The organism is Fibrella forsythiae (assembly GCF_017353175.1).
Lineage (GTDB): Bacteria > Bacteroidota > Bacteroidia > Cytophagales > Spirosomataceae > Fibrella > Fibrella forsythiae.
Genome location: NZ_JAFMYW010000005.1, coordinates 173,015 through 230,685, shown reverse-complemented (window position 1 = coordinate 230,685; position 57,671 = coordinate 173,015). Strand labels below are relative to the sequence as shown.

General features: G+C 52.4%; 38 protein-coding genes (1 of these 38 cut by a window edge). 18 read left to right on the top strand and 20 right to left on the bottom strand.

Going from position 1 to position 57,671, the window contains the following annotated elements; genetic code table 11:
- Window positions 1-95: 95 nt before the first annotated feature.
- The gene (locus J2I46_RS17355) at window positions 96-1,670 is read left to right on the top strand and encodes a D-arabinono-1,4-lactone oxidase (RefSeq protein ID WP_207330321.1); all 1,575 of its coding nucleotides are present in this window, start codon (window positions 96-98) and stop codon (window positions 1,668-1,670) included.
- Window positions 1,667-3,136: a sensor histidine kinase gene (locus J2I46_RS17350; protein ID WP_229379817.1), complete on the top strand. Its 1,470-nt coding sequence runs from the start codon at window positions 1,667-1,669 to the stop codon at window positions 3,134-3,136. The genes J2I46_RS17355 and J2I46_RS17350 overlap by 4 nt, the downstream gene beginning before the upstream one ends.
- Before the next feature lie 3 nt (window positions 3,137-3,139).
- Here the strand turns inward: J2I46_RS17350 and J2I46_RS17345 are convergent, their stop codons facing one another.
- Window positions 3,140-4,012 (bottom strand): PPK2 family polyphosphate kinase, encoded by an 873-nt coding sequence (locus J2I46_RS17345; protein ID WP_207330320.1) that lies wholly within the window; start codon window positions 4,010-4,012, stop codon window positions 3,140-3,142.
- A gap of 364 nt (window positions 4,013-4,376) precedes the next feature.
- Here J2I46_RS17345 and msrA point away from each other — a divergent pair, with 364 nt between their 5' ends.
- Entirely contained in the window at window positions 4,377-4,952 is a 576-nt protein-coding gene (gene msrA / locus J2I46_RS17340) for a peptide-methionine (S)-S-oxide reductase MsrA (protein ID WP_207330319.1), read from the top strand.
- A gap of 764 nt (window positions 4,953-5,716) precedes the next feature.
- Window positions 5,717-6,565: a hypothetical protein gene (locus tag J2I46_RS17335; RefSeq protein ID WP_207330318.1), complete on the top strand. Its 849-nt coding sequence runs from the start codon at window positions 5,717-5,719 to the stop codon at window positions 6,563-6,565.
- Between the two features lie 120 nt (window positions 6,566-6,685).
- Here the strand turns inward: J2I46_RS17335 and J2I46_RS17330 are convergent, their stop codons facing one another.
- Window positions 6,686-9,997 carry a PAS domain S-box protein gene (locus J2I46_RS17330; RefSeq protein ID WP_207330317.1) on the bottom strand — a complete coding sequence of 1,104 codons (3,312 nt, stop codon included), beginning with the start codon at window positions 9,995-9,997 and terminating at the stop codon, window positions 6,686-6,688.
- 1,411 nt (window positions 9,998-11,408) lie between these two features.
- Here J2I46_RS17330 and J2I46_RS17325 point away from each other — a divergent pair.
- Together J2I46_RS17325 and J2I46_RS17320 are read left to right on the top strand one after the other, a co-directional pair.
- The gene (locus J2I46_RS17325) at window positions 11,409-12,278 is read left to right on the top strand and encodes a hypothetical protein (protein ID WP_207330316.1); all 870 of its coding nucleotides are present in this window, start codon (window positions 11,409-11,411) and stop codon (window positions 12,276-12,278) included.
- 304 nt (window positions 12,279-12,582) lie between these two features.
- Window positions 12,583-15,036, top strand: coding sequence for a PAS domain-containing sensor histidine kinase (locus J2I46_RS17320; RefSeq protein WP_207330315.1), 2,454 nt, complete (start codon window positions 12,583-12,585; stop codon window positions 15,034-15,036).
- Between the two features lie 92 nt (window positions 15,037-15,128).
- On the opposite strand, the gene J2I46_RS17315 is transcribed toward J2I46_RS17320, so the two are convergent.
- Window positions 15,129-16,214 (bottom strand): mannose-1-phosphate guanylyltransferase, encoded by a 1,086-nt coding sequence (locus J2I46_RS17315; RefSeq protein WP_207330314.1) that lies wholly within the window; start codon window positions 16,212-16,214, stop codon window positions 15,129-15,131.
- A 331-nt stretch (window positions 16,215-16,545) separates the two neighbouring features.
- Between J2I46_RS17315 and J2I46_RS17310 the strand changes: the two genes are divergently transcribed.
- A complete protein-coding gene (locus J2I46_RS17310; RefSeq protein ID WP_207330313.1) occupies window positions 16,546-19,578 on the top strand; it encodes a carboxypeptidase-like regulatory domain-containing protein in 3,033 nt (1,010 codons plus the stop codon).
- Between the two features lie 163 nt (window positions 19,579-19,741).
- Complete coding sequence (locus J2I46_RS17305) at window positions 19,742-21,778, top strand: T9SS type A sorting domain-containing protein (RefSeq protein WP_207330312.1); 2,037 nt, start codon at window positions 19,742-19,744, stop codon at window positions 21,776-21,778.
- 10 nt (window positions 21,779-21,788) lie between these two features.
- Here J2I46_RS17305 and upp read toward each other — a convergent pair whose 3' ends face one another.
- Window positions 21,789-22,442 (bottom strand): uracil phosphoribosyltransferase, encoded by a 654-nt coding sequence (gene upp, locus J2I46_RS17300; protein ID WP_207330311.1) that lies wholly within the window; start codon window positions 22,440-22,442, stop codon window positions 21,789-21,791.
- A gap of 128 nt (window positions 22,443-22,570) precedes the next feature.
- Between upp and J2I46_RS17295 the strand changes: the two genes are divergently transcribed.
- Together J2I46_RS17295 and lpcA are read left to right on the top strand one after the other, a co-directional pair.
- Window positions 22,571-24,337, top strand: a complete 1,767-nt coding sequence (locus tag J2I46_RS17295; protein ID WP_207330310.1) for a hypothetical protein — start codon at window positions 22,571-22,573, stop codon at window positions 24,335-24,337.
- A gap of 1 nt (window position 24,338) precedes the next feature.
- Entirely contained in the window at window positions 24,339-24,917 is a 579-nt protein-coding gene (lpcA, locus tag J2I46_RS17290) for a D-sedoheptulose 7-phosphate isomerase (protein ID WP_207330309.1), read from the top strand.
- A 46-nt stretch (window positions 24,918-24,963) separates the two neighbouring features.
- Here lpcA and J2I46_RS17285 read toward each other — a convergent pair whose 3' ends face one another.
- From J2I46_RS17285 to J2I46_RS17250, 8 genes are all read right to left on the bottom strand, one after another.
- Window positions 24,964-25,776 carry a hypothetical protein gene (locus tag J2I46_RS17285; protein ID WP_207330308.1) on the bottom strand — a complete coding sequence of 271 codons (813 nt, stop codon included), beginning with the start codon at window positions 25,774-25,776 and terminating at the stop codon, window positions 24,964-24,966.
- An 89-nt stretch (window positions 25,777-25,865) separates the two neighbouring features.
- Window positions 25,866-26,915, bottom strand: a complete 1,050-nt coding sequence (locus tag J2I46_RS17280; protein ID WP_207330307.1) for a phosphotransferase family protein — start codon at window positions 26,913-26,915, stop codon at window positions 25,866-25,868.
- Between the two features lie 152 nt (window positions 26,916-27,067).
- Complete coding sequence (locus J2I46_RS17275; RefSeq protein ID WP_207330306.1) at window positions 27,068-28,300, bottom strand: acyl-CoA dehydrogenase family protein; 1,233 nt, start codon at window positions 28,298-28,300, stop codon at window positions 27,068-27,070.
- A gap of 405 nt (window positions 28,301-28,705) precedes the next feature.
- Entirely contained in the window at window positions 28,706-32,140 is a 3,435-nt protein-coding gene (locus J2I46_RS17270; protein WP_207330305.1) for an efflux RND transporter permease subunit, read from the bottom strand.
- Window positions 32,141-32,245: 105 nt separating this feature from the next.
- Window positions 32,246-33,382, bottom strand: a complete 1,137-nt coding sequence (locus J2I46_RS17265) for an efflux RND transporter periplasmic adaptor subunit (RefSeq protein WP_207330304.1) — start codon at window positions 33,380-33,382, stop codon at window positions 32,246-32,248.
- Window positions 33,383-33,491: 109 nt separating this feature from the next.
- Window positions 33,492-35,198 carry a TolC family protein gene (locus J2I46_RS17260; RefSeq protein WP_374758095.1) on the bottom strand — a complete coding sequence of 569 codons (1,707 nt, stop codon included), beginning with the start codon at window positions 35,196-35,198 and terminating at the stop codon, window positions 33,492-33,494.
- Between the two features lie 25 nt (window positions 35,199-35,223).
- The gene (locus J2I46_RS17255; RefSeq protein ID WP_229379816.1) at window positions 35,224-35,856 is read right to left on the bottom strand and encodes a TetR/AcrR family transcriptional regulator; all 633 of its coding nucleotides are present in this window, start codon (window positions 35,854-35,856) and stop codon (window positions 35,224-35,226) included.
- Window positions 35,857-36,098: 242 nt separating this feature from the next.
- Window positions 36,099-36,797 carry a hypothetical protein gene (locus tag J2I46_RS17250; protein WP_207330303.1) on the bottom strand — a complete coding sequence of 233 codons (699 nt, stop codon included), beginning with the start codon at window positions 36,795-36,797 and terminating at the stop codon, window positions 36,099-36,101.
- 416 nt (window positions 36,798-37,213) lie between these two features.
- Between J2I46_RS17250 and J2I46_RS17245 the strand changes: the two genes are divergently transcribed.
- The 3 genes from J2I46_RS17245 (at window position 37,214) to J2I46_RS17235 (ending at window position 40,727) form a co-directional block, all read left to right on the top strand.
- The gene (locus tag J2I46_RS17245; RefSeq protein ID WP_207330302.1) at window positions 37,214-37,912 is read left to right on the top strand and encodes a succinate dehydrogenase cytochrome b subunit; all 699 of its coding nucleotides are present in this window, start codon (window positions 37,214-37,216) and stop codon (window positions 37,910-37,912) included.
- Window positions 37,913-37,937: 25 nt separating this feature from the next.
- Window positions 37,938-39,875, top strand: coding sequence for a fumarate reductase/succinate dehydrogenase flavoprotein subunit (locus J2I46_RS17240; protein ID WP_207330301.1), 1,938 nt, complete (start codon window positions 37,938-37,940; stop codon window positions 39,873-39,875).
- Window positions 39,876-39,974: 99 nt separating this feature from the next.
- Window positions 39,975-40,727, top strand: a complete 753-nt coding sequence (locus tag J2I46_RS17235; protein WP_207330300.1) for a succinate dehydrogenase/fumarate reductase iron-sulfur subunit — start codon at window positions 39,975-39,977, stop codon at window positions 40,725-40,727.
- 103 nt (window positions 40,728-40,830) lie between these two features.
- Here the strand turns inward: J2I46_RS17235 and J2I46_RS17230 are convergent, their stop codons facing one another.
- A complete protein-coding gene (locus tag J2I46_RS17230) occupies window positions 40,831-42,186 on the bottom strand; it encodes a carbohydrate porin (protein WP_207330299.1) in 1,356 nt (451 codons plus the stop codon).
- Window positions 42,187-42,466: 280 nt separating this feature from the next.
- Between J2I46_RS17230 and J2I46_RS17225 the strand changes: the two genes are divergently transcribed.
- The 4 genes from J2I46_RS17225 to J2I46_RS17210 all read left to right on the top strand — a co-directional run bounded on the left by J2I46_RS17225 (window position 42,467) and on the right by J2I46_RS17210 (window position 48,971).
- Window positions 42,467-43,816, top strand: coding sequence for a TolC family protein (locus J2I46_RS17225; protein WP_207330298.1), 1,350 nt, complete (start codon window positions 42,467-42,469; stop codon window positions 43,814-43,816).
- A gap of 107 nt (window positions 43,817-43,923) precedes the next feature.
- Window positions 43,924-45,030 (top strand): efflux RND transporter periplasmic adaptor subunit, encoded by a 1,107-nt coding sequence (locus tag J2I46_RS17220; protein WP_207330297.1) that lies wholly within the window; start codon window positions 43,924-43,926, stop codon window positions 45,028-45,030.
- A gap of 149 nt (window positions 45,031-45,179) precedes the next feature.
- Window positions 45,180-48,311, top strand: coding sequence for an efflux RND transporter permease subunit (locus tag J2I46_RS17215; RefSeq protein WP_207330296.1), 3,132 nt, complete (start codon window positions 45,180-45,182; stop codon window positions 48,309-48,311).
- A gap of 102 nt (window positions 48,312-48,413) precedes the next feature.
- Window positions 48,414-48,971 carry a low affinity iron permease family protein gene (locus tag J2I46_RS17210; RefSeq protein WP_229379815.1) on the top strand — a complete coding sequence of 186 codons (558 nt, stop codon included), beginning with the start codon at window positions 48,414-48,416 and terminating at the stop codon, window positions 48,969-48,971.
- 28 nt (window positions 48,972-48,999) lie between these two features.
- On the opposite strand, the gene J2I46_RS17205 is transcribed toward J2I46_RS17210, so the two are convergent.
- Both J2I46_RS17205 and J2I46_RS17200 read right to left on the bottom strand, forming a co-directional pair.
- Window positions 49,000-49,194: a hypothetical protein gene (locus tag J2I46_RS17205; RefSeq protein WP_207330295.1), complete on the bottom strand. Its 195-nt coding sequence runs from the start codon at window positions 49,192-49,194 to the stop codon at window positions 49,000-49,002.
- Between the two features lie 128 nt (window positions 49,195-49,322).
- The gene (locus J2I46_RS17200; protein WP_207330294.1) at window positions 49,323-49,772 is read right to left on the bottom strand and encodes a cold-shock protein; all 450 of its coding nucleotides are present in this window, start codon (window positions 49,770-49,772) and stop codon (window positions 49,323-49,325) included.
- Window positions 49,773-50,145: 373 nt separating this feature from the next.
- Between J2I46_RS17200 and J2I46_RS17195 the strand changes: the two genes are divergently transcribed.
- Window positions 50,146-50,982, top strand: a complete 837-nt coding sequence (locus J2I46_RS17195; RefSeq protein WP_207330293.1) for an endonuclease/exonuclease/phosphatase family protein — start codon at window positions 50,146-50,148, stop codon at window positions 50,980-50,982.
- Window positions 50,983-51,089: 107 nt separating this feature from the next.
- Here J2I46_RS17195 and J2I46_RS17190 read toward each other — a convergent pair whose 3' ends face one another.
- The 5 genes from J2I46_RS17190 to J2I46_RS17170 all read right to left on the bottom strand — a co-directional run.
- Complete coding sequence (locus J2I46_RS17190; protein WP_207330292.1) at window positions 51,090-52,448, bottom strand: Gfo/Idh/MocA family protein; 1,359 nt, start codon at window positions 52,446-52,448, stop codon at window positions 51,090-51,092.
- Window positions 52,449-52,552: 104 nt separating this feature from the next.
- Window positions 52,553-54,001: an efflux transporter outer membrane subunit gene (locus tag J2I46_RS17185; RefSeq protein WP_207330291.1), complete on the bottom strand. Its 1,449-nt coding sequence runs from the start codon at window positions 53,999-54,001 to the stop codon at window positions 52,553-52,555.
- A gap of 92 nt (window positions 54,002-54,093) precedes the next feature.
- On the bottom strand, window positions 54,094-55,191 hold the full coding sequence (locus J2I46_RS17180) for an efflux RND transporter periplasmic adaptor subunit (protein WP_207330290.1): 1,098 nt from the start codon (window positions 55,189-55,191) through the stop codon (window positions 54,094-54,096).
- A gap of 84 nt (window positions 55,192-55,275) precedes the next feature.
- Entirely contained in the window at window positions 55,276-55,569 is a 294-nt protein-coding gene (locus J2I46_RS17175) for a DUF952 domain-containing protein (protein ID WP_229379814.1), read from the bottom strand.
- 89 nt (window positions 55,570-55,658) lie between these two features.
- Window positions 55,659-57,671, bottom strand: the 3' portion of a protein-coding gene (locus J2I46_RS17170) for an efflux RND transporter permease subunit (protein ID WP_207330288.1). It continues 1,167 nt past the right edge of the window; 2,013 of the gene's 3,180 nt are visible here — the last part of the coding sequence; the start codon falls outside the window, past its right edge; the stop codon is at window positions 55,659-55,661.

Below are 57,671 nucleotides of genomic sequence, written 5' to 3'. Positions count from 1 at the left end.
CTTTGGTAAACAGAATTTAGAAGCACGGAAACCTGACATTGCCCATCTCACAATTATGGTTATATTTAGACACTCCTTCTCCCGGTTCAACCCTTATGCAAACGCAAGCGATCAACGGCACCTTATTCTACCTGCCCCATTCCGTCGACGACATAAAACAGCTGCTTCGGCAAGCCAAACAAGCCAATCAGACCGTGTCGGTTCGCGGCTCCGGGCACTCGTTTCCGCTCACCGACCAAACGGCGGCCGATTCAAGTTGCCTGCACATGATGCTGTCACACCTGAATGCCGTTTCGCTCGATAAAGCTACGGGTCTGGTAACGGTGCAGGCTGGTTGCCACCTGGGCCTCGACCCCATGGACCCAACGCAGATTTCGACCACCCAGAATTCGCTCTGTTACCAACTCGACCCGCTCGATGACAGGGGCTATCGCCAGTCGCCCCCCGGCTGGGCGCTGCCTGACCTGGGCGGCATTACCCACCAGACTATTGGCGGGTTTATGGCCACCGGCTCGTCGGGCGGCTCCACGAAATTTGCCTTCGAAGATGCCCTCCGTAGCGTTCGGGTGGTGTATTATAACGAAACCGACGTAGCTGACCGTCTTTTCGAACGCCCCGCCGACAACAACCCGGATGATGTTTTCTTCGGGGCGGCCTTTGCCAGTATGGGGCTGATGGGCATCGTGGTCGAAGCAACGTATCAGTGCATTCCGGCCTTTAACATCAGCGGTAGCGAGCAGACATTCCCGCAGGAAAACTGCGCGCTAGTTGATCTGTTCGGGCCGGGTAATGGCGAACTCCATAAACCGAGTTTGAAGCAGTTTCTTGAAAGCACCGATTACACCCGCCTCATGTGGTGGCCGCAGGCCGCCGAGCAGCAGATGGTGATCTGGCAGGCCAGCCGCACCGATGCGTCTGACTGGCAGTCGTTTGTACCAAAACCATACGTGGAAGTAACGCCTATACCGGGCTTAAAAGATGCACAGGTCCAATGGCTGGCGGGCAAGCTATTCGAGCTGGTTGACAGGTTACCGCACGGGATCGAGTTCATCCTTCGAAAAATCTTCGGCCCTAAGAATCCTACGTACAAAGAACTGGTCGACTGGCTTGAATCGCTGCAGGACGATATGCTGCGTTTCATTCTGAAATTCTTTGTCAGCGACCAGGAGGACCAACCCTTTCAGGATACCTGGTGGAATGGTTTACCAATGGACAATCAGATGAGCGATACGCTGTTTCCGGTCTGGTTCACCGAACTCTGGATTCCGCTCGACCAAACACAGGCGGCCATGAACTTCCTGAAAACGTTTTACGAAGATCCCGAAAACGCCGGCATCTTCTCCTGCGAACTCTACGCCGCCAAGGCCAGCGATTTCTGGCTCAGTCCGGCCTATAAACGGGACGTATTCAGAATCGACATCTTCTGGTTTGGGCTGAATGAAGAAAACCCCAGACTTTATTACGACCGCTTCTGGAAAGCGCTTCCAGCTGCCGGCTTCGATTTCCGGCCCCACTGGGGCAAATACCTGCCCGATCCGAACGGCCCGCAAGGAACAACGTACCTGCGCAGCCAGTATCCAAAGTGGAATCAGTTCATGGAATTACGGCAACAGATGGACCCACACAACCTGTTTGTAACACCCTATTGGAAAACGCACCTGGCGTTATGAAGTCACCCGATCCAGGCAGTAAACTAGCATCGACCGCCGGTAAGCAACCGATATGGTACCGACCGGTGGCCGCTTTTTTGCCCGTCTGGGAGCGTATAATCAGTATAGGTACTCACGATGGGCTTAGTAGTTGGGAGCGCAAACGGGTTCGGTTGCTGAATGGTATCGCCTGCTTTTCCATTATCCTGTTTAGCGTGTACATCCTGGTCAGCTTAGGCTCGCCCGACTGGGTAACCACTACCTTATGTGTCCTTATTTTTGTTACCCAGTTTGGTGTACTGATTCTCAACCACTTCAGGCTGTATAATGCAGCGGCATACTACTATATTCTGACGGGAACCGCTTTTTATTCGTTTGTACCCATTGCCAAGAAACACGACGGTAGCGAGTACACACTGATCATTTATTCGTTGATGGGCATGATCTTCTTCCGGAACTTCTGGAAGCTTTTCATGCTCTTCTGGGTGAATGTGGCCGCCTTTTTCGCAGTTCGTTACGCCATCACCGTAATTCCGCCCTTTCTGTATATTCCCGAGATGCGCGACGTGTATAATGCGAACATCGTCCTCTTCTTTGCCGGGTTATTCGCCGTTGTGTACTATTTCAGGGTAGAGAACAGTCGGCAGGAGAAGCAGCTAAACAGGCAGAACGAGCAGCTACAGGCCTCGCTTGCCGATCTGCACGCAGCGCAGGCACAGCTTGTTCAGCGCGAGAAGCTGGCCAGTCTGGGCGAGCTAACGGCGGGGGTTGCGCATGAGATTCAGAACCCGCTCAACTTCGTCAATAACTTCGCCGAGCTCTCGGGCGAGCTGGCCGATGAACACGATAAAGGAGCTAACCGTGACGCCAACCTGGAAGCCGACCTGCTGACCGACCTGCAGCAGAACATTGGTAAAATAAGCGAGCACGGCAAGCGAGCAGCGGCTATCGTCCGTAGTATGCTCGAACACTCCCGAACCAGCACCGGCGACCGTGAACCAACTAACCTGAATACGCTCTGTGCCGACTACCTACAATTAAGCTATGGTGCCCTTAAAATAGAGGCCCATTTGCCACCACCAGGTTACCGGACAGAGCTAGACCCCGATCTGATACCGCTCAATGTGATACCGCAGGATATTGGCCGGGTACTACTTAACCTGATCAATAACGCCTTTTATGCCGTTTTGCAACGACAGCGCAACGAACCAGGTACGTTCCGGCCCGAAATCTGGGTGAAAACACAGCAACTCACCGACCGTGTTGAGATTCGGGTGGGCGACAACGGAACGGGCATTGACAGCGCCATTCAGGCTAAAATATTTCAGCCGTTTTTCACCACCAAACCCACCGGCAGCGGCACCGGACTGGGGCTTAGCCTGAGCTACGACATCATTACGAAGGGGTATGGCGGTACCCTCTGTGTGCAAAGTCAACCCGGCCAGGGCGCCGAGTTCAGCGTCACCCTGCCCATTCGTTTAAAGTAGGGTTCATGCCTTCAACTTTGGAATCAGCTTCTGTAATTCCTGGAACCGGGCTTCGTCGGGTTTAGCTTCGCTGATGGGCAGCTTCTCCATCTCATCGATCAGGATACGGCCCACAATCAGGCGCATGTTCTTCTTGTCGTCGGCGGGAATCACGTACCAGGGCGAATTTTTGGTAGCCGTTTCGTTGATCGCCTCCTCAAATGCGTCCTGGTAATCGTCCCAGAATTCGCGTTCGGCCACATCCTGCTCTTCAAACTTCCAGTTCTTTTCAGGGTCTTCAATGCGGGCAATCAACCGGTCGGCCTGCTCTTTCTTCGACACGTTCAGGAAGAATTTGATTGTCAGGAAACCATTGCGGGCCAGGTGCTTCTCCATATCAACAATGGCGGCGTACCGGTGTTTCCAGACCTTGTCGAGGTCTTCGGTCAAATCAGCAGGAATACGCTGGTTCTTGGTTAGAATCTCGGGATGGACTTTCACAACCAGTACTTCTTCGTAATACGATCGGTTGAAGATACCGATGGTCCCCCGTTCGGGCAGGTTCACGTACGTTCGCCAAAGCCAGTCATGGTCCAGCTCCTGCTCGGTGGGGCGTTTAAACGAGTATACCCGTAGTCCCATTGGGTTGGTACCGGTAAATACGTGCTGAATAGTGCCGTCTTTACCGGCGGCGTCCATTGCCTGAAAAATGGCTAGAATACCGTATCGATTGTGGGCATACATCTGGGTTTGCAACGCATCTATCTGGGCGGCCTGTTCACGAAGCTGAGTTTCGTAATCGGCATCATCACTGTACCAGTCCTTGATTTTTGTATCGGCTTTTTTAGCAGAGAACTTGGTAGACCCGTCGTAACGGAAGGCATCAATTTTACTCATTATGCATGGTTTAAGGGGCTGATGGTGCACGGTTGCTACAGTGCGCCACTAATTGGGTGTGCGGATTGGCGGGCGTTAAAACGATCTGTGCGGCTTCCGGAGTTCTAAACAGGGTTGAAGGTGTTGCGGCATCCGCGTGCTCACGTGTTTATCCATCACTACGTACCATCGGGCTGGCAAACTTATACGTACCTACTCCTGTTCTATCAGTAGGCAATCTAACCGTAAAACAGCCCAAATGGTTATCTCTCAAATCGGGACTCAACTTAGTCTATTTTGTACTACCTGGCTTACAGTCTTCGGATTTGGAACAACGATAACCGGCGCGGTTGCTCAGTCGGCTACATCTGTAAAACAACAACAAATGAATTCTCAATCAACAGCATCAACCGCCCAATTTGAAAAAGCGACGTTTGGAACGGGTTGTTTCTGGTGCACAGAAGCCATGTTTGAAACGCTCGACGGCGTTCAGTCGGCTGTATCTGGCTACGAAGGCGGCCAGGTAAAAAACCCTACCTATAAGCAGGTGTGCGAAGGAACTACGGGCCATGCCGAATGCGTAGAGGTAACGTACGACCCCAGCAAAGTAACCTACGCTGAATTGCTCGAAGCGTTTTTCCGCAGCCACGATCCAACCAGCCTGAACCGGCAGGGTGCTGATGTGGGCACGCAGTACCGGTCGGTGATTTTTTACCATAACGACGAGCAAAAACGGTTGGCCGAAACGGCTAAGGCCGAGCTCGACAAGTCGGGTGCATACGGCAAGGCCATCGTTACGGAAATCAGCCCGGCTACTACTTTCTACGAGGCCGAAGCGTACCATCAGAATTACTTCGCTCAGAACCCGGAACAAGGTTATTGCGCCTTCGTGATCGCGCCCAAACTGGATAAATTCCGTAAAGTATTTAAAGAGAAATTGAAAGCCGATAGTGTTCATTGAGCGAACAACTAGCAAAACGCTTAAAATGGCCCCTGATGGGGCTTTTTTATTGACCAGTCAGTATTTATTTGGTATCCGTTATATGTTGATTTTGCCTCTATTTATACCTCGGCTGTTGATTGTACCTGGTAGAGATACAATCAACAGCCGAGGTACAAATCACATGAAGGGTGTCTATGGCAGCCATTGTGCGGAGAGCTTACGACACTAATGTAATCGTGAAGTCACGATACACGTCGCTGAACGTTCAACTCAGTAAATTGGGCTACGAAAAGAAAGAGCCATTGTGTGGGCTTAAGCCCGAAACTCCCTATCTGTGGCAGCAGCTGTTAATCCCTCATAAAACGAAACCTAATTATTCTGATCGGGAGCTAGCTGACTTGCTTCGTATGACACCTGCTGAGTTCAAAGACCTCACCCTGTTGTATTCGTCTCCTTTTACAATCCAGAAAATTGAGTCTCAATCTACCGAGCAAGCAACCAGACCAGCTAACATTTTCAGAAAAGCTTGACGGTAATTCGATATATCTAAAAACCTGAACTAGATCGCGGTTTGGTTTTTCAGATGTGGCCGAATCAGAAGCTCACTCTATGGCTGGATTCGATTCTTCTATCTGCCTTTTAAAATCACTTGTAATTATTTAATGCAATGAATACAATTCTTACCGACATTGACCAGCCTAAAGTATCTGCTGACATTGTGCGAAAACGATGCTTTGTCGTTACTCCAATCGGGGGAGACCGATTTGCCACCTCAATTCGTTATGACCAACCGCCAAGTCCTTAGCCGCTTATACCTTACCCTTGTGCCCTTCTTAGCCGCTGCCATAGCCCTTGGCCTTGGACACAGTAAACCCCAACTTTATCTACCCATCTGGCTAGCCAATGTTGCCCTGATGGCAATCGCTATCTGGGTCATGGGAAAGAATTGCTTCACCAATCCCGATCCTGACCAAAGGCAACTCGGTAGCATTGCGCTGCTGGTGATAACGCCCTGGATCGGCTTTACCGTTTTCGCGGGCATGGGGCCGCCGCCTACTTCCATACCCGAATGGGTGAACACGGCGAGCGAACAACAAATCCGCTATGCACTATTGATAGCGGGGGGGATTCTGATTACCGCTGGGTTGACCTTGCTGGCTAACAAACTCCGCCAAAGCGGTGAGAAACAATATTGGTTACTTGGTGTACTAGCGTTGGGCATCGCTCTGCCTTTATTTATTGCCAATATGGCCTATTGGGGTAGCTTTTTAGGCGAATCGTTCACTAATTTTTCGGCCGCTTCAATCGCGAAAAGACCCGATTGGTACTTGTCCGTACGTGCGCTTTTTAGTTGGATTAGCGGAGTGGAGGTAGCCCTATTATATTTAGCTACAGCTGCTTTTGGGTTAGCTCTGCAAGCAGCAAGCTGGTTTAAGTCCAAGGCTTGTCGGTTCTATGTGCTTTTCAGTCTAGTCGGCTCTTTACTAAGCGTACTCCCATCATCTTCTTTTGAACCAATTGTGATTGCCACTTATTTAGTGTCCATCCCTGCTTTCCCTTTCATCATGCCCTATCTCATGGCGCTTAATTTATTAAATCTAGCTAATCGCATTCCCAGTAAGTCTAGATAAAGTGAAACCAGAGAGATCCTTTTGTCTCACGAATGAGCCTTATTTGAGAATACGTAGATGGGTAGTTACTGGTCAAATCAGGACTTGCTTTGATCCTGCATCAACCACACTAAACAATGCTTAGACGGGCAAGTATACACTGAAGGTAGCTCCCAGACCCGGCTGGCTCTGGGCCGTAATTGCCCCGCCATGATTGGCTACGACCCGTTCACAAATGGCCAGGCCAATGCCCGTCCCTGCAAATTCATTTTTGCCATGGAGCCGCTGAAAAACCTCAAAGATGCGATCTTTGTATTTTTCATCAAAGCCTACGCCGTTGTCGGCCACCTCAATCCGGTAGTAACTTGAAGTTGCCTGCACCGGCTTGACGGTATCGGGTAACTCACTCACGTTTAACGTTTGGGCGCTTATCCGTATCTGGGGTATCACCGATGGGCGACGAAACTTGAGAGCGTTACTGATTAAGTTTTGAAAGAGCTGGGTGAGTTGAAGCTCGTCGCCCTGGATGGTTGGTAAAGCCGCCACGGTAACCTCGGCGGCTGTTTCCGCGATGACCAGCTCTAAGGTGGTAAGCACCTGCTCCATCACATTCTGTAGCGACACCGTGCTACTCGTATCGCGTTGAGTAGCAAGGCGGGAGAAGTCCAACAAATCCCGAATCAGCTTTGACATGCGGCTGGCCGCTGACTGCATCCGTTCCAAATAAATCAACTCCTCGCCGGATGAGGTGCTATAACTACTCTTTAGTAAATCACCGAAGGCCTGAATCTTGCGCAGGGGTTCCTGTAAATCATGCGAGGCCACATAGGCAAACTTCTGGAGGTTGTCGTTGGAGCGGGCCAGCAACCGATTGGCTTCTTCGACCTCTTCATTGTTAGCCGCTAACTCTTCATTGGCGGTCGCCAGTTCTCCGGTTCGTTGTTCGACCAGTTCTTCCAGGGCTGCCTGCGTTTGCCGCTCCTGGGTGACATCGCGCATACTACCAACCATTTTTTGGGGTCGTCCGGCCTCATCGAAATACATTTGGGCCTGGGCCCGCACGATGCGGTGACGGCCTGTGCGCTGGGTAATCACGGTGTATTCCTCATCCAACATGCCACCCAATTCAGGCGTAGCTGCCCGGCTGACTGCCTCGATTAAGCGCGTTCGATCCACCTCGAGGATGGAATTATAAAGCTGATCCTGCCCGATAGAGTCCTGGCTAAACTCAAACAGCTCTTTGAGTCGCTCCGAATAGGTGGTTAGTCCCGAGTGCATATCCACCTCCCAGGTGCCCATATCCGCTAAGCCGATGGCACCCTGCAGGGTCGCTTCTTTTTCTTCCAGGGCGTGACGAACCCGAATCTGCTCGGTGACATCGATGGCCACTACGACGATTTCGTAGGGGTTGCCCGCCGGATCAAACACGGGGGTATAACTAAAATTGTAATAGTTGTTGGTCAGCTCGCCCCGGCGGAAAATCTTAACTAAGGTGCCACTGGTCGTGTAGGCTATGCCGGTAGTATATACCTCATCCAGAATGGCCAGAAAAGGCTGGCCTTCGGTCTCCAGTTCGGGCAACACTTCCCGCAAGGGCTTCCCGGCAATACCGGGCCCTTTTCCTAAGATGTCAATAAACACCTGGTTGTGATTCTCAATAATCATATCGGGGCCAACATACACCCCGATGGCCGCGCGGGCATTATCCAGGATGGCCCGCAGTTTGGTCTCACTTTCGGCAATGGCCAACTGGTTCTCGACTTGCGTGGAGATATCAATCCCATTGCCGATATAGCCATTGAATGAACCCTCTGCTGTATAACGAGGCTTTCCCGTAAAGAGAACTGTTCGGTACACCCCGTCCCAGCGTCGGACCCTCACATCAATTTCATAGCTTTCCTTAGCCGTTGTAGCCCAGATATACGTCGTCAGTAAACGATTATAATCATCTGGGTGCATAACCTTAGGCCAGCCATCCCGGCCCAGGGCTTCCTCCTGGGTTTGTCCGACAAACTCTCGCCAGCGCTGGTTCCAGTAGACCACCGTGGCATCTACATCCGACTCAAAGACAAAGATGGGGGCTTGTTCCGCCAGCGTCCGAAAGCGGGCCTCACTTTCTTCCAGCTTCGTTCGGTTCACCACCTGCTGGGTGACGTCGATGGCCACTTGAATCATGCCCGTAATCTGTCCCCCTTCTTGTAGAGGCCGGTAGGCAACATTGTAATAAAAGTCTTGTAACACCCCATTGCGAACATGGGGAACCAACACTTCGGGCAGGTCGAAGTCAATCCCATCCTGATATACGCGTTGCACCTGCTGCCAGGCATATTGGCCGTCCAGTTCGGGCAGAACGGCCAGAAAGGGTTGGCCGATGACCTCCTCGCCTCGGCCTATAAAGGCCAGCATCGGCGGATTGATCTGATCAATGATGAAATCATCCCCGCGCAGCACCAGGGTGGCCGCCGGTGACTGCGCAACGATGCTTCGGGCGCGGGCCTCACTGCTCCGCAGGGCTTCTTCGGCCCGCGCCCGGCTTACAGCTTCCCACGTTCGTTCGGCCGTCTCGTCCAGCAGGCTTAGTTCATGTTCAGTAAAGGCGTGGGGCCCCTCGAAGTGCACAAACAGAACAGATACCAGCTGCCCAGCCTTGATTAAGGGCTTGTTGAGGGTGGCCCCCAATTGCAGCCGGGCGTGAGCGATCTTTTCCGCCTCCGTCAGCGTGGGGTCTTGCGTAATATCGGACCGGATCACCGTGTGGCCGTCCTTCAACTGGCCCATCAGTTCAGTGCCGTACTCTTCGTAACGGTATCGCCCCTCAAGTCCGGGTACGCCCTTGGTGTAATTGCGGGTAACCTCGATGGTCTGCCCGTCCAGCAGGTCTTCGGCGTAGCCCACCCGGTTGGCCCCGGTGTATTCCCCCAGCGCACAGGCTGCCTGATACTGAATCTCAGCCGGGTCGGTTAGCGACCGCAGTCGGTCGCTGAGCGAGAGCAGAAAGGTCTGCTGCGGTTGAACAGCTAACTGGGCAGCTTCCCGAAGCTGTACGATCTCGGTGATGTCGTCGACGGAATGAATAATGTAGCTGACCTCGCCCGCCGGATCCAGCACCGGCTGGTTGAAGAGCTTCCAGATTTTAATGTCTAGCTGGCCTGTTTGCGGATTGATCAAATCATAGCGCAGATCGGCCGCTTCGTGCAGGCGTTTGGCGTGCAGCACCTGGCGCAAGGAAGCCTCCAGATTGACCCCCTCCGCCCGCTGCTGATTCTGGGCGTTGTCAAAAAAAGCCTCAAACACTCCTTTTCCCAGAAGCGTCTCGCGCTGGGTGTGAGTTACCTTCAGGTAATCATCGGTTACGGCAACAATGGTGAAGGTGGGCGCATCAGGCAGCAAGATCAAACGGTTGCCCGGAATGGCATTTAGAATACGTAGGGCGTTAGAATCGAAGAAGTGCATTACTATAAAGGCAGAAGGCTTCTCCCAAAAATACATCAACAGGGGGGTAATGCTGGTTGCCCATTGAGTAAAGTTAACGTTGGGCCCTTGGTTAGTATCTGGGCTGAGATTGGATCAACCGACAGTAGTATCAACTTCTTCATGGCAAATAGCGAGTGCTGGCTTCGTCTGGCCATACTCAGTGGGGCACCATACTACTATGATTACTTAATAGTGATGGGCAGGTAGCATTCGGATGATGAGCATACCCCAATGCATTAGCCAATGCGGCGCAGCTTCCCTTGAAATGTCAGCCTATGATACTCCTATGGTTATCAATTGATCTAGCCGTCAGGCTCACGAAACGCCCTTTTGATGATACTTCTTACGGCTCAACATGATCCATAGCCCGAAGGCGGTTAAGAACGCTTAACGTCTCAAATTGCCCTCTCGTCAATCTACGGCTCATTTACAGTTTGATAGTTGAGTTTGCGAAACATGGCCGCTGACCTTATGTTACACTATTTTGTCCTACTTGGCGGTCATGAGCGGCCTACTGGTGATCACTTCCTTTCTGGCCATCCCGACTTGTCGATGACTCGGCGAAAGTTTACAGTACGCCGACCAGGCGCAGGTTCAGTATCCTTGGTCAACCCACCTTTTCACGTGCCGATCGGGTCGCCGCTTGTCACCAGCCAATTCACTGTTTTCTTTCTGTAAACTGGTAAATGAACGGGGCGAATTCAACGTCGCTTTTCGGTAGCCAGCGTGATGCTGGGAAACGGGAAAATTCCCAATAGATTGATTTCGACTCAGGCCGATTTCGCCGTCGTTCGTCGTCATCCTGGTCAACTTGAGCCATCTTGTTTTTGTACAATTCTGGATCAGTCTGAGAACGCGTACGTCGTCGAGGGACATTTTTGCCAAATCTCCCGATAGATTGAGTTGACTGGTACGCGCAACAGTCACCTGCGATCAGCGCGGAAGCTCTTGGCTCTGTACTATTCCGGATGGGTGGCCCAGTTGTTACTGGCTGATCAGGATCGGCCATAGTCATGTGATGATCATGTGATCGGAGTGTCCACGGGTTCCCCGAAGGAAGGTCGGGGCCTAGGCAGCCGGTCTGGCTCAGGTACGTTAGCCAATGACCCCTGATCAGATAATCGACCAGCCTAGTCTCTCAGGTCGCTGTAATGCAGCATCACCCGGGCCGTATCGACAACCCAAGCCTCATCAGTTATCCAGATTTCATGGCTATGGCTACTGTGTCGCCTTTTGTATCGTCGAATTCCAGTCCGTGAGAAGATATGTGGTCAGGTACGTTCTTTCCGAAACGACCAGCGGCAACGTATTAGCGGCTATTATAACGCTAAATAGATATACGACAAGGAGTTATCCTGAATCGATAAGTTTATAGCCAACCACAGCCGTTATGATCTGTTTAGGAAAACAGCCTCACGTAAAGACTGATAAGAAAAAGGTAGAGCCCACCGTGGCTCACCTGCGCGCTTATGAACTGTTCAAAGCCGACTTTGAGAAACGCCACCCCGGCGGGCTGGTGTTTAGTGAGCTGGAGTACAAAGGCTCGACAACCTATGCCAATCCTCACAGACACTCCATCCGCGTAGGAAATCAGCAGCATGATCGTCTCCTCGATGCGCTGGGTGATGATTTTCGTCGATGGCTCAATCCCGGTGATTTTCGCAAACCTGATGGCATAGGCATAAACGCGCAGGGTACAGTAGGTGAGCTACTCGAAGTGACGACGAGGGGTAACAAGGAGGGGGCGATAACCCAGATGAGAGACAAGCTCAGCACCCTGGAGGGGATCAACAGAACTCACGATCTACGAGTGTATTGGAAGCCTACGAGCTGGCGCCCCGCCAACACCGAGCGAGAACTGTATTACCCGGTGAAGCCATGGCCCGACGAGCTGATCCGGTACGTATGCTTCAATCCGACCTATCGCGACACAACACAACCCGGTATCGTGCTCTACGAGATGCATGCGATCCCTAAAAGCTCATTGCGATCCGTTCCAGCGGCGATTCCACAGCCAATTCGGGAGCCTCTACAGACCGCTTACAAACGTCCGGAATTTAAACTGGTCTCGGCTGCCATCTGGGCAGAGCGTTTCCTGACAACCTACCCTACTACTAAGCCAATTCTACAAGGGTTGGCGTTTATGATGGGTGCAGGTGCGCTCGTGGTCGCCATCTTGCTGGCTTTCGATCCAATACCAGGTGATGAAGTTGCTGCTGCTTATGCAGCCATGGCGCTGATCAGACTAGCTAGGCGATAAGCACAGAATAGAGAAGGTACGTTCAGGCCCTCGGCTTGTCTATCTGTTGTAATATTCATTCATAGTGTCATATTTTGAACAGACAGTTAACTAGCCTGGTTACTCAACAGATAGATTCATTTGTGTTCGGCTTGCCTTGGAAACAACTCCTTCTAACAACAGCTATCCCTTTTTACAGGGAGGCGGTGAAATGGGTATGCTTACCCAACGGTATAATTGGTCACAGACACCGCTTGGCTCGCCAGATCAATGGCCAATAAGCCTGCGTACCCTTGTTGGAATTGTTCTTCATTCAACCTTCCCGATGTTTCTGCTTTGGGGAAAAGACCTGACCTGCTTTTACAATGACGCCCTGCTGCCTGGTTTGAACACAACCGGGAAACACGCAGCACTGGGCAAGCCAGGCAACGAGGTATGGGCCACGGTATGGGACCTTGTTGGGCCGCAGGTAGACAAGGCGATGGCTACCGGACAGGCAGTTTGGTTTGATAATCAACCGATTCCTTTCCTGCATGATAGCCGGGCCGACCATCCGCACGGCACGTTCACCTACAGCCCTGTTTTTGATGACGACGGGCGGATAGGCGGTGTGCTGGCGACAGCTTACCCGACAACCGCCAGCCCAACCCGCGAGCAACACAAGCTGGCGCAGAGCGAGAAACAGTACCGTACCCTGATTGAGGAATCGCCGGTGGCAATAGCCGTCTATGCTACCCGGGATTTTATTATCGACACAGCCAATAACGCCATGATCACGGTGTGGGGAAAGACACCCGCCGTAATTGGTATGAAGCTGACCGAAGCACTGCCAGAGCTGGAGGGGCAGCCGTTCATCAAATTACTGGAAGACGTGTATGATACTGGCATTGCCTATCAGTCAGACGAACAACAGGCCAACCTGGTAGTGAATGGCATCTTGCAGGAATACTGGTTTACGTTTACTTATAAGCCGCTACTCAACGATGACCAGGAGGTTTATGCCATTCTGAATGTAGCCGTCGACGTTACGGAACGGGTTATGTCGCGGCGATGGATTGAAAAAAGCCAGCAGCAGTTACTGGCCTCCTTCGAGCAGTCACCGGTGGCCATTGCCATGATCAACGCAACCGATCTGGCCTTCACGATGGCGAACCCGTTCTACGGCGAGTTGGTTGGCCGAACACCAGACCAATTGGTTGGGAAACATCTGCTGGAAGCGTTACCAGAATTGCAGGGGCAGGGATTTGATAAGCTCTTGGGTGAAGTTATTGATACGGGGATTCCGTACATGGCTAATGAAGTTGCGGTAGACCTTATTCGGCGCGGCCGGCTAGAAACGATTTATATTGATCTGACGTATCAGCCTCAGTATGAGATAGACCAAGACGTAGCAGCGCCGGTGTCCGGCATTGTCAGCCAGCCTGAACCAGGACGCGTTATGGGGGTCCTGGTTGTTGCCACAGACATTACGCAGCAAGTGCTGGCCCGCAAGAGAATTGAAGAAACAGAAGCTTCGTTGCGGGGTGCTATTGAACTGGCCGAACTAGCCACCTGGAGCCTGGACATTCAGAACGAAGCATTTCATTATTCGCCCCGATTCATGGATTGGCTGGGTTTTTCGGAATCGACAAAACCTATCGACGAAGCCTATAATCCATTACCTGACGACTATCGGCAGCGTGTGGCGGCGGCGATTAATGCGGCCATTGACCCCAACTCCACTGGCCTTTACGAAAACGAACATCCCATTGTTAACCGGCTCACGGGCCAGGTACGTATCATTCATGCGCAGGCACAGCTGTTTCGAAATACCAATGGGAAACCAGTCCGATTGAGCGGTACCGCCCGCGATATTACGGAGCAGCGCAGGTTGCAGCTTGCCTTAGAGCAGCAGGTAAAGCAACGTACTGAAGAACTGGCAACATCCAACAGCATTCTACAGGCCACGAACGAAGAACTGGCAGCCCTCAACGAAGAGTACGCAAGTATTAACGAAGAGTATTTGGCCATGAACGAAGACCTGCATGAGTCGAACGAACTGCTTATTCAGTCGAACACAAACCTGGAACGATTTGCTTATGTAGCCTCTCACGATCTGCAGGAACCGTTACGGAAAGTACAGCAATTCGGTGATCTGCTAACCAGCCAGTATGCCGCCCAATTGGGAGAAGGCGTACTCTATCTGGAGCGGATGCAGGCGGCGGCCTTTCGCATGTCGAACCTGATTCACGATCTGCTTAGTTTCTCGCGCATTGTTCCACGTCAGGACGCAGTTGCGCTGGTTTCGCTCAACGACGTGATCAACACCATACTGTCTGACCTTGATTTGCTCATTCAGGAAACCGGCGCGGTTATCGAGGTTGACCATCTGCCTACTATCCTGGGTGATGCGTCGCAACTAGGCCAACTCTTCCAGAATCTGATAAGTAACGCCATCAAATTTCGACAGACCGACGCAGAGGGGCGCTCCGTAGCGCCACATATCCAGATAAAAGTCCAGTTAATCGCCGCAACTGATTTACCTGTGGGCGTCAATCCAACCCGGTCGTCAGGCGCTTATTATCAGGTCTCGATTATCGATAATGGCATAGGTTTCGACGAAAAATATACCACTCGGATCTTCCAGATATTTCAGCGTCTGCACGGTAAAAGTGAGTATGCCGGAACCGGCATTGGCCTGGCCATTTGCGAAAAGGTAGCGGCCAATCACGGAGGAGCCATCACCGCCACCAGTCAACTCGGCCAGGGCTCAACATTCAGCGTGTATTTGCCGGTATAAAACAGTTTGCAGTTTTCTGTTTACAGTTGCGCTGCTAACGTACCTGACTTAGGCTTAGCAGCGCAACTGTAGACTGTAAACAGAAAACTGTTTTAAACAAATTCATTGCCCCGCTCCTTAGCGTCGGCTACGAATTCCTTTACTTTTTGCTCTTCATCTTTACGGCAGATCATCAGCACGTTATCATACTCAGCCACAATGTAGCCGTCGAGGCCGTTAACAACCACCAGGCGATCTTTCGGTGTTTTGATAATGCAGTTTTTGGTGTCGTAAAGCAGAATATGGCCGTCGATTACGTTCAGGTTGTCGCTCTTGTCAGACACTTCATACAGTGATTTCCACGTACCCAGATCCGACCAGCCGAAATCGCTCAGCACAACGTACACGTTGTCGGCTTTTTCCATGATGCCGTTATCGATCGAGACACTTTTGCAGAGCGAATACGCCTTATGAACGAACGCCTCTTCCTTGTCGGAATAGTAGAGGTCGTCGCCTTCAGCAAAAATCTCAGCGGTCTCCGGCAAGTACTGCTCAAACGCCTTACGGATGGATGCTGCGTTCCAGACGAAGATACCCGCATTCCAGACGAACTCGCCACTCTCAACAAACTGCTGGGCTAGCTCGAGATGTGGTTTTTCAGTGAATGTCTTTACCTTCTTCACCTTTTCATCCGAGCCATCGGCCGATGGCTCGGCAATGTACTGAATGTAGCCATAACCGGTATCCGGGCGGCTTGGCTGTATACCCAGTGTAACCAGCACGTCTTTTCCTTCGGTGGCGGCCAGGGCCGTACGAATCGTATCGCGGAAAGCCTCTTCCTTCAGGATAATGTGGTCGGCGGGGGCTACTATAATATTTGCCAGTGGGTCTTTCTGAAGAATTTTGTAGCAGGCATACGCAACGCAGGGGGCGGTATTGCGGGCCACTGGCTCACATAACACCTGGTCGTCGGTCAGTTGTGGCAGCTGTTGCTGACAGAGATCTTTATACTTGTCGCTGGTTACAATGTAGATATGGCTGGGGGGACAGATTCCCTCAAAGCGATCAGCGGTTTGTTGAAGCAACGTGCGGCCTGTGCCAAGCACATCATGAAATTGCTTCGGATAACTGGTACGGCTAAACGGCCAAAAGCGTGTGCCAACGCCGCCCGCCATTATTACAACATATGTGTGATTCATAGTGAACTCGATGTTGCCACAAAGGTAAGGTAAAGCTGAACGACGACTTCGATTTCTTAGCCAATGCGCCTACGATATACCAATAACGGTTTTAAAATTGGCTTTTTCATGTGTACCAGTTTGCCTGTTCCGTAGCCTTGCAGTATTAACCCGCTGAATTACAGGCACACAGCCAAAATTTTATGAATTATGTAACTAATTGGTAACTAACCTATTGGGCGTAATTTTAATTTGAAATAGGTAATAATTCTAATATAAAATTGTACACAGCCTATGATATATGTATTTTCGACCATTAAATAACCACCTTCAACAATCATCAAAAACGTATATGATGAGACGCTTACATCAGACCGTTTCCGCCTCCTGCCTATTTATACTGCTGCTGTCAGTAACGGCCTTGGCGCAAACCAAACTATCAGGAAAGATTACCGATGCTGTTGGGCTACCTATTCCCGGAGCCAGCCTTAAAGTGAAGGGCAAAGTGACGGGAACCATAACCGATAGCAAGGGCGATTTTTCGCTGACGACCAATACTCCCCCGCCATTTACGCTTGTCATTTCATCAGTCGGTTTTGCTGCCCGTGAAGTGGCCGTAACGGGCAGCACCTCCACTATTTCCGTAAGGCTCGACGAACAAATACTTCAAGGCCAGGAGATTGTGGTATCAGCTTCCCGGGTAGAAGAAAGCGTGATGAAATCGCCGGTAGCGGTTGAGAAAATGGATATCCGGGCCATTCGCGAAACGCCAGCCGCCAATTTCTACGATGGTCTGGCCAATTTCAAAGGTGTGGATATGGCTACGCAGGGTCTGCTGTTCAAGTCGATCAACATGCGCGGTTTCGGTGCTACAGGTAACCCCCGTACGGTACAGATGATCGACGGAATGGACAACTCGGCACCCGGCCTGAATTTCCCGGTCGACAATATTGTGGGTATGCCCGAGCTGGATGTAGAAAGCGTTGAAATTCTGCCCGGTGCAGCCTCGGCCCTCTACGGCCCGAACGCGATTAATGGCCTTATTTTGATGAATAGCAAAAGCCCGTTCCTGTATCAGGGTCTGAGTGCCAATGTGAAAACCGGCCTGATGAACGCCAGTAACCGGTCTACCGCCACTACCGGTTTTTACGATGGCTCTATCCGATATGCCAAAGCGTTTAACAACAAGCTTGCTTTCAAACTGAACCTGTCATACATCAAGGCAGACGACTGGCAGGCTACGAACTATAACAACCTGAATATCAATGGGGCGCAGGCAGGCGTTAATGATCCTGCCCGTGGTGCAGGCGTAGCGCCAAACTATGACGGCGTAAACGTGTATGGCGATGAAGCGCAGGCTAACCTGCTCTCTGTTGGTCAGAGCCTGGTAGCAGCTAATAGATTACCGGCCGCAGCGTTGGGGCTGTTGCCAAGCAGGAGCGTGAGCCGTACGGGTTATAAAGAACAGGATCTGGTCGATTACAATACAAAGAGTCTGAAATTCAACGGGGCCGTTCATTACCGGATTACGGAGAAAGCTGAACTGATCGGTCAACTCAACTACGGGCAGGGAACAACCGTGTATACGGGTGCCAGCCGGTATTCGTTACGAAATTTCAGCATCACTCAGGCTAAACTCGAACTGCGGGGCAGCAACTATTCGCTTCGCGCCTATACCACGCAGGAACGCTCGGGCGATTCATACGCGGCAGGTTTGGCAAGTATCTACATGAACGAAGCTTGGAAGCCCAGCACGCAGTGGTTTGGCGAGTATACCGGGGCATTTGCCCAGGCCCGGGGCGCAGGCCAAACTGAAGAACAGGCCCTGATAACGGCCCGGGGCGTAGCCGATCAGGGGCGGCCGCTGCCAGGTACGTCGGCCTACCAGAATTTGTTTGAGACTTACCGGAATAGGCCAATCTCACAAGGCGGCGGCGCTTTCCTCGACAAGTCGAATCTGTATCATGCCGAAGGGGTATATAATTTCAAAGACATCATCAAGTTTGCCGATGTGCTGGTTGGTGCCAATGTTCGGCAGTATCAGCTTGGTTCAGAAGGTACGTTGTTTGCCGATCAGGCCGAAGGCAGAACCGGGCGTATAAACATCAACGAATTCGGGGCCTTTGCGCAGGTTGGCAAGAATCTACTGAGCGACCATCTGAAAATTACGGGTTCACTGCGTTACGACAAAAACCAGAATTTCGAGGGTCAATTTACGCCGCGTGTTTCGGCCGTAACCACGTTTGGTGACCACAACGTACGCCTATCGTATCAGACGGGCTTCCGCATTCCGACCACGCAGAACCAGTATATTGACCTGCAAACGCCTAATGCCCGGCTAATTGGCGCATTGCCTGAGTTCTACACACGCTACAACCTATCTAACTCCTACACACTGAATAACGTATCGGCGGTTGGTGCCGACATCACCAAGGCGCTGGCCGATCCGGCTACCGAAGCAACCGCAAGGGCGCTGATTACCCAGCAGGTAACGGCTCAGGTAACGAGTGGTGTGCAGGCTGGCGTAGCGGCCGGAACAATACCCGCGAGTGTATCGGCAACGGTAATTCAGCAACAAGTGGCCGCTGCGCTACCCGGTGCTATTACAGCCAACCTGACTGCTACCAAACAAGGTGTTGCTGTACTTAACAACTACGGAAAGCTGGTTCCCTATCAGCAGCGGGCGTTTAAGCCAGAGCGCGTAGCCAACTACGAAATCGGGTATCGGGGTATTTTTGGCAAAAAACTGTTTGTCGATGCTTACTACTACTACAGTGTTTACACCGATTTTATTGGTAGTGCCGTGCTGATACAGCCAACGGCATCGGCGGCTCCGGGTCTGCTTGATCTGAAAAGCGGCGTGTTTGGCGGCAGTACACGCCGGGCTTTCTCACTACCGGCCAACAGCAGTCAGGACATCACGGCCTCCGGCTGGGCCATTGGGCTGAATTACGCCTTGAACAAAGGGTACATTATCAGCGGGAACATCGCCAATAACAACTTGAACAATTTTGTTCCTTCTGAGGAAGTACAGTATTCAGGCTTCAACACACCTAAATACCGGTATAACCTGACGTTCACCAAGCGGGCCACAAACACGTCGAAAATTGGCTTTAGCGTGAACCTGAAGCACCAGGATGAGTTCGTTTGGGAGTCGAGTATCGTACAGCCATCTGAGCCAAATGTGACTCCGTTCACCAATACCATCGTGCCAGCTATCAATAACCTCGACGCGCAGGTTAGCTACAAACTGACCGGCATGAAATCGATCGTGAAAGTGGGCGGTACTAATATTCTGGGCACACCCTACTATCAGGCGTATGGCAGCGCAATTACCGGCTCGATGGTCTATGTTGGCCTCACGTTTGATGAGTTGATGCGTTAGGCTAGACAATCAAATCAATTTGCGCTTTATCTGAGAGGGCCGTACTGCTAAACCATTGTTTATCAGTACGACCCTCTCTTCATTCACAGGCCGTAGCCTAGCTATACCTCCTGGTTGTTTTAGTACCTTCGTTTCTGGCGTCGATTTTGTAGGGCTTTTGATGATGGCAAACCGTTTACTCAACCTGATTTTCGTTTTAGTGTGCGTAACCGGCTTTTGCCGGGCGCAGGTAGCAACGACCGTGACACGAAACTTTACGTGGGTATCAACGCTGCCAGCCGAACCGCTCGCCGTAGTGGCCGATGGTTCGCGTGGTTCCTACGTACTCCTGAAAAATAACACCCTCGTTCAGTTGGATGCAAGAGGTCGGGAGCGGTGGAAACAAGCCTTTTCCAATTGGCCAACCATTCAGCGGATCGCGGTTACAACCAACGGGAGTCTGGTGCTGGCGGGCGCGTTTACGGGCCAGTTTACCGTTGGCGATTCCACGTACCGCCTCGATAACGCGCTTGAGAGCAGTACGTTTGTGGCCGAGTTTGACAGCACGCATACCCGGCGCTGGCTTACGTACGTACTCACCCCCAAAGGCCTGATGAGCCAGCCCGTCAGTCTGGCCACAGATGCCGTAGGGTCAGTGCTTGTCTTTGGCCGACGCGCCACCGCCAGCGTTCCGTTTCTGTGCACCTTCGATGCAGACGGCCGTTTTGTGAACGCCACTACCTATGGCACACCGACCATTCCATCTCCCCAGCCCGTAGTTGTTGCCGCCGATTCCCGGGGAGGTGCCCGACTGGCTACCAGTGAACCCACCCGCAACGGGTCGTTCGGACTGCTACTGGCTACTGACGAGGATGCGATACGCTGGAGTACGTACCTTGATCAGTCACTGGCTGGTAACGCTACGCAGACTTATTATACCACCCCGCTTGATCTGGCACTTGATAAAGCCGACAACGCCGTTGTACTAAGCAATTACACCCTTACCGACAGAACCCTCGGCATACAGATTGAAACCGGCCAGGCATTGATGCGCTATGACGCCAGCGGTCGCAACCAATGGGTAAAAACAGGCGTCTCCCGCTCTGATTCAGCTGTTGCCACGGGTTTACTGGTCGATCAGGCGGGGGCATTTGTTGTGTTCGGGGGATATAATGGTCCCTACGATCAGAATACCAATGAATACGGCCCTGCCGATTACATCGACGTGGCGGGCTACGCGCCTACCGGTAGTCTGCGCTGGTCGACCCGATTGAACGCCCCCAACGGAGCCGACCGGATCATCGACGCGGCGCACACAGACAATGGCTCGCTGCTTTTGCTGGGTAAAACCACGGGCACACTCGCGTTGGGTACGTTGTCGGTGGTGGGTACGTCGGCCACGCCTGCTTATTATATAACTCAATTACAGCCCTTTACCCTCCGGCCAACGCCAGATCGAGCCGTACTTTGTGCGGGCAGCAGCGTTCCGTTGAGCGGTACCTATACCGGTTATTTCGAAACAGGTCTGGTGCTTCAACTGTCAAACGCTCAGGGTGACTTCGCGGCGGCGCAATCGATCGGGAACGTACCTATAGGGGCTGCCGGTACTCTGTTCAACGTGACCAATTTTACGGTTACCGTCCCCCTGGCAGCGAGTATGGCAACCGGGTCGGGCTACCAGTTACGTGCTGTTTCTACTTTACCCAGCTACCTCGGCGACCCGGTAGGCGTAACCGTGAACGCATCGCCGGCTATACCCGCTGTGGCTCAGGCGGGCGACGAGTTGGTAGTCAGTACAAGCAACGTGGCGGGTATCACCTACCAGTGGTACACCAATACGCGGCAACCTGTAGCTGGGGCAACGAGCACACGGTTTCGGCCGAGCGGCGCTGGCGCGTATTACGTAGTAGCCACCTCAGCAGGTTGTTCGTCATTACCGTCTGAAGCCCTCAACTACGTCATCACTGCCACAGAACCGGTAGTCAGCACCATTTCCGTTTACCCCAACCCCGCCACAGACCGCCTTTGGGTACGTTGGCAAAACAGCCGCGCGGATGGTCAGCTTGAACTGACAGACTTAACGGGACGGGTTGTGCGTCGGCAAGCGCAAACTGGTGATGTTACGGAGCTCTCGATCAGCGAGTTACCAACGGGGGTTTACCTGCTTTCGCTACAGGCCGAAGGCCAGCCAACGCAGGTACGTAAGGTATTGGTGAAGTAACCGGCCTACGTTAGATCTTCTCGCCAAAGGCCAGATCACCGGCATCGCCCAGGCCGGGAACAATGTAATAATGGTCGTTCAAATGGCTATCAACAGCGCCAAGCCAGAGGCGACACTGCGGCAGTTGATTTTGAACGTACCTGACCCCTTCGGGGCTGGCGATGGCCGCTGCAATATGCGTTTGGGCCGGTACTCCAAACCGCAGCATGGTATGGTATACTTTTTCCAGTGACCGGCCGGTAGCCAGCATCGGGTCAATCAGGATCAACGTTCGGCCGCTCAGATCAGGGCCGCTGACGTATTCCATTTCAATATCAAATTCGTTATCATCATCGCCGGGGCGGGCTACCCGCCGATACGCACCGGCAAAGGCATTGTCGGCCTGATCAAACACGTTCAGAAAACCCTGATGAAACGGTAGACCTGCCCGCAGAATCGTGGCTAGCACTGGTTGCTGTAGTAGCGTTTGGGTAGGTGCCAACGCTAATTGAGTTTGTACTTTTCCGTTCTGATACGCCATTGTCCGGGAAATTTCGTAGGCCATCAATCCGCCAAGGCGCTCCAAATTATGGCGAAACCGCAAGCGGTCGGTTTGGGCCTGCGCGTCACGAAGTTCGGCAAGGTATTGGTTGGCAATAGACGGGTGCTGGTCAAATACAAACATCGGGAGTACTGATTGTCGCTAAGTTTCCGTGTAATTTAGCTGCCCGGATCACGTAATGCCAACCCAAACGGCTATTTTTCGCTATGAGGGCTTTGGCCCTGCACTGCCTTTCCTTTGCCGAGTTCTCTATGCGCTGTTTACTTCTTCTTTTTTTTCTGCTGATTTCATCAATGGTTCGGGCGCAAAGTCCGTACATTCCGTTGAATCAGGACCAGTATCATCTTATCGATCGCTATGAGATCAGACAGGGCCGGTGGGCTGATAAATTCCATAGCACAGTAAAACCCTATAACCGGCAGGCGGTCATGCAGTTGATCGACACCCTGGAAAATGATCCTGATGGGGTGAGTCTGTCACCTACCGATAAGTTTAACATCAATTACCTGCGCGATGATAGCTGGGAATGGGCTACGCCCCAGCCAGTCAGGGCTATGTTTCCGCCTGTTTCCGTAGCCTTCGGGCGCTCCGTGGATTCGTCGGCCACGCAACCGGTTATTCTGCGTTATGAAGAACCGGGCAACAGCAACAAGCCATTCCTTCGTTCCTTTTATAGGAAAAAGGGCGATTTCTTTAGCGTTAAAACAGATGAGTTTGACCTGCACATCAGCCCCGTGCTAAGCGTTGGCTACGGTCGTGATCAGGCGCTGACGACTGCCCTGACCACCAACACCCGTGGTATTGAGGTTAGAGGCAGTATTGGTCGCCGTCTGGGATTTTATACGTTCGTGACCGACAACCAGATCTACTATCCCAAATACATTCAGGAGTACGGCCAGTTGTATTCTATAGCAGCGGGCGGCAGTTTTGCGCCGGGTCAGGGGGTAGTAAAGAATTTCAACGGGTCGGCCGATTTCATCGAAGCCAGGGGGTATGTCACCTTCAACGCACTGAAAATCATTAACCTGCAATTCGGCCACGACCGTAACTTCTTTGGCAACGGTATCCGGTCGCTCCTGCTGTCAGACAACGCTGCGTCGACGCTTTTCCTGAAAATCCAGACAAGGTTCGGTAAACGGTTCCTGTATACCAATCTCTTCACCGAACTGCAGAACGGACAGGTCGTACTTGACGGCAGCAACTTTTTCGGACAGAAATTTACGGCCATGCACCACCTGAGCATAAACCTGAGTAAGCGGGTGAATATCGGGTTGTTCGAGTCGGAGATATATAGCCGTGACAAGTTCGATATCAACTACCTGAACCCGGTTATTTTCTACAGGTACGTTGAATCGGCACGGGGTAGCGGCGACAACGCCTTTGTTGGGATGGACGTGAAGGTGAACGCGGCCAATCATTTCCTGCTATACGGTCAGTTCATGCTAGATGAGTTCCTGATCAAGGAGTTAAGGGCTGCCAACGGTTCCTGGACCAATAAGTTTGCCGTACAGTTAGGGGCCAAATACATTGATGTGCTTGGTATTCCGAACCTCGATTTACAGGGCGAGTTTAATCTGGCTCGCCCCTACACCTACGCGCACAAATCGGGGCAAACCAATTATACTCACTACAACCAGCCGCTGGCTCATCCGCTGGGTGCCAACTTTATGGAAGGAATTGGCGTAGTGCGTTATCAATTCAAACGATTGACAGCCAACGGAACGTTTAGCGTCATGATGAAAGGAACCGATCCTCCGGGTCGTAACTACGGCGGCAATCCCCTAAAAAGCTACGAAGATCGCCTCCGCGACTATGGCAACTTTATTGGCCAGGGACGCCAGACTGTGATCACATACGCCGATCTTCGGTTGACATACATGTTGAAGCACAACTTCTTTCTGGAAGCCCGGTATCTGAACCGAATGCAGGATAGCCAGTATATTCCTGACATTTATAACACTACCGTTGCCAACTTTGCCATCCGATGGAATGCCCCCTACCGGAACTGGATCTTTTAAAATGAATGACATTATCCGCTCAGAACTGGCCGAAGCGAGGTCAGTTCTAGATACGTTCATGGCCGATCAGGCCAATATACAGGCAATCGCCGACGCGGCCCAGTTGATGGCCGATGCCCTGCAAAACGGCCGCAAAATGATCTCATGCGGCAACGGAGGGTCTCATTGCGACGCCATGCATTTCGCCGAAGAGTTGTCGGGCCGGTACCGTGGCGATCGTCGTGCATTGGCAGCTATTTGCGTATCTGATCCCAGCCATATGTCTTGCGTCAGCAATGATTACGGCTACGATTTTGTGTTTTCGCGTTTCGTCGAAGGGTTAGGTAATGAAGGCGACGTGCTGATGGGCATCAGTACCAGCGGCAATTCGGCCAACATTATTCGGGCTGTTGAAGCGGCCCGCCAGAAAGGCATGAAGGTGGTGCTATTGACCGGTAAGGATGGCGGCAAACTTGCCGATGTTGCCGATGTTGAAATCCGGGTGCCGCACTTCGGTTATGCCGATCGTATACAGGAGGTTCATATCAAGGTGATTCACCTGTTTATCCTGCTCATCGAGAAGCAGTTAGGGCTAGCTTGAATACAATCGGTACCGACCCGGGATACCCGCACCGGCTGTTGATCGATCAATACTGTACCTGCTGCGTGTAGTTGATGAAAAACGAGTCTGGCCGGTAATAAGGTATCGATTTGAGCGTAGTAGCTCCAGTATGCTGAACATCAGTACCGATGTATGCGCCGCCTGTAAGTTGCTCCTGTGGCATTACCTGCACACCCGATGCCCAGAATTTGCTGTCTAAAACAAGCTCGTTTCTGAAGTCTTTATCGGTCGACAATGTCAGGTAGTTCCGAAACTTCAGCGGTGATGTATCAGGTGTGTATTGATAGGTCTGCACGTCAACGGGTTTCTTGTTGAATAGATCGCTCGACGCCACCTTTTCCGTCGAATACTGACCGGGTAGCACCAGAGCCGGGCCCGGTACCAATACAAATTGCTCCTTCGTGAGCTTCGTCCCCGGCGGGATAAAATCAACCGAATTCTCTTTACTGATACTGCCGGTCAGATCAACCGTGCTGTTGCCACTGTTCCAGTTCCGGAAATACCGGGCATAGGTGTTGGTATAAGCGGTACCATACAAATTCACCGCCGCCACATCATACCAATAATCCAGCTTATTCTGGCCGATAATGAACGCCGACCGTTTCCAGTCAATGTAGAGCGGTTTAGCCAGTTTATTCTCGATAATCAGGTGAATCACCCCGCGCTCATTGAAGAACTGATAAGTAAGGCGCAACGTATCCGTGTCGTATACAAATCCCTGATCGGGCTGTACTGTCAGGTTATCGCTGCTGAGCGTGACCAATTGCGACTTATTAACGGCACATCCGCTGAGCAGCAGCAGCAGCAGCGCAGCAAAGCAAGTTAGTAACGTCTTCATAGCAGTTGAGAGTTGATACGTAAGTATACCCAACGCAATGAAGTGTTGTTCCTGATACGCGCAATTTTAATCCTGGTCTACCAGGTCGGTTAGAGTTTCCCCGTCTCCAGTGCCTTCACGCCAACCGCCGATAAGGCCCGCACGCCCGCCAGCAGCCCGGCAAAGCGCTCGTCTTTAGTCAGTCCCTGTTTATAGCGCCCATAAATCTGCTGCATAACCACGGCGTTTTTGAACAACCCAAACACGTAATAATAAAGCATGTCCGACACATCGCGCCCCGATCGTTCGGCGTAGCGATCGGCAACTTCGCGGCGGGTCAGGTTGCCGGGTAACCACGTCAGGTTGAATGACTTCCGGAACAGATCGTCGCCCGCCTCGGCCCAGTACGACAGAGACGTACCTACGTCCATCAGCGGATCGCCAACGGTACACATTTCCCAGTCCAGAACGGCCTTGATTTGCGTCAACTCGCTGTTCAATACCACGTTGTCATACTTGAAATCATTGTGCAGGAGCGTAATCTCCGGATGGTTGAGCGGCCGGTTATCGGTCAGGTAGCGAGCCAGTTCGGTCATGGCAGATACGTTGTCGGTTTGGGCCGTGAGATAGCGTTTGTGCCAGCCCTCTACCTGCCGCTGAACGTACCCATCGGGTTTACCCAATTGAATCAGGTTTGGCTCAATGGGCAGGGCGTGCAACTCAACCAGCGCATCGACCAGCGCATTCGACAGGTTCTGCATCGTCTCAACCGACAGGCCCAGCTTCGGTGCCGATTGTGCCCGCAGAATCACACCCGGCACGCGCTCCATCACGTAGAATGGACAGCCGAGCACGTGCTCATCATCACAATAGGCAATCGGTTCTGGAATTTTGCTATACCCTGCCTCGCGCAGCAGCGACAACACCCGAAACTCGCGACCCATATCGTGCCCGCCCTTAATTGCCTTTGCCCCCACTGGCGGCCGACGAAGCACATAGTCGCGTTCGCCAATCGTGATCAGGTACGTCAGGTTGGAGTACCCACCCGGAAATTGACTAACGCCCATAATCGACCCAAGCCCCAGGTACGTCTCCAGCACAGCTACGTTCAGTTCTTCCCCCGCCCTCACAGGCCGAGCACTATCTTGTTCAGCGTCCATGATCGTTGATTACTATCCAATACCGTTTACATATAGACTACGCCACCGTTGCGTCGCCAATCACTACCGCCAGATCACTATCCAATATCGTTGATCTGTAGGGGCAGACCCTCGTGCCTGCCCCTACAGATCAACCTACTGTTACATAAGTATCAAATTGCTGCTACCGGTTTAGCCTTTCGCGTGTCGAGGCCGTAGCCTTTCAGGATGCTGCGGGCTAAGGCGGTTTTGTGCACTTCGTCGGCACCGTCGTAAATGCGGGCGCCACGTTCATGGCGGTAATACCAGGCCAGCAGCACATCGTCGGTAATACCCGCCGCTCCAAAGGTTTGAATAGCGCGATCAACCACGCGCAGCATCATGTTAGCTACGTAGAATTTGATCGTCGAAATCTCGTTGCGAACGGCGGCGGCTCCCTGCTCGTCGATGTTGCGGGCCGTACGCAGCACCATCAGGCGTGACGCGTCGATTTCGGCCCGGCTTTCGGCAATGAAACCCTGAATAAACTGTTTTTCGCCCAGCATCACGCCCGGCTCCATTTCCCGGGTAGCAGCCCGGCGACACATCAGATCGAATGAACGTTCAGCAATGCCAATCCAGCGCATGCAGTGGTGAATGCGACCGGGGCCAAGTCGCTCCTGAGCCAGCGTGAAGCCCATGCCCTCGCCCCCGATCAGGTTGGCGGCGGGCACACGGCAGTTGTTATAACGTACCTCGGCGTGACTGCCCCAGTGGTCAGACCCATCGCCCATGATGCTGATGTTCCGAACCAGTTCAAAACCGGGATTATCGGTCGGCACCAGAATCATACTGGCGCGGCGATGTGGGGCAGCATCTGGATTCGTTACAGCCATGACAATAGCAAAGGACGACCCATCAGCCGACGAGGTAAACCATTTATGCCCATTAATCACCCATTCGTTCCCAGCGCGCTCGGCCAACGTACCCAGCTGCGTGGGGTTCGAACCGGCAAATTCGGGTTCGGTCATGGAGAAACACGAACGGATTTGGCCCGCTTTCAACGGCTCCAGGTACGTATGCTTTAGGTGCTCCGGCGCGTATTTATTCATCAACTCCATATTGCCGATGTCGGGTGCCTGGCAATTGAAGGTGTAGTGGCCAAACGGACTATAAGCCAGCACCTCACTCACCTGTCCGAACTCGCAAAGGGTTAGTCCCAGGCCGCCTTCGTCTACGCTGTGCTGCAGGCCCCACAAACCTGCCCGCTTCACCAGTTCGCGCTTCTGATCAAGGATTTTGGCCACCTTCGAAAAGTTACCCGTCAGGTGTTCAGCCGTTTCGAGCGGAATGATCTCATTCTCGATGAATTCGCGAATACGGGGAATCAGTTCGCGGGTATGGTCAGTGGCAAATAAAGGCTCCATGCAGTTTGTTGTAAGAATCGTACAATCAAAGCTACACAAAAGAAGCTAGTTGCTGGGATTGCTTTGCTGTTACCTGTACCGCTTATTGGCCTTTCGACCAAGCGCCACACTCATCAGCAGTAGCCCGCCAGTCAGAGCGATGAGGCCATTCAGGAACTGCTGGTTATGGGTTATATAAGACCAGACCAGCATGGACAGGCAATTCAGAAGCGATAACGACCACTATGAATGCTAATAAATAGAGCATACCTGTACATACGGATATTGAGTTGGATCAATTTATACAGAAAGTCCAGTAAGCTGTTTGTTTTCCGTAATAGCTCACCTCTGAATCTATTTTACACAATAAAGCCCCTCCGCGATTTCTCGTTGAGGGGCTTTGTAATTAAAGCAGGTACGTTGCCGCTACACTTCGGCAGGTTCTTCCTGGTGGGCGGGTTGGGCCACAGCGTCGCCTTTACGGAACCACTTGTCACGAACGCGCTCGTTGATCCAGTAGAGGCAGGGCACGATCACCAGGGTCAGCACCGTCGAGAAGGTCAGGCCGTAGATGATGGTCCAGGCCAGAATATTCCAGAATACCGACGAATCGCCACCGATCACTACGTGTGGATCGAAGTCGCGGAAAAGGCCCACGAAATCGACCGTCAAGCCAAAGGCGAGGGGCACCAGACCAAGTACCGCCGCTGCCGCTGTCAGCAACACGGGCGTCAGACGGGTACCACCTGCTTCGATGATGGCCTCACGCGTTGGAACGCCCCGACCGCGAAGCTCTTCAATGAATTCGATAAGCAGGATACCATTTTTCACCACAATACCAGCCAGGGCAATGATACCCACACCCGACATGATAACCGAGAACGATTTGCCCGTCACCATGAAGCCCAGGAATACCCCGATCAGCGAGAGCAGAATGGTGGTGAAGATGATAAATGGCTTAATGACTGAATTGAACTGCGTAGCCAGAATCAGGTAGATCATCAGAATGGCGATTCCGAATGCCGAGATCAGGAAGTTCATCGACTCCTTCTGATCTTCCTGCTCGCCACCCATCTTGATGGTGTAGCCATTGGGTACGTCGAGGTCATTCACGATCTGCTGAATCTGCCCAACAATCTGGTTGGCATTGTAGCCCGTCACCACATCGGAACTTAACGTAACGAGGCGGCTCTGATTCTTGCGATTGATCTGGCTGAACGTAGTCGAATACTGAATATCAACCACCGACGACAGCGGCACCTGACGCAGCGCTCCTCCCGAGTTCATGTCGCGGTACACGATGTTCTGGCTCAACAACCGCTCAATCTGGCTACGATTGTCTTTCTGCAACCGAACCATGATCGGATATTCATCTTTCGCATCCCGGAATTTCGACACCTCCGTTCCGAACAGGGCTGTACGAACGCTGAACGCTACCTGCTGCGACGAAATACCTTCACGCTCAGCTTTATCCCGATTGATGTTCAGCACGATTTCGGGCTTATTGGTTACCAGGTCGGATTTCAACTGCTCGATACCTTCGATACCCGCCTGCTGAATCCGGTTACGTACCTGCTTCTCCAGTTTCTGAAGCTCAACGAAGTCGTCACCGGCAATTTCGATGGCAATGGGCTTACCCGTTGGCGGGCCGTTGCTTTCGCGCTGTACCGAAATGTTGGTACCCGGAATTCCCTGCATCGCAATCCGTACTTTGTTCAGTAGCGTATCCGTCGAGATGCCTTCACGTTCTTCATTGCCTTTAAATGCAATGGTCACTTTCGACTTCTGCGGTGTGGCATTCCGGTCCGGGTTGGTTGGGTCACCAGCGTTCTTACCAACGTTCGAGATCACCGAGTTGACGGTGCCCGTTGCCTTATTATCGCCTAGCACTTTGTATACGCGCTTCTCAATCACCTTCGTCACCGAATCGGTCACGCGGGCGTCGGTGCCCTGTGGCATCTCATTATACACGTAGATGTAATCGGGTTCACCGCTTGGGAAGAAGATTACTTTCGGCGGGAAAACGCCCAGCAGCATGAAGGTTACCACCAGCAAAGCAAATGCGGCAGCTACCGCATACACGGGCCGGTAGCCCGTCAGCAGGAACGAGATCAGCTTACGATATCCGCTTTTCAACCGGGGCAGCAAACTCTCCTGGAAAGGCAGAATCAGCTTCGGCGTCAGCACATAGTGGTTGAACACGTACAGCAGCAGGAATACGACAAACAGATTGCCTACACCCCGATCAACCGCGTATCCAATAATAGCCAGTGCGCCGATGATCATCAGTGGGCGCTTGATGGTATCAAAGCCCTGGTTGTCTTCGTGATGATCGTCATCGTGCCGGTTCATGAACGACACGGCGAATACCGGGTTGATCACGTAGGCTACGAACAGCGAGGCAAACAGGGTCAGAATGAGCGTCAGGGGCAGAAACTTCATGAACTCACCCACGATACCCGGCCAGAACAACAGTGGGAAGAACGGTGCAATGGTTGTTAACGTACCTGAGAATACGGGTACGAATACTTCGCCGGCCGCCGCTTTCACCGCCTGCTGAATGGTCCAGTTCCGGTTCTCGTTGAAGAGTCGGTGCGTATTCTCGATAACTACAATGGCATCATCTACCACCAGACCCAAGCCCAGCAAAAAGGCAAATAGCACAATGGTGTTCAGTGTAAAGGCTGTTCCAACGATGGGTCCAAGTACGGGCATCAGCACGAAGGCCACCAGCGCCGAGAGCGGCACCGACAAACCAACGAAGATAGCATCACGCACACCCATGAAGAACATCAGCACGAGCACCACGAAGATGAAACCCAGTACTACGGTGTTTACCAGGTCGTTTACGTTCTCTTTCGTCTTCTCCGACTGATCAGCCGTGATCCGAATGTCGAGGCCCTGCGGAAAACGGTCTTCTTTGTATTGTTCGATCGTTTGTTCGATCCGCTCTGACGCCGATAGCAGGTTGGCTCCCGCCCGTTTGATGACGTTGAGCGTTACAACGGTTTTGTTATCGAGCCGGGCGAAATCCTGCTGTTCCTCAAAGCTATCCTGCACATCGGCCACGTCGCCAAGGCGTACAGTGGCGCCCGTACCAGTGCGAATCTGCAAGGCCCGAATCTGAGCTACGTCGGTAAATTCGCCCTTCACCCGCAGTGTACGGCGTACACCGTCCACGTCGAGATCACCGCCTGATACGTTGATATTTTCACCCTGAATAGCGGTTTGAATATCGTAATAGGTCAGGCCGGTCGATTGCATCCGGGGCAGGTCTACGTTGATCTGGATCTCCCGTTTTAAGGCACCAACGATGTCTACGCGGCTGATCTCAGGCATGGCCTCAATGGCGTCCTGCATATCTTCGGCGTAATCTTTCAGCTGGTTCAGCGAGAAATTACCGGCCAGGTTGATGTTCATGATCGGGAACTCCGAGAAGTTCACGTCCTGAGCTGTTGGGCCGCTATCGAGCTTCTGGGGCAAATCGCGACGAGCTTTATCAATGGCGTCACGTACCCGCTGCAAGGCTTCGGCTACGTCGGCATCAGGGTTAAACTCAACCGTGATGAGCGAGAAATCCTGCAATGAGTTCGATTTTACGCGTTTTACGCCCGTAACCGCCTTCAGTTGCTTTTCGATCGGCTTGTTGATCGTGTTCTCGATATCGGCAGGAGCCGTACCGAAATAAACGGTCTGAATAATAACCGTCGGGATCTTGATATCCGGGAATTGCTCTTTCGGCAGGTTATTGTAGACGAACAACCCTCCGAACGTAATCAGGAAGGTGAAGATGTAAATCGCCGTCCTGTTCTCGACACACCAGTTGGTGAAGCCGAGGGTTTTATAGTCTGTGAATTTCATAGAAGGGGGTCTTCAGTCCTCTGTCTTCAGTCCTCTGTTGCGCTGCTTTGGCACGATACGTACCTGAGCGAAGCAACAGAGGACCGAAGACGGAGGACTGAGGACTTAAAAACTGATTGTTTGTCCGTCTGTCACTTCCTGGTAGCCCTGCGTGATGAGTTGATCACCCGCGCTCAGGCCCTGCGTAATCTCGATCTGGCCACCGTAGCTCTGCCCCACTACCACTTTTTTGGCGCGGGCAATCTTCTTGTTGCCTTCCGTAACGGCGACATACACAAGCTGGCCGTTCTCCGTATTCTGAATCAGGTTCTGATTGATTACGATGGCGTTCGACTTCGAGAAGTCATTGACTTTAACCTGCGCCAGCATGTTCGGTTTCAAGGCATTATCCGATGGTAGTGGAATTTCGATCGTGAACGTCCGGCTCAGTGGGTCAACCGAGGTCGATACGAAACTGATCGGCGCGTTGATCTGCTTCTTGATGTCAGGGAAAATAACCTGCACAGCATCCCCGCGCTTTACCGTTCCTGAGTACGTATCGGCCACTTTGGCCACCACCTTCAGCTTCGATAGGTTTACCACCCGCACGATACCCATACCCGGTGCCGCGACCTGACCAACCTTTCCGATCACCTGATCAACCACACCCGAAATAGGAGCGGTTACCGATGACTGGCCTAACTGTGCTTTGATCGTCGAGATCCGGCGTTCGAGCGACTCCTTGTTGCTTTTAGCCTGCAGATACTGCAACTCCGTGCCGATCTGCTGTTTCCAGAGGTTGCTTTGCTTCTCGAAAACCGTGTTGGCCAGCGATAGTTGCGTCTGCACTTCCGCCAGCGATTCACGCACGATCTGATCGTCAAGTTTGGCGATAAGTTGCCCCTGTTTCACCGGTGTCCCTTCCGATACATACATGGCCGTGATGACACCGCCCTGCCCTTTCGGGGTTACCTGCACGTTGTTCTTCGCATCCACTGAGCCTTGAAGCTCCACAAAATGCCGGAACGTACCTGCCGTTAATGGCGACACCGCCACCGCTTTTACCTTCGCCTCTTCGCGCTTCACCGGATCAAGCTTGGTCAGTTCACCTTCCAGGCCCTTGATCTTTGCGTTCAGGTCGGCCTGTTCGCCTTTCAGCTTATCCAGTTCCGCCTTTTTCGTTTGCAGATCGCTTTTCTTCTCGCCGCAAGCCGCCAGTAACGTACCTACCAGCAGTGTAGTAATGATGTATGTGTGCTTCATGATTTTTAAATTCAGGATTGGGGATGTCGGATTGGGGATTATTGCTTACGCGAGGGTTTGCTCTGGCCTAAGCAACAATCCCCAATCCGACATCCCCAATCCAAATTCACTATTGTCCTGTATATAACCGCCCCAGCGCTTTGTCCTGATCTACTTTCGAGATCAGGAAATCGTAGAGGGAGGCGAAATAATTGGTTTGTGCTTCGCGGAGGCTGGTTTCAGCATTGAGCACCTCAATGTTCGAGCCAACGCCTTCTTTGTACTTGATCCGCGTGACGCGAACGATTTCGGTGGCCAGATCACGGTTGCGCAGTTGCGTGCGTAGAGTCTGGAAACCGTTATTCAGCGTAATGCTCGACTGCCGAATTTGGAGATCGATCGAGTTCTTCAGCAGTTCACCGCTGTTCTGTGCTTTCTGGAGCGTAACCCGCTTCTGGGCAATCTGGTATTTTTTCAGGAAACCATCGAAAATCGGAATCTGGAGGCTAAGACCAGCCGTCGCAAAATTCAGCCAGGGCGTGCTCACCATGTCGCCGATCCGATTCTTCCCGTTGTTGTAACCGTAGTTAACAAATGCCGATGCCGTTGGCAAATAACCTTTTTTCGACAACTCAATGTCTAGTTCAGCCAGCTTCAACTGCGTTTGCAATGTTGAATACTCGATCCGGCTCTGGTACTGAAACGTTGGGTCGGGGGCAATCAATGATTCCAGTTCGGCGAGGTCACGGTCCTGCAATTGCTCGCTAAGCGTAATCTCGTCGTTTACCGTCAGGCCCATCTGGTATTTCAGCAACGCATAACTCAGTTGAATCAGGTTCTCTACGTTCTGCCGATCTGACCGCAGATTGTTGGCCTGTACTTCGAGCCGCTGAACATCCAGTTTTTCCACAAACCCCTGCTGATTCGACGCCCTCGTATCGCGTAGCAGCGTATCTAACCGGCCAATGTTCAGGTCGAGCAGTTTTGAGCGCTCGCGGGCTACCAGTACACCGTAGTACGCTTTCGCTACCTGCTCAGCCACCGTTACTTTGGTTGCCTGCGTCGTGCGTTGCGCCAACTCACGGTATGTAGCAGCAGCGCGCAATCCTACATTCAAGCCTGCGCTATACAGCAACTGGTTCACAGCAACGGTACCATTGGCCGAGTAATTCACCCCAAACTGCACCGGCACAGCAGGCGCATCAGGCGATGCCTTCGGGTCGAAGAAGTTGGCTGGTAAGAAGGCGCGTTGAATGATGAGGTTATCAGTAAACGAGCCGCTTGCACTTACCTGTGGTAATGCCGATGCCTTTATCTCATGAATCCGAGCCTCGGCACTGATTGCGTCGAGCTGGCTGTTCCGCACATTGATATTCTGCTTGATCGCAAAATCAATAGCCTCCTGCAGCGTAAAGGTTTGCCCGGCCCCCACCTGATTAGCTGGCTTCAACCCTGTTGGTGCTGGTGCCAAACCCGAGTTGAACGTTGACACAGTTCCTGATTGCAAGTTGACCGGACCATTCTGGATGGCTGGCTGCGCCGTAGTTGCAGGCGTAGTGCCCGGTTGCGAAGGCACCACCTGGCCTGCCGGCGTGATAGCGCCTGTGCCAGCAGGTTGCTGCGCGCCTGGTTGCTGACCACTGGCGGCCGCGCCGGTTGGTTGCTGACCAACAGACGGTTGAGTAGGCACCGTACTCGCCGGCGCACCAGCCGCAGGCACCTGCGCCAGCAACGTACCCACAGAGCCGGGAATCATCGACGTACCCAACCAGCCTATTGCCAGCCCAATAGCCGGCATGAAGCGTCGCAGAGAACGTTTGTGTAAAGAAGTGTTCATAGTAATGGAAGAATCAGATTGTACTCTAGTTAAAGCTTTTGACGCGTTCATTGTAAGTTGCAAAGCCAGCCTCGGTCAGTATACCCCGAATGAAATGGTGCAGTAGCTGTTCCTGCGTGGCGATCACATCTTTTACGTCTTTGTTATTCGGAAATATGCGGTCATCGAAACCCAGCTGAACCAGCTCGACCCGCAGGCGGGCCATTGTATCCAGATTGATGTCGGAGCGGTAGAAGCCCTGTTCCACGCCTCGTTTCAGATTAGCTTTGATATCATTGATAATCCGCTTTTCCTTGTGGTCCAGAAAAAAGGCCCAGGCTTTCGGGTAGTAGCGCTGCACGTCCATCAGCAGGCTCGGATTAATCGCATCGGCCTGGCGGCGCATCATATCAGATACCAGCAGCATCTCATCGATCGGGTTCATATCCAGACACATCACCCGGTCGCATTCGATCATTTCATGTTCGATATGGTGCTTAACGGCCTGATAAACAATATCTTCCTTGTCAGAAAAATGTAGGTAGATCGTTTTTTTTGATATTCCCAACCGGCGGGCAATATCATCCATCGTGATCGTGCGCACACCGTACTTCCAGAGCAGCTTAGCCGACTCAGCCAGTATTTTGTCTTTAATGGTTTCGTTTGCAGGTACGTTCATTGCACCCGGAACTGAGGAAACTATCAGAAAGTTTGAAGTTTCCTCAGTTTTTTGAAAATTCCTTCTTCAGGTAAATTACGTCTCTGATTAGTACCAAACGGGGTCACAGAAAGCTCATTTTCAGTGCAGGTAGGCTGTCAGCTGGGAGCGAATTCAGGACCGGCACAAACGTAAAAAGGAGGATCTAAACAGGTCCTCCTTTTTACATATGCGGTCTAAATAACTGATTACATGCGCGGCAGCTAGGCGGCTCGCGAACTGACGGGTTTACGCAGTGTAGTTGGCCGAACACTGCGTGGATTGGCCGCTTCCTCTACGGCCTCGGCCGTAACGGCGCCCATATGCTGGGCCCGTTTCAGGATATAGTCGAACGGTAAATTGAAGTAGTTGGATACCTCGCTCCGGAACGAATCGGGGAAACGCGACAGCTTAATGCCGAAGAACTTTTTCATTTCGGTCTCGGGCAGTAATGACGCCAGTGCTACCTTTTCGGCCTCGGCCAGCAACTCACGACGATTGGGGTACTGATGTTCCAGGCCAATAGACGCCGCCAGAATATTCAGGAACAGGTTCTTGTACATACCCGAGAGTTCGGCAGGCAGAATAATCCAGCCCTGCTCCTTAAACTTGGCCGAAAAGCCGGTAAGGCCCGGCGTGCCGCGTAACTCACCGGCAATCAGATCAATCGGGAAGCGCAGTTGATGTTCGCCTGAGGCCTGATCTTCTTTCTGAAGGCGGTATACCACCGCTTCAATCGGGCTCTTCTGAAACAGCAAATCAGCGGGTAATACCTGCTTGCTTTCCCACTGGTCTGTCAGGCGAACAAAGAGTGCTTCGTTCTGCGGAAGGTTATCGGCATTACCCAGGCTGACGAGCATCTGGCGGAAGTTGGCCAGAAAATCAATCTGAAGCTGTGCAGGATGATATTTGGTACGTGCCATAAGCGCAAAAAAGCCGGTGCTCACCGCATGGGTGACCGGCGTTCATCTGTGTTGTTAGTTTACTGAAACAGTAGAGTAAATATAGCTCTTCTATACCATAATTGCAAGCAACTACCAGACCATTAACTACACTGGCTGTCAGAAAAATAGGTTACGGTTTGCCTACAACTTCAGCAGCATATCAGTAGATTATCTGCGCCAACCCATCTTAACTCTACCCGACCGAAACAAACCTGTTTGACAGTTGGCCAGCGAACATCCGGTAAAAGGACGTACCTGCGCCAAAAAACAAGTGTCTACCTTGTTTGCGTATCCATCGGGCAGTACTTTTACGCGGTCATTCTGAGGCTACATTTTAGCCAAAAAGAAAGACTTGTTTTGTTGTTTTTCAACTGTTTATCTCTGCCAATCAATCTATGTCTTGGGTAACCCAAACGTTAGCCAGTTCGCTTGGCCGGAAAGTGATTATGTCGCTCACTGGCCTGTTTCTGTGTACGTTTCTGATTGTTCACGTTGCGGGCAATCTTCAGCTTTTCAAAGGTGACGAAGGCCGGGCCTTCAACGAGTATAGTTACTTCATGACCCATAACCCGGTGATCATGACGGTTTCCTACCTGCTCTACACGTCGATTATCGTTCATGCCCTGATGGCCCTCATTCTGACGCGCCACAACCAGGCATCACGCCCAGTAAAGTATGCCTACACCAAGCCAGAAGCCAACAGCCCCTGGTCGTCGCGAAATATGGGTATTCTGGGTACCATTCTGCTCATCTTTATTGTTCTTCATATGCGGACGTTCTGGTACGAAATGCACTTTGGCAGCGTACCCATGGCCGAGTATGATGGCAAGGAGTATAAAGACCTGTATAAGACGGTAGTAGCTGCCTTTTCGCAATGGTGGTATGTAGCCATTTACGTACTGTCAATGGCAGCACTGGGTTTCCACCTGGTTCATGGTTTCAAGAGCGGATTCCAGACAATGGGGCTTCGCCACAAGAAATACACGCCGCTGCTTGAATTCTTAGGCGTTTATGTTTTTGCCATTCTCATTCCGGCACTATTTGCAGCCATGCCGGTATACATGTTCCTCAAACACGTAGGTATAATCGGATAAGTAGCTTTCCTAACAACGATTGTCTATGAACTTAGAGTCAAAAATTCCGGAAGGGCCGTTGGCCGAAAAATGGTCACGGCACAAGTTTGGTCTTAAGCTGGTAAACCCGGCCAACAAACGCAAATACGACGTTATCGTGGTAGGCACCGGCCTGGCCGGTGCGTCGGCTGCTGCATCACTAGCCGAGTTGGGCTACAACGTGAAAGCGTTCTGTTTCCAGGATAGCCCCCGCCGCGCCCACAGTATTGCCGCGCAGGGTGGTATTAACGCCGCCAAGAATTACCAGAACGATGGCGATTCCATTTTCCGTCTGTTCTACGACACCGTTAAAGGTGGTGACTACCGTGCCCGTGAGGGGAACGTGTATCGCCTGGCCGAGGTGAGCGTCAACATTATTGACCAGTGTGTGGCGCAGGGCGTTCCCTTTGCCCGCGAATACGGCGGCTTGCTGGCCAACCGCTCATTCGGCGGCGCGCAGGTATCCCGCACGTTCTACGCACGGGGCCAAACCGGTCAGCAACTGTTGTTAGGTGCCTATTCGGCCCTGAGCCGGCAGATCGCCAACGGAAAAGTGAAAATGTATCCTCGCACCGAAATGCTCGATGTGGTGGTTCAGGACGGCAAAGCCCGTGGTATTGTAACGCGTAACCTGGTAACGGGTAAAATCGAGTCGCACGCAGCCCACGCCGTGTTACTGTGTACGGGTGGTTACGGTAACGTATTCTACCTGAGCACCAACGCAATGGGCTCGAACGTAACGGCCGCCTGGCGGGCACACAAGAAAGGGGCTTTCTTCGGCAACCCCTGCTTCACGCAGATTCACCCGACCTGTATCCCGGTTAAAGGCGATTACCAGTCGAAGCTGACGCTGATGTCGGAATCATTGCGGAACGACGGCCGGGTTTGGGTGCCCAAAACCAAGGAAGATGCCGAGAAAATCCGGAAGGGTCAGTTGAAAGCGACTGACCTGAAAGAAGAAGACCGCGATTACTTCCTGGAACGCCGCTACCCTGCTTTTGGTAACCTTGTTCCCCGCGACGTGGCCTCACGTAACGCTAAGAACATGTGCGACGAAGGCCGTGGTGTAGCCTCAACGGGGCTGGCCGTGTACCTTGATTTTGCCGATGCCATCAAGCGCGACGGTCAGAAAACCATCGAAGCTAAATACGGTAACCTGTTCGAGATGTACGAAAAGATTGTCGACGACAATCCGTACGAAACGCCAATGATGATCTACCCTGCCGTTCACTATACGATGGGTGGCCTGTGGGTCGATTACAACCTGATGACGTCAATTCCTGGTCTTTACGCACTGGGCGAGGCCAATTTCTCCGATCACGGCGCAAACCGCTTAGGTGCTTCGGCGCTGATGCAAGGGCTGGCTGATGGTTATTTCGTTATTCCTTATACACTCGGTGATTACCTGGCTACAATCGGTCCCGCTGATAAAGTGTCGGTTGATAACCCTGCCTTTAAAGAAGCCGAAGCGAATGTGAAACACACGATCGATCGGTTCCTGAACACGAAAGGCACCAAGCCCGTAGACACCTACCACAAGGAGTTGGGGCATATCATGTGGGAATACTGCGGTATGTCGCGTACGGCCGAAGGACTGGCCAAGGCCAAGAAAATGATTCAGGCGCTGAAAGCTGATTTCTGGCAGAACGTTCGGGTAGTTGGCGAGAATGAAGAAATGAACCAGGCACTTGAGAACGCCGGCCGTGTGGCTGACTTTATTGAGCTTGGCGAACTGATGGTCGACGATGCGCTGGCACGTGAGGAATCGTGTGGCGGCCACTTCCGCGAGGAATACCAAACGCCAGATGGCGAGGCACTCCGTAACGATGCCGAATTCGCGTATGTAGCCGCCTGGGAATATAAAGGCGAAAACAAGCCCGAAGTGCTTCACAAAGAGGAACTCGTGTTCGAAAACGTCAAACTCACCCAGCGTAGCTACAAGTAATAAGTTAAAAATGTCTTCTGTCTTCTGTTGCGCTGCTAACGTACCGAACTTTGGGTTAGCAGCGCAACAGAAGACAGAAGACAGAAGACATTTTTAAAAATGAAAGTTAACCTTAAAGTCTGGAGACAACGCAACGGTAACGCCCAGGGCAAACTCGTTGACTATCAATTGGATAACGTCTCTCCTGATATGTCTTTTCTGGAAATGATCGACGTGCTGAACGGCGAGCTAACTATGAAAGGCGAAGAAATGATTGCCTTCGACCACGATTGCCGCGAGGGTATCTGCGGTATGTGCTCGATGTACATTAACGGCCGGGCACACGGACCACAAACGGGAGCAACTACCTGTCAGTTGCATATGCGTTCGTTCAGCGATGGCGACACCATCGTAGTTGAACCCTGGCGGGCCCGCGCTTTCCCGGTGATTAAAGATCTGATGGTCGACCGGTCGGCATTTGACCGGGTGGTTCAGGCGGGTGGGTACGTATCGGTGAATACCGGTTCAGCCCGCGATGCCAACGAAACACTGATTCCCCGCCCCATTGCTGATGAAGCCATGGACGCAGCTCAGTGCATTGGGTGCGGTGCCTGCGTAGCTGCCTGCAAAAATGCATCAGCCATGCTGTTCGTTGCCGCTAAAGTATCACACCTTGCGGTATTACCACAGGGACAAGCCGAAGCCAGCCTTCGCGCCGAGAAGATGGTGGCTCAGATGGACGCCGAAGGTTTTGGCGCTTGCTCATTCACTGGTGCCTGCTCGGTAGAATGCCCCAAATCGATCTCTCTCGACCACATCGCTCGCCTAAACCGCGAATACCTGGGTTCAAAAGTTACATCGCAAGCCATTTAGACTTTCGATTTGTCTTCTATTAAAAATGCCCAGCCAGAAATGGCTGGGCATTTTTGTTGATGATGTACTCAATATTTCATCTGGACCAATAACAACGTACCTGTCAAAACTCCACGTGGGTACGTAGCGCAAACAGATTCACCGGACCGCGATCGCCGTTATAGCCGGGGTTGGCGACCAACTGGTAATCGGCGGTCAGAAAGAGGGCACGGGTAAGGCGGGTCTTGTAAAAAGCTTCCAGAATCTGTTCCGTCTTATAATTCGGCAACCGGCCATCGCCAATCATGAACCCGATACCGCCTGCGTTAAAAAAGGCAGCATGGCTGGGCGACAGGCCATTAACTACAGCAGCTATACCGATGGCATCTTCTGGTCGGCCCCAACGACCGCCCGCTATAAACGCACCGGCAGATACACTCCGGTCAATTTCGGTGAACGCCCAGGTAGCCGTTTTACCATCATTCCAGCTGGCGCGGGCAAACAAGCCACTGTTTTTGGCAATAGGCTGTTCAAGGCTCACGCCAAGCCCATATTTCACGCCACCGTATTGCTCGCCGCTCAAGATATACGGAAACGACGTATCATAGGTGCCATTCAGCAGCCGCTGGGTAGCATCCTGGTAGGCAGGCGCTTTCGATGTATTTCTAAACGCCAGTAACCGAACCGTTCCGGGCTGTTCCAGCAGGTGGTATCGGCTTTCGAGCTCAACGGTTAACCCGCCCGATTGGCTGATATTCCAGTCGAGCACGTTCCCATTGGCCATTTTGGGCATCAGGCTATACGCTACCCGCACCTCATAGGCCGGACGAACGTATTCTACAGCCAATCCCCAGGTATAGCCCCGCGTATTGGCCGGGTAATCCCAGGCACCATAGCTCATTAATGACCAGTTGAAAAACTGCGTTCTGGGGTCGTGAGAGAACCGGTTATTATCAAAAATATCGGCAATCGAGAATTTCCCGGCCGTAATAACCACCCGCGAATCAGGACGGCGCTGCTTCACATGGTTTGCTTCTGACTCAATGTCTTCCGGCTGAGCGTCTTTTAAGGCAAAAACCTGTTCAACGAAGAACCGGGCCATATACACCGCCGGTTTCGGGCTACCGATCCGAAAACTCTCGCCATTGGGGAAACCGGCAATGCCAACGGCCGCGCTGTATAGACCTGCATTATACGGTTCAGCTACATCTCGATGCCCAACGCCCACACCACCAGCAATTTCAGGGTTAGCGTACATAGCGGCACCTTTCCACAACTTGCGGCCCACGAAAAGAGTGGTAGTGACAGACAGAGCCGTATCTGGTTGGGCACTCAGTGTGTTGCGCCCAACGTACCCAGCTCCTCGAAAACTGGTATGCCCCTGAGCAATCGTTGTAAACTGATAGTGCAAACTCCAGGCCTGCGATGAATCCAGGTAATTATTGTTATTGTCTTTCTGTGCCTGTAAATCCGTGGCCAAGCCAACAAGGAGTACAATAACTGATAAGCATATACGGCAATACTGAGCCCTGGTTCTGTGCATGAATGAGTAAGTATAATCTTCAGCCACGAAAGTATTTATAGAGCATTAAAGACATGTGAACTCCACATTAAAAGAGTACAAATACAACACGCCTTGAGTTTAAGATGCTCTTAACAGCTATTTAATTACACATTAACGACACGCAGGCTACTTGCAGGCATCAAACAGGGCATTACTGATGGTCTGGTTTGGTGCCACTCATAGACTAGTCATTTTTATGAATCGTTCAGTTGGAGCTCGCATTAGCCAATGGAATTACTCATTGCTGGGCCTGCTTCTTTTCACTTGTCTGCTCGGACACGCTCAACCTCAGGCCCCTGCTGCCCCCATCATTCCATCGGTTACAGACACACTTCGAATTAGCCTCCCCGATCTGGAACAACAGGTTCTGGCCCGTAATTACTCACTACTGGCTCAGCGCTATCAGATCGACATTGCCGGCGCAGCCATTACCCAGGCAGGCTTACGCCTGAACCCAAACCTGTGGTTTCAAACCAACCTGTATAACCCCAACACTGGCAAGATTCTGCCGCTGGGAACTCCCTCGCAGTCGGACCTGGAAAAGCAGACCTTCAACAGCGGGTATTTTGCCGTTCAGTTGCAACAGGTACTAATGCTGGCTGGCAAACGTTCGAAAATGATTGCCCTGGCCGAGAGTAACCGGTCACTGGCGCAGATTGCTTTCCGCGACGTACTGCGGTCGTTGCGCTATCAGCTCTACACCACCTACGCCAACCTGTATTATGATCTGCAGGCACTGAATCTGTTCCAGGAAGAGTTGGCCCGGCAACAGCGTCTGGTTGAATCAACGCGGATTGCATTGCAAACAGGTGGCGCAGCGCCATATGAAGTGACGCGCCTCGACGTGGCGAACCGCGATTTACAAGCCAATATTTCCAACTATAAGAATCAGATCGCCGATGAACAGGCCACCCTCCGTATCCTGTTGCGGCAGGCCAGCCCAACGTTTATTCTGCCTACGGCTTTGCCTCAGCAAACCAATCCAGCCCCGGCACTTAGTGTTGCCCTGGATTCGGCCCTGACCAACCGGCCGGATCTGGCTCTGACACAGGAACAGATTGCCAATGCCCAGCGCAGTTTGAGCCTTGAACGCGCACGCCGCACGCCAGACCTGATGACCGGCCTGCTCTACGAACGTTACGGAAATGCCTATACCAATTTTCTTGGTTTACAGGCGAGTATCGATCTACCCGTTCGGAACCGCAATCAGGGCGCAATTCGGGCCGCCGAGCTAACGGCGAAAAACGCCGGCGCTGGCCTCGAAAACATGCAGGCGGTAGTACAGAGCGATGTACTGAACGCCTATGACGTGTTGAACGCCTACTATGAACAGGTCAATAGCCGCCCGCCGGGTTATCTGGATCGGATTCAGAACATCAGCGTTGAAGCCTCGAAAGCGTATAATGCCCGCAACATCGGCTTGCTCGATTATCTGGACAAGATACGGACCTACCAACAGGCACAGCTTAACCACATCAATCTTCTTAATAACGTCTTTCAAAGTCAACAACAGCTTGATTTTGTGACGAATACGAAATTTTTCTAACCATTGGATTAGTGAATGAGCGGATGCCTGGATCGCTATGATTCGTTGATGCACAGTCTAAACATTCACTCATCCGCTCATTCACTAATCCACTCATTGACAGTCTCATGAAACCAGTCCAGTCAATTTTTCCAATTCTTGCCGTTTGCTTATTGGCCGCATGCGGAAGTAAAGATGAGAAGGTCGCCAACGTACCTACGTCCGACGCTGACTCAACGGCCAGCTACCTCACCGACTCGGTGCGGCGCATGAATCCTGAGAACGAACTTGTCCTTAATGGCACCGTCACCTTCGATCAGGATAACGTGGTTCGGGTCTTTCCGCTCGTGTCGGGTAACGTTGAAAAAGCCAACGTTACGTTGGGTGTATACGTGAAAAAAGGACAGGATCTAGCCGTAATCCGGTCGGGCGATATCTCCAACTACGTCAACAACTACCAGGCCGATAAGGCAGATCTGGAAGTAGCGCAGCAGGCCGTAAAGAACACCGAAGCGCAGTATAAGGCCGGTTTCGCTTCGCAAACGGACCTGATTACAGCGCGGAACAACCTCAAGAAAGCCCAGGAAGAACTAGGCCGGTCAACGAACGTACTACGCGTGTATGGCGGTGCCAACGCGAACAACGGCCAGCCTTACTTCACGGTGAAAGCGCCAATTTCGGGGTATATCGTTGAGAAGAACGTGAATACAGGTCAGGACCTGCGGTCTGATAACCAGAACCCGCTGTACACGATTTCGAGCCTGCAACGTATCTGGGTAATGGCCAATGTGTATGAACAGGACATTCCGCAGATCAAACAGGGCGAGGCAGTTGATGTTCAGTTGCTAGCCTACCCCGACCGGACATTCCGTGGCCATATCGACAATGTCAGCAATGTACTTGACGAGCAGGCCCGGGTGCTGAAAGTGCGGATTGTATTAGACAACAAAGAAGGGTTACTCAAACCCGACATGTTCGCGACCATTCATGTGCACATCGGTAACACGGGCGGGGGTATGACGGGCAACTCGCTGGCTGTGCCACAGAAAGCTGTCGTTTTCGACCGGGATCATTACTATGTGGTAGTGCAGACTGGGAAAGACAAGTACGACGTCCGCGAGGTGACGGTTCAGAAAAACACCTCGCGCTATGCATTCGTAGAAGGCAACATCCGGCCCGGCGAAACCGTCATCACAGAAGGTAGCCTGCTGTTATACAACGACTTAACGGACTAAAAAATAGTCGTAAGTCGATAGTCGTGAGTCTGGACAGTCATGATTGATGTTATTCACGCATCGATATGGCTAACTGATAGGCCAGTGCAGCGTAAGCAACACTAACCACGACTGTCCAGACTTACGATTATCGACTTACGACTCTCTTTATGAACAAGTTCATTCGCAGTATTATCACGTTTGCCTTAACGAACCGATTCGCCGTGTTCTTTGGCATTTTGCTCATCATTGTGGGCGGCGTGGTCAGTTTCATGGATACGCCCGTTGAGACGTTTCCAGACGTAACCAACACCAATACTATTGTCATCACGCAGTGGCCGGGCCGGTCGGCTGAAGAAGTGGAACGCTACGTGACTATTCCGCTCGAAACCGAGTTGAATTCAGTGCCCAAGAAAACCACGCTCCGGTCGGTATCGCTGTTCGGTCTGTCGGTGGTGACGATGATCTTCGACGATGGGGTGGATAACTTCACGGCGCAGACCAACGTAGCCAACCGCATCGCCGGCGTTGATTTGCCCGAAGGTGTACAGGCCGAAATTCAGCCACCCTACGGCCCCACCGGTGAGATTTACCGCTTCACGCTGGAAAGCAAAACGAAGGATATCACCGAGCTGAAATCCATTCAGGACTGGGTGATTGAGCGGCAGATCAAATCGGTGCCCGGTATTGCCGACGTGGTGAGCTTTGGTGGTAAAGTAAAAACCATCGAAGTAAGCCTAAATCCAACGCTACTGGCCAACTACGGCTTCACGGCCGTTGATGTTGACCAGGCCATTCACCAGAGCAACGTGAACGTGGGCGGCGACGTGATCAAACAGGGTAACCAGGCGCTGGTTGTGCGGGGAATAGGCTTGCTCACCAAACCTGAAGACGTGGCCGGTATCATCATTGATAACGTGAACGGCGCGCCTGTCCGGGTACGTGATGTGGCCACTGTTCGTGAATCATTCCAGCCCCGACTTGGTATTGTTGGCCGCGACAAGAAAGACGACGTGGTGGAATGTATCGTGGTGATGCGGAAAGGCGAGAATCCCAATGAGGTAATTCCCGCCCTGAAAGCCAAGATCGATGAGTTGAACAGTCAGATTTTGCCCAAAGACGTCAAGATCAAGACGTTCTACGACCGCACCACGCTGAATAACTACACCATGCACACGGTAGGCGAAAACGTATTCCTGGGCATTTTCCTGGTCACGGTGATCCTGCTGCTGTTCCTGGCCGACTGGCGTACCACACTGATGGTGGCGATCGTGATTCCGCTCTCGCTGCTGTTTGCGTTCATCTGTCTGCGACTGCGCGGCATGACGGTCAACCTGCTCAGTATTGGTGCACTCGACTTTGGTATTATCATCGACGGGGCCGTGATCATGGTGGAAGGGCTCTTCGTCATGCTGGCCCACCGCGCCGATCAGCTGGGCATGATGCAGTTTAACAAACGCGCCAAACTAAGCTGGATCGCCTCGTCGGCAACAGAGGTAGGTAAGTCGATCTTTACGGCTAAGATCATCATCATTACAGCCCTGCTGCCCATTTTCGCTTTCCAGAAAGTAGAAGGCAAACTCTTCAGCCCACTCGCCTGGACGATTGGTTTTGCCTTGCTCGGCGCCCTGATCGTTAGTCTCACGCTGATTCCGCTATTATGCTCGATTCTGCTGAAAAAGAACGTCCGCGAACGGCACAACCCCATTGTGGAGGGAATTGAGAAAGGATACGTACCTGCGCTCGACTGGGCCATTCAGAAGCCCAAAGCCATCATTGGCATTGCGCTGGCGGGCCTGGCTATCTCGGGCTACATCTTTGCGGCGCACGTAGGGTCTGAATTCTTACCCGGCCTCAATGAAGGGTCGATCTACGTGCGGGCCAGCCTTCCTTACTCGGTATCGCTCGACGAGAGTTATGCCTACACGCGGAAGTTTCGGGCTATTTTCAAAGAGTTCCCCGAAGTACGTGGCGTGATCTCGCAAACGGGGCGCCCCAACGATGGCACCGACCCGACCGGCTTTTTCAACAATGAATTCTTCGTGGATCTGTACCCAAAAGAAGAATGGACGCGCGGCCTGACCAAAGATCAGATTATTGAGCAGATGCGACAGAAACTGGCGCGTTTCAAGGGCGTAACCTTCGGTTTCTCACAGCCTATTTCTGATAACGTCGAAGAAGCCGTGTCGGGCGTGAAAGGGTCGATGGCGATAAAGATCATCGGGCAGGACCTGAACGTGCTTGATAAAGAAGCCACGCGGGTGTTGAACGTGATGAAGAAAATCCGGGGAGTTGAAGACCTGGGCGTATTCCGGAACCTTGGTCAGCCAGAATTCCGGATCACGCTCGACCCGCAGAAACTGGCGCTGTACAACGTACCTACCGACGTGGCGCAATCGGTTATTGAAACAGCCATCGGCGGTAAAACCGTGACGCAGTATTTTGAAGGCGAGCGCCGCTACGACATTAAGGTGCGATACGACGAACGCTTCCGGTATTCGCCCGAGATGATCGAGAACCTGCTGGTACCAACGCGGTCGGGCGCTAAAGTGCCGCTGAAAGAGATTTCGGAGATCACGACCAAATCGGGGCCGGCATTTGTATATCGCGAGAACAGCGCCCGGTTTATCGCTATCAAGTTTTCGGTACGTGGTCGTGATTTGGGCGGTACCATTGCCGAAGCACAAAAAACGGTAGCCACGCAGGTAAAACTGCCCGAAGGTTATCGCATGCGGTGGGCGGGTGAGTTCGAGAATCAGACCCGTGCGCAGAAAACGCTGATGGTGGTAGTACCTATTTCGATCACCGTCATCTTCCTGATCCTGTTGTTCACCTTTGGTAGCGCACTCGACGCCACGCTTGTGATTCTGAACGTACCTTTTGCGCTGATCGGCGGCTTCCTGGCGCTCTGGATCACCGGCATCAACTTCAGCATTTCGGCGGGGGTCGGCTTTATCTGTCTCTTCGGCGTATCGGTACTGAACGGGGTAATTCTGATCAACCGGTTTAAGGAGAATCAGCATCGGAAGATGGATATTCTCGAAGCCGTTCGCGAGGGAGCCATTGCACTGGTGCGGCCCATTATGATGACCGCCCTGATGGCCTCGCTGGGTCTGTTACCCGCTGCCTTGTCGACCGGAATCGGTTCAGAGACTCAGAAGCCACTGGCCACGGTAATGATTGGCGGGTTTATCACCAGCACTATTCTGTCGCTACTGATTTTACCGGTTATCTACGGCCTCATTTATACGCGTCGTGACCGGAAAAAGCAGGAGAAACGGGCACAGCCCATCAACGTATAACGTATCAGTTATCCTTTAAGTAGGATTTAACGGCCCTAGCCAATCGGTTAGGGCCGTATTAGTGGTTATAGCTTTAACACATAGTGACTAACTAGCAGACAAATGGAACAGGACCAGGAAAACGAAAAGTCGTTCTCGGAACGCATGGCAGAACGGTTCGAGCGTTTTGCCCTGTACATCACCCGGATTACAGGCAGTTCAACGGCCTTTTTATTGGCCTTCACGGTCATTGTTGTCTGGGCAGTTACCGGTCCGTTTTTTCACTACTCAGAAACCTGGCAACTGGTCATCAATACAGGCACCACCATTATTACCTTCCTGATGGTGTTTGTGATTCAGAAGGCACAGAATAAAGAGTCGATGGCCGTGCAGCTGAAGCTCAATGAGCTGATTGCTGCCACGAAAGGGGCCAGTAACCGGCTCGTATCTGTTGAAGAATTGTCGGAACAGGAGTTAGAAGTGCTTCGCGAACACTACCATACACTGGCTGAGCTAACCCGCACCGCCAGTGACCTGCGTAAAACGCACTCAGTGGAAGAGGCCATTCGCGATGCCCAGCTCAAACTGGAAGCCGAGCAGGCCGGGGAGGAAAAGGCCTATTATGGCTCAAAACAGCGCGAGGCATCAGCAGATCATAAAAAACCTGTTGATGCCTCGTAAAAGTAACGTACCTGACTAAAGGGCCAGATTATGAAGCTGAGCTGTTTCGCTTCCGTTTAACCGATGTGCGGGCGGCAACTTCGGCCTGAAATTTGATCTTCAGTTGACGATCAAGTTCCTTATCCCGCGGCACGTAGATGCTTGTTTTCCCGTCCGAGAATTTGAGCATCCAGTAGACGTTGTCGGTGGTAGGCGGAATGGATGTATAAACTGGCTTGCTCATGATTCGTATGATAAAAATGAATATGGGTGACTGTGAGGTCACCCTGTCTGATTAGTCAACGTATTTTTGCGCGAATCTTGTCGACCGGGCGCATGCGGTCTGTTGCCTGGCAACTCGAAGGAATCGTCCTACGCTACTTGTTTTCTAACTTCAACTGCATTCGGACCTTTTGGGGTCTTCGTCACTTCGAAGGTCACTTTATCCTGTTCAGTGATGGCGTCGATAAGGCCGTTCATGTGAACAAAAATACTTTCCTGACTCTGCTGGTCCCGAATAAAGCCGTAGCCTTTCGAGGAATTGAAGAAGGTAACTATACCCTTCCTGACTAAATCTTCAGGGGCTGCATCTTCCTGTTTAGACACACCAATCTGGATGTCTGCCTGGTCGATCACTCGCCGCTTTTTATTTGGATCTGGCGGTGTCGAGGTAATGTTGCCATTCTCGTCAACGTAAGCCATCATCTCATCAAGGCCAAGGCCTTTCTGAGCACTGGCTTTGCGCTCTTCCCGCTTTTCTTCTTTATCCTTTCTCTTTTTCTGTCTTGCTTTTTCTTTTTCTTTCTTGCTAAATGTCTCCATTCATGATTGGTATTAAGTGAGAGAACCCGCGCGCATGCGCCAGGATTGGTTTCCAGAGTGGTAGGCAAACGCCTGAACGGGCCACCAATCCGTGCGGGTATAGTATAACCCACCGTATAGGCAACTGTAAACCACACAAATAAGTTGTACTTTTTAAATATAATTCACCCTTTTAGGCCCATTTAGTATAAAATAGGTTTGAAACTCTGTTTTCAGCCCTATTTTATGCCCCCACAAATCAAATCAGGTATGGGTGGTTATCTACCCTATGCAGCCCTATCCGGGAGGGTCCGGCGCCCGGTAATGTTCCCCCAATTTTGCGGCCCGACCAGCCATGATGGTTAGCTCTGGCCGCTTCCCTCCTTTTGATGCGATGAGACTAATCGTATTCTTGTGCAGCCTATTCTGGATGAATGCAACACTTGCCCAAAAGAAAGAGCAGATCACTGTTGCTTCATACAACCTTCGGTATAACAATGCCGGCGACGGCATCAACGCCTGGCCAAACCGGGAAGAGCTGGTTAAAGCCCTGGTCAGGTACCACGACTTTGATCTGTTCGGAGTTCAGGAAGCCTTGCGGGGTCAGCTTGTCGACCTGGCCGAAATGAACGAATTTGCTTTCCTGGGTAAAGGCCGCGACGATGGCAAAGAAGCCGGTGAACATTCGGCCATCTTCTACAAAAAAGACCGGTTCGAGGTCCTCAATGCCGGCGATTTCTGGCTTAGTCAGACACCCAACGTACCTGGAAAAGGCTGGGACGCCACTTGCTGCAACCGGATTTGCTCGTGGGCAAAGTTCAGAGACAAGGCCACAAAAAAGACGTTTTATTTCTTCAGCGTCCATTTCGACCATCAGGGTGTAGTAGCCCGCCGCGAATCGGGGAAACTAATGGTGCAAAAAATGAAGGAGATCGCCGGAAACAACCTCACCATCTGTGTCGGCGACCTGAACTCAACGCCGGATACCGAACAGGTAAAAACCATACAAACGCTCCTCAACGATGCGTATCAGGTAACCGCCATGCCGCCCTATGGCCCGGTAGGAACGTTTAACGGCTTTAAATTCGACGCTCCTCTAAAAGACCGTATTGATTATGTGTTTGTCAGCAAGCCGATCAACGTCCTTTCTTACGCCGTTCTCACCGACGCCAAAGACCAGCGTTACCCCTCCGACCACCAGCCCGTTGTGGTGAAGCTGACGATGAAGTAATGCGTGTTTAATCCTACACCAAGCCAGAAGCGCCAGGGGCGCAAAGGAATCTACCTCCTTTGCGCCCCTGGCGCTTCTGATTATAGGGTATCGATCGGTGAAGCGGTCTATACCGTGATCGTTTTCCCGGGCACAGCCACGGGGTAGAATCCGTCCGCGTTAGGGAGCAGTTTGGGTTTGGCATCCCAGGCTAGCGTGTCGGGGAAAAGGTTGATCTGTGAATTGATCGCGTCATCCCACTTAACAACGTTACCCGAGTAGGTTGCCATCCGGCCCATGATCGACGTCATGGTACTTTTTGCGCCGTTTTCAGCATCGGCGAATTTGTACTGACCTTTCGCAACGGCCTCGAACAGTTCGTTGTGTTCAACTTGGTAGGGATCTATGTCTGTTTTGGCGCTTCCATGTGCATAAATCTGCTGACCATTATACCCTTTCAATATCGTTTTGTTGCCGTTGAACGAGTCGATACGGCCTTTGGTGCCGAGGAATTGCTCATCCACTTTACTATAAGTGCCTTCGTAGTGGCGGCACTGGCTGTTGATGGTCGTGCCGTCGGCATAGACAAAATCAACGATGTGGTGATCAAAAATCTCCCCAAACTCCTTGCCGGTGCGTACCTGACGGCCGCCAGTTCCCTGCGCAGAAACGGGATAGCCACGCTTCGCCCAGTTGGCCACGTCGATGTTGTGTACGTGCTGTTCCGTGATGTGATCACCGCATAACCAGTTGAAATAGTACCAGTTCCGCATTTGATACTCCAGCTCCGTCTGATTTGGCTGCCGTGGATTATTCCAGACGCCACCGCTGATCCAGTACACGCTGCCGCCTACGATATCGCCAATGGCTCCATCATGAATCCGTTTCATGGCTTCGCGGTAGTTGCTTTGGTAATGCCGCTGAAGCCCCACCACCACGTTCAGTTTCTTCTTCTTTGCCTCTTCGGCTGCTGCCAGCACCCGGCGAATACCCGGCGCATCGGTGGCCACCGGTTTCTCCATGAAGATGTGCTTATTCTGCTTAACGGCCTCTTCGAAATGACCAGGCCGGAAACCCGGCGGCGTTGCCAGAATCACTACATCGGCTAGGGGAATAGCTTTTTTATAGGCATCGAGCCCCACAAACTGGCGCTCTTTGGGCAAGTCAATCTTTTGTGCGGCATCCGGCCTGCTGGTCAGCGTCTTGTAGCCCAGATCAACCCGGTCCTGAAATGCATCGGCAATGGCAACAATCTTAATGTTCTGCTTGGTATTGAGGGCCTGCATAGCGGCTCCCCTACCCCGTCCGCCACACCCGATCAGCGCTACTTTGATAGTGTCATCGACCGACGTATGATAACCGGGGTTTGCGGCTGCCGATAAACCGAAAGGCAAGCTGGATAGCAGCGCACTGCCCGTAAAAAGTCCCGATGTTTTAAGGAATTGGCGACGGTCGCCCGAAAGCGCGTCTGTATCGTGAGAAGCCATAGCAGTTGATTGTAAAGGGATTGGTTTCCTGCGAAAGAGAAAATCGAGCCTATTTTACTTACAACCTGATCGATAAGGATCTGCACCGACGCCAGCCTGTCAACTCAAAAATCGCCACCCAGCGCCCGTAGGAGTGCTACCACATACTGTACTTCCTGGCCACGAAGTTGTATATACTGCTGTTCGTTGGTGAGCACCGTCCGCTGGGCATCAAGCACATCCAGGTACGTTGTCAGGCCTTTTACGTAGAGCTCGCGGTTGTATTGTTCGGTACGGCGAGCAAGGGCCAGCGTCTGGTTTTGCAGGTCGAGTTGCTGGCGCAGGTACGTTAGGTTATCGAGCGCGGTTTCGGCTTCACGCTGCGCCACCTGATACGCCTGCAGGTACGTCTGCTGACTTGTAGAAATCTGCTGCCGAGACAGGGCTACATTCTCACGATTGCGGCGGCCTTCATACAACGGAACCGACGCATTGACACCTAACAGGTACGTAGCACTACTTGGTACAAACGTGTAGCCCAACTGGCCCGAAAGCAGGCCACCCGAGCCCACAAGGGTAACACGAGGCTGCACGCTGGCCTGCTGCAATACCACCTGCGCACCGGCAATCTGAATAGCCCGGTCGGCCTGAAGCAGATCGGGTCGGCGGCGGAGCAGATCAGGTGTGATGGCGGCGTACGGAAAAACGGGTAACGTAGCGGGCAACGTACCTGTATCGATGCCGAACGTAGCCGGATCCTGCGCCACCAGTTGGGCTAGTGCATTGACTAGTTCAGCGCGGGCGCGTTGCAGACCCATCACCTGCACCCGAAGGCCAGCCAGATCAGTCTCGGCCCGTTGCACATCAATCTGATTGACCAGACCCACCCGAAACCGTTCGCGCACAATACCCAGTGTAGAGTCACGGATGGCAATATTTCGCAGGAATACGGCCTGTTCAGACTCATTACCGCGAATCAGATAATATGTACGGGCAATGTCGGAGGCGAGGGTTAGCCGGAAAGCACGCAGATCAGCTTCCGACGATTGTGTTTGTTGTTGTGCCAACACAATGCTGCTGCGAATTCGCTTGAAAAGATCGAGTTCCCAACTGGCATCGACCGGAAGCAGTTGAAACGTATTGAGCTGAAAACGAGGCAGCTTGTCTGTCGCTACCGGAACAGCCACCGGACGGTGTTCAGACAGGCTTTGCGTTGAAAGCAAGGCGCTGCTGCGTACAGAAGGCTGCAAAAATGACTGAGCAACCCGCACGCGTCCCCGCGCCTCTTCAATCCGGCTGATGGCCGCCTTCAGGCTTGGGCTATTGGCCAGGCCTGCCTGGATCAGGTCTGTCAGCAGCGGATCATTGAATCGCTGAAAACCGGATGCCGACAAATCAACCGTCGCCGGGGCGTTACCTGCCGACGCTCCCGGCACCGGTGCTGCTTCAGGTACGTTGTTGCCTGTCGGCTGAACCGTGCCTGCGCCCGGCTGCAAGGTTACAGCACCACTTGGCGGGCTGGTCTGGGCAAACGCACAGGTTGAAAGAAAAAAGAAGACGATCAGTTTATTCATGAAAAGTCAAGGTTCAGGTTTCAGATTTCAGGTGCTCCGCTGAGCAACCAATTGGCAGACAAGCGGAGCACCTGAAATCTGAACCTCTTTTTTTACGCCTGGGCGGGTTTAACTTTTTGCGTCCGTAAGCGAACCTTCATGCCATCTTTAAGGCGATCGTTCGGGTTCGTTATCACGCGTTCGCTACCCGTCAGGCCGGAGGTAACCTCGATAACCGTACCGTAATCGCGGCCCAGAGTAATTGGCTGAAAATGAACCTTCATATTCTCGTCGAGTACGGCCGTAAGTGGCCCTTTCGAAGTCATTTTCAAAGCATTAGCGGGTAACATAACTGCACCCTGAGCGGCTCCACGTGGAGCGAATTTCACCTGAGCATACAAACCGGACGGAATACCCCGGCCCGGATTCGGAATAATAACCTCGGTCAATAGTGTCCGGGTATCGTTGTTCAACGAACCGCCCGTCCGCGCTACAGTACCGGTCAGCGTTCTGTTTTTCAACTCGGCAATTGTCACGGTGGCGGGCATACCAACCTTGATCTGCTGGTAATACGTCTGCGGCACGTCGACATACACACGAAGCCGATCGGTCTGTACCAGTGTGTATAATGGCTTCACGCTGGCGGGCGAAATAAGGTCGCCCACTTCAACGTCACGCGTGGTGATCTGCCCCGTGAATGGTGCGCGAATTTCCTGCAAACCACGTACTGACTGGAACCGCCGCAGATTGGCTTCTGCTACCGATACCGCAGAGCGACGGTTATCGATATCCTGTCTTGAAACCGCACCAGCCAGAGTTACACTGGTAACACGGGCCAGATTCGTCTGGGCCAGATCAAGGTCGGCGCGGGCACGGGCGAGGTCCTGTTCAATTTCAGGTACGTCGAGTATGGCCAGGAGCTGGCCTTTCTGCACGGTATTGCCGATATCGGCCATCCGTTTCTTCACAAACCCCTGCGAACGGGCACGAATGGGCGTTTCGAGGAACGGCCTGATCTGCCCCGGCAACGTCAGCCCGGTTGAGTCCATACCTTGTTGAAGCGACACAGCATTGACGATCAGCTCGCGGGTACGTTCGGCATCCGCGTCGGCCAGCAACTCGTGGTTATTTTTAATCCGTGGCAGTATGCCAACAAAGATGAAAAGCGCAACCAGTCCAAGCGGAATCAGAAAAAGAAGTATTCGTTTCATAAGGAAAAGTAGCACCGAAGCTCCAGCTTCGGTAGATAATTCACGTAGAGCTGACTACCGAAGCTGGAGCTTCGGTGCTACAGGCTATTTAACTTCTTCCACTGCCACCACGGCGTCTCTGTTCAGCTTGCCGTAGAGGTGCGGGAAATGCTCGTCGTTGGTTGCTGGCTCATAACGCAGATTGTGTATCAGCTTGTTGGGATCAATCTGAAGTAACAATAAGTCGGGTACGTTCTGATAATACCGTTCCAACACACCAGCCACTTGTTCTTTGGTCGATAGATGAATGAACCCTTCTGTCTGTAGACTGGCGGCCTCATACTCTGCCTCGTTGGCCTGACGGTCCCAGTCGGCCCTGGTTACGATATGATAGATCATAGATTTATGGTCATTTGCCTGTGGCGTCATTAATAGTCATCTACTAAAAAACCAATTGATGACTCTCAACGACAGCGAAGCGTATAGAACTACGAATGACTCTTCTTTTTATCTCCTGCCAGATAGCTGAAAACGGTTGGTACGAACAACAGCGTAGTGAACGTAGCCAGCAACAGGCCGCCAATAACGGCGCGGCCTAATGGCGCATTCTGCTCTCCTCCTTCGCCAAGCCCCAGCGACATGGGCAACATACCGATGATCATGGCAATGGCGGTCATCAGAATGGGGCGTAGTCGGGTGCGGCCAGCCTCAAGGGCGGCCTCATAGGCGTTATTATCAATCTCGGGCAAATGGTCTTTGGCGAAACTGACCATCAGAATACTGTTGGCCGTGGCCACCCCGACGCTCATAATGGCACCCATCAACGACGGAATACTGAACGTGGTGTGTGTCAGGAAAAGCATCCAGACCATACCGCAAAGGGCACCGGGCAGGGCCGTAATGATGATGAACGGATAGCGGAACGACTGGAAATTAACGACCATCAGCAGGTACACAAGCACGGCCGCAAACACGATACCGATACCCAGACGGCTGAAGGCACTTTCCATACTTTCGACCTGCCCGCGAATGGCTATTTTGTTGCCGGGCTTCAATTGCGGCTCATATTCCTTGGCCAGCTTTTCCAGTTCCGTAGCTACCGAACCAAGGTCGGTCCGTTCAACGGCGGCATAGACATCGTAAGTAGGCTGCGTGTTCACCCGGTTGATGATCTGCGGCGTAGTGCTGCGTTTTACCGTAGCCACATTGCTTAGCAGTTGCGGCGTCATAGACTGGTTGGAAACCAGCGGCGTACGGAGCAACTTATCGTAACTGTCCATCTTGTAAGGCGGCGTTTGTACGGCAATCAGGTACGGGAAGCCGGTTACCGGATCAGGCCAGAAGTTGGGACGTACCTGGGCCGTGCCACTCAGCGAAATATTCAGGTTGGTGGCCACGCGCTGTTCGGTCAGGCCAAACTGATTAGCCCGTTCACGATCTACTTCCAGGAAAATCTCGGGCGCGTCGAGCACCTGGTGAATATGCACGTCGACCGCGCCGGGAATCTGGGCAATACGCTGCCGCATTTCGCGGGCAATTTTCAGGTTATTACCCCGGTCGAACCCACTGACCTGAACGTCGATGGGGGAAGTCAGACCGAAATTCAGGATCTGTCCCACAATGTCGGCGGCTAAAAAGAAGTAGGTAACGTCGGGCATCTCTTCGCGCAGGCGAGCCCGTAGTTCGCGGATGTACTCGTCGGTAGGGTGGCTGGGGTCTTCCGACAGCGAAATCAGCAATTCGGCGTCACCGGCACCAGCAGCAGCATTATCGGTAAAAATGAAGTTGTAACGTTCGGCCGTAATGCCAATGTTACTGATCACCGAGGCAACATCGCGCTCGGGAATCACCTCCCGGATGATGGCTTCTGTTTCGGCGGCCAGGCGTTCTGTTTCTTCCATCCGGGAGCCGACTGGAGCCCGCAGGTGAAGTTTGATCTGCCCGGCATCAACACGCGGAAAGAAGTCGCGGCCAACAAACGGAACCATCGCCGCAGTGAGGCCTACCGCCAGGGCAAACATGGCCAAAATTGTCTTCCGGTGATTGAGTGACCAGATCAGAGCACCAAGGTAACTGTTCTGAAAGCGCTCAAATCCGGCGTTGAAACGGTCGTAAAAATTGCGCGATGGGCGTGGGTGATTTGGCTCAGCACCGTGCCCAATTTCATCGGCTGCTACGTGTTTATGTTCGTTCCGCAGCATCAGATCGGCGAGCATCGGCACCAGCGTCCGCGACAGAATGTAGGAGGCCAGCATGGCGAACACCACGGCCATTGCCAGCGGCCCAAACAGAAACCGGGCGGGGCCTTCGAGAAACAACACGGACACGAACACGATACAGATCGTCAGAGTGGCCACCAGTGTGGGCGTAGCAATCTGCGCCGCCCCTTCCAGAATCGCTTCCCGAAGCGGAAGGCCCAGTTCCTCATTCCGGTGAATGTTTTCGATAGTCACCGTGGCGTCATCGACCAGAATACCGATGGCCAGCGCCAGGCCGCCCAG

Coding starts and splice junctions, on each gene's coding strand:
- J2I46_RS17355 (WP_207330321.1), top strand. CDS start 96: ATGCAAACGCAAGCGATCAACGGCACCTTATTCTACCTGCCCCATTCC.
- J2I46_RS17350 (WP_229379817.1), top strand. CDS start 1,667: ATGAAGTCACCCGATCCAGGCAGTAAACTAGCATCGACCGCCGGTAAG.
- J2I46_RS17345 (WP_207330320.1), bottom strand. CDS start 4,012: ATGAGTAAAATTGATGCCTTCCGTTACGACGGGTCTACCAAGTTCTCT.
- msrA (WP_207330319.1), top strand. CDS start 4,377: ATGAATTCTCAATCAACAGCATCAACCGCCCAATTTGAAAAAGCGACG.
- J2I46_RS17335 (WP_207330318.1), top strand. CDS start 5,717: ATGACCAACCGCCAAGTCCTTAGCCGCTTATACCTTACCCTTGTGCCC.
- J2I46_RS17330 (WP_207330317.1), bottom strand. CDS start 9,997: ATGCACTTCTTCGATTCTAACGCCCTACGTATTCTAAATGCCATTCCG.
- J2I46_RS17325 (WP_207330316.1), top strand. CDS start 11,409: ATGATCTGTTTAGGAAAACAGCCTCACGTAAAGACTGATAAGAAAAAG.
- J2I46_RS17320 (WP_207330315.1), top strand. CDS start 12,583: ATGTTTCTGCTTTGGGGAAAAGACCTGACCTGCTTTTACAATGACGCC.
- J2I46_RS17315 (WP_207330314.1), bottom strand. CDS start 16,214: ATGAATCACACATATGTTGTAATAATGGCGGGCGGCGTTGGCACACGC.
- J2I46_RS17310 (WP_207330313.1), top strand. CDS start 16,546: ATGATGAGACGCTTACATCAGACCGTTTCCGCCTCCTGCCTATTTATA.
- J2I46_RS17305 (WP_207330312.1), top strand. CDS start 19,742: ATGGCAAACCGTTTACTCAACCTGATTTTCGTTTTAGTGTGCGTAACC.
- upp (WP_207330311.1), bottom strand. CDS start 22,442: ATGTTTGTATTTGACCAGCACCCGTCTATTGCCAACCAATACCTTGCC.
- J2I46_RS17295 (WP_207330310.1), top strand. CDS start 22,571: ATGCGCTGTTTACTTCTTCTTTTTTTTCTGCTGATTTCATCAATGGTT.
- lpcA (WP_207330309.1), top strand. CDS start 24,339: ATGAATGACATTATCCGCTCAGAACTGGCCGAAGCGAGGTCAGTTCTA.
- J2I46_RS17285 (WP_207330308.1), bottom strand. CDS start 25,776: ATGAAGACGTTACTAACTTGCTTTGCTGCGCTGCTGCTGCTGCTGCTC.
- J2I46_RS17280 (WP_207330307.1), bottom strand. CDS start 26,915: ATGGACGCTGAACAAGATAGTGCTCGGCCTGTGAGGGCGGGGGAAGAA.
- J2I46_RS17275 (WP_207330306.1), bottom strand. CDS start 28,300: ATGGAGCCTTTATTTGCCACTGACCATACCCGCGAACTGATTCCCCGT.
- J2I46_RS17270 (WP_207330305.1), bottom strand. CDS start 32,140: ATGAAATTCACAGACTATAAAACCCTCGGCTTCACCAACTGGTGTGTC.
- J2I46_RS17265 (WP_207330304.1), bottom strand. CDS start 33,382: ATGAAGCACACATACATCATTACTACACTGCTGGTAGGTACGTTACTG.
- J2I46_RS17260 (WP_374758095.1), bottom strand. CDS start 35,198: ATGAACACTTCTTTACACAAACGTTCTCTGCGACGCTTCATGCCGGCT.
- J2I46_RS17255 (WP_229379816.1), bottom strand. CDS start 35,856: ATGAACGTACCTGCAAACGAAACCATTAAAGACAAAATACTGGCTGAG.
- J2I46_RS17250 (WP_207330303.1), bottom strand. CDS start 36,797: ATGGCACGTACCAAATATCATCCTGCACAGCTTCAGATTGATTTTCTG.
- J2I46_RS17245 (WP_207330302.1), top strand. CDS start 37,214: ATGTCTTGGGTAACCCAAACGTTAGCCAGTTCGCTTGGCCGGAAAGTG.
- J2I46_RS17240 (WP_207330301.1), top strand. CDS start 37,938: ATGAACTTAGAGTCAAAAATTCCGGAAGGGCCGTTGGCCGAAAAATGG.
- J2I46_RS17235 (WP_207330300.1), top strand. CDS start 39,975: ATGAAAGTTAACCTTAAAGTCTGGAGACAACGCAACGGTAACGCCCAG.
- J2I46_RS17225 (WP_207330298.1), top strand. CDS start 42,467: ATGAATCGTTCAGTTGGAGCTCGCATTAGCCAATGGAATTACTCATTG.
- J2I46_RS17220 (WP_207330297.1), top strand. CDS start 43,924: ATGAAACCAGTCCAGTCAATTTTTCCAATTCTTGCCGTTTGCTTATTG.
- J2I46_RS17215 (WP_207330296.1), top strand. CDS start 45,180: ATGAACAAGTTCATTCGCAGTATTATCACGTTTGCCTTAACGAACCGA.
- J2I46_RS17210 (WP_229379815.1), top strand. CDS start 48,414: ATGGAACAGGACCAGGAAAACGAAAAGTCGTTCTCGGAACGCATGGCA.
- J2I46_RS17205 (WP_207330295.1), bottom strand. CDS start 49,194: ATGAGCAAGCCAGTTTATACATCCATTCCGCCTACCACCGACAACGTC.
- J2I46_RS17200 (WP_207330294.1), bottom strand. CDS start 49,772: ATGGAGACATTTAGCAAGAAAGAAAAAGAAAAAGCAAGACAGAAAAAG.
- J2I46_RS17195 (WP_207330293.1), top strand. CDS start 50,146: ATGAGACTAATCGTATTCTTGTGCAGCCTATTCTGGATGAATGCAACA.
- J2I46_RS17190 (WP_207330292.1), bottom strand. CDS start 52,448: ATGGCTTCTCACGATACAGACGCGCTTTCGGGCGACCGTCGCCAATTC.
- J2I46_RS17185 (WP_207330291.1), bottom strand. CDS start 54,001: ATGAATAAACTGATCGTCTTCTTTTTTCTTTCAACCTGTGCGTTTGCC.
- J2I46_RS17180 (WP_207330290.1), bottom strand. CDS start 55,191: ATGAAACGAATACTTCTTTTTCTGATTCCGCTTGGACTGGTTGCGCTT.
- J2I46_RS17175 (WP_229379814.1), bottom strand. CDS start 55,569: ATGATCTATCATATCGTAACCAGGGCCGACTGGGACCGTCAGGCCAAC.